We start from the raw sequence: 57,671 nt of genomic DNA, 5'->3' as shown, positions 1-57,671 counted from the left end.
CTCCAGCACGGCTCCGGCGGTGTCCGCCGCCACCACGGGATAGGGCGCGGCGCCCCACGCGGTACCGATTCCGGCACCGCGATGGCCGGCAGCCCCCTTGAAAGTCTCCACGAGTCTCCACGAGCGGACACGAGCCCACGAGCGGGGCGCGCGGCTGCGGCCCCCCACCTCCCGGCTTCCGACTGGACACCGTCCTGAGGACCTTCCCGCACCCGTCTCGCCGCGGCAACCGGTCCTCCGGATAACACCGATGCCGCATCGAAGCTGATTGAAGACACGCTTAGGAGTGGCGCCTTTCTGTCCTCCTCTGCCCGCGTCGGATTCCGTTTCTGACCGGCCTCAGGTGACGGGAGGTCAGGTAGGGCCCCGCTCACCGTCCTCTTCTGAGACCCGACCGTCATCACCGGATGCCTCGCCGTCGTCGCCGGAGCCCCTGTCGGAGCCACTGGACGCCCGCCCCGCACCGATGGAGGCCAGTGCCACCGCCGCCACGCCGGCCCACTGCGGGAGAGCCAGGTGCTGGGCGAGGAAGACAAGCCCGATGAGGGCTCCGACAGCCGGTTCGAGGCTGGTGAGGACGCCGAAGACACCGGGCGGGAGGCGGCGCAGCGCCTCCATCTGGAAGGTGTAGGGCAGCACGCTGGAGAGCACCGCGACCGCGGCGGCGACGGCCAGGACCGACGGGTCCAGGAGGCGCGGACCGGCCTGGGCGATGCCGTACGGCAGGCTGAGCAGCGCGCCCCAGCACACGGCGAGCGCCAGCCCGCGGCCGTCCGGTATGTGTGCGGCGAGGCGCTTGCCGACGAGGATGTAGCCGCCCCAGCAGCAGCCGGCGAGGAGGCCGAAGAGAAGCCCGGCGGCGTCCAGCGGCACGCCGGAGCCGCTGAGGAGGACGACGCCCGCGGCGGCCAGCGCGGCCCACAGGAGGTCGGCCGGCCGCCGGGAGGAGACCAGCGCGATGGCGAACGGCCCGATGAACTCCATGGTCGTGGCCGCGCCCAGCGGCACCCGCTCCACCGCCTCGTAGTAGCTGAGGTGGTGCACCGCGATCAGGGTGCCGGCGCCCAGGGCCAGCGACCACGTCGTGCGGTCCCAGCGCCGTCCCGGCCGCCAGACCGCGACCAGCACGACCGCCGCGATCACCAGGCGGAGCGCCACCACGCCCGCCGGCCCCACCACCGGATACAGACCGGTGGTCAGGGCGGCGCCGCCCTGGAGGCCCAGCACCCCGCCCAGCACGAGCATCGGGGCCGGCACTTTTCTCAGTCCGAGACCGATGACTTCGGTGGCCGGGCGGCGCAGTGCGGCGGGCGGGGCGATGGTTCCTCCTCGGTAGGCGGCGCGAGTGCGCACCGCGGGGCGGCCGGCGGATGCCGGACGTGGTCATGAGCCGGTCGTGCGTCGGCCGGCCGGTCAGCTCCGTACGAGCCGGGCGCCGGGGTCGGCGGTGCGGGGCACCGCCGGTGCGGCGGGCGCGGTGCGGAGCCGGGCGCGCAGCTCCAGCAGGCGCCCGGCCAGTGCGGCCGTGTCCCCCGGTCCGTACCGCTCGGGCTCGCCGGGCAGATGCGGCGCCAGGGCTGCCCGGCAGGCGTCGCCGAACCGGGTCTCGCCGTCCGGCGTCACCACGGCCCCGTCGTGCGCGGCCATCCGCAGCTGCCAGTCCACGGCTTCCTTGCGGGTGAGCCCCGCGGGCAGGTCGAGGGTGACCTCGCCGCCCTCGACGCGTACCGGATAGCCGCCGGGCAGGCCGAGCGGCCCCGGCAGGTCGGCGTGGACGGCGTACCCGGCGGCCAGCCGGGCCAGCACGACAGCGGCGCTGTGCCCCGTCACCGCGTTCAGCTCGGTGCGGGAGCAGGCGCGATGGCGTCGCAGGTGGCCGGTGACGCCCGGCACCGGCCGGTCGTCGAGCCAGGCCCGCAGCTCGTCCCCGGGATCGTCCGGGGTGTGCAGGTGCGCATGGTGGGCCAGGACGCGCAGCCGCCGTCCGGGCTCCGGACGCAGGGCCGCCCGCAGTCCCGCCGCGAGGGTCGCCGCGTTCCCGACGCCGCACAGCACCGGCAGCCCCTCCGCGTGCAGCAGGGGGTTCACGGCGTCGGGGTAGCAGGCGTTCACCAGCAGGGCCGGCTCGGCACTGCGCCGTACCGCCTCGGCGACGCGGCGGGCGAGCAGCGCGTGCAGCGGCAGGCCGACCCCGAAGCCGCCCCGGGCGAGCAGGTCGGTCCAGGCCGACGGTGCGTGCAGGTTCTCCCACGGTGACTGAACGGAGGCGCAGTGCGCCACGACGCGCGGCCGGACGCTATTCAGCGCCCGTACCAGTGCGTCCGGGTCGGCCGCGTCGACGGTCATGGCGACGAACCGGGTGGAGCGGCCGGAGACGGCGGCACGTGCGGCGGCGACGGCGGCGATCTCCTGCGCGGCCTCGCCGGAGCGGGCCAGGACGGTCACCCGGTCGGGGGCCGGGTCGGCGGCCACCGCGAGCGAGCAGCAGATCGCCCGGGCCAGCGACCCGCTGCCCACCACGGCGATGCCGCCGGGTGTCCCTGCCGTCATGCCGCCTCCAGGTGGGCGATCTGGATGCGGCGCAGGTGGCGGCCGATGTCGGTGAACGCCGTACGGGCGTGCAGCATGCGCCAGTTGTCGAAGACGAGCATGTCGCGGCGCTCGTACTGAATGGCGGTGTGCTCCCGGGCGAAGAACTCCCTGGCCGAGTCCAGGAGCGGCCCGATGCGCGGATCGTCCTCGCGGACCAGGTTGTTGAACGAGTAGCGCACGATGGTGCCGTCGGGGTGGTCCTCGATCACGGGGTGCCGCGGGTGCAGGTCGAGTCCCAAGTGCCGCATCGCGTCGGTGGTCTCCCAGGACCAGACGCGTTCCCTCAGGAAGGCGCGGTCGTCCTCGTCGAGCGAGGCGATCCAGGCGTGGGCGTCGGCGAGTGTCGTCTCGCCGCCGGCGCCGGTGTTGGGCGTCTGGCACCACAACGCGAGGTACCGCGGGGGCAGGCCCTCGAAGTCGTACCCCTCGGAGTGCGGGTAGAGGGGCTTGGTGTTGCCCGCGTGGTAGAACTCCTCCATGCCGGGCTCCGGCCGGACGTCCCCGACGAGGACGCCGGTGTACTGGGGGACGAAGCCGCCGAGGCCCTTGCAGAACGCCACCGGGTCGAAGGACTCCGGCACGTTGCTCATGAGCACGTACCCGTGGCGCTCCAGCAGGTCGTCGAAGGTCTTGCGGGCCAGGTCGGCCGCGAGGGGCCCGCCGTTGAAGTCGGTGAGGGACAGCAGGCTTTCCGGGTGCCTGGGCATGACTGCTCCTTCTCTTCTGCGTGTCGTCGAGTGGTCCGGCGCTGTCGGCGGCTCAGGCGGGGCGTGCGGCGGCGCGGACCGCCGCGGTGACGTGCCGGGCGAGGTCTTTGGCGTCGTCGGCGGTGACGCGCCGGTGGGCCGGTACGGGGCGGTAGTCGTCGCAGGTGTAGCTGCCCGACCCGTGCACGAGGACGTCGTCGCTGTCGGGCAGCAGTCCGCGGTCGGCGGCGTTGAGGGTGCCGGTGAGGGCCATCACGAGCGACCACTCGCGCAGCCGGCGCGGGTCGGCGGGCAGCGCCGCTCCGGTGTCCGCCAGCATCCGGCGGATCTGCGCGTAGCGGTTCAGGCACTCGTGCAGCGACACCACGACGCCACCACCCCCGTGGGCGGCGATGAGCGGGTCCATGCGGGCGGACGTCACCGGGCGGCGGGTGTAGAAGGTGGCGTCCAGTTGCTCGTCGGGGTCGAAGGTGCTGGCGGGGAAGTGCGGGTCGGTGTCCTGCCGGTACAGCCCGTCGCCGGGGTCGCGGTGGTAGGTGGGCAGGTTGTCGCGGCTGTGACTCCCGTGCCGGAGGCTGAGCACCATGTCCGGGGTGCCCAGGTGCTGTACGAGGAAGTAGCGCGCGGACGGCAGGGGCACGCTGCCCGCGCGGGCCACGGCGGCGTGCCCGAGGTCGTGACCCAGCAGCCCGAACGCGCTGGAGACGGAGTGCACATGGGTGCGGCTCGCCGTCCGGGGCAGCAGGTCGCGTTCGGCGAACGCCCGGAGCAGGTCGGCGGCCCGGTAGTTGTCGAGGCCGAGGGTGTACCAGAGCCGTACTCCGTACCGGCGGCGCAGCTCGTGCGCGTGCGTGGTGACGAAGGCGGTGGCCAGGTCCTTGACCGCGGCCGGCTCCGCGCCGTCGTGCACCACCAGGGGGTTGCGGGCGCGCAGTTCGGGGTCCTCGCTGAGCGCGGAGGACCAGAGTTTGGCCACCGAGGCGGCCGGTACCACGCTGGTGATCTGCAGCTGATCGGCCGTCACGAGGCCGCTCGCGACAGCGCGTTGTACGGCATCCCGCAGCGCGGTCGCCTTGTTGGCGGAGGACGGCGTGACGATCATGATCCGTTCGCCGGTGTCCGTGATGTGGCGTACGGCGCGGGCCACGATGGTGAGCGAGGCGAGCGTCTTCGTCGTCCGCGTGCCGGGGTTGCGCATCAGGTCGAGCAGGCGGAGCCGGTGCCCGCGGTAGTCCGGGAGGTCGGCCACCGCGATGCCGGAGACCGAGAAGAACCGTTCCAGTGCGGCCGAGGGCTCGGGGAGGCGGAACGCGGGCGAGAACTCCGCGTCACCGGCGCCGGTCCGGGCCTTCTCCAGCGTCGCGAACTCCGGTGCGAGTGCGGTGCGGTAGTGGGTGAGCGCGTCGGCCACCAGGGAGGGGACGGAAAGCGTGGTCGTCAAGGCATTCCCGTTCGGTGTGGGTGGAGTGCGGTAGAGGTGCGCGCGTGCGGGCCGGGCCCCTCGACGGGCCGGTACCGGAGCGGTGCCGGCCCGTCGAGGGCGCCGCGGCGGGGTCGGTGTCAGGCGCCGGCGACCTGGTCGCCGCGGACGAGGCCGCTGCCCGGTGGCACCTCGGCGGGGTCACCGCCGAATCCCGTGATCGCGTTCTTGGCGTCCACGAAGACGACCTTGGGCTCGAAGGTGTCGGCTTCCTGCGGGGTGACCGTGGCGTAGGAGACGATCAGCACCAGGTCTCCCACCTGGGCCTGGCGGGCCGACGGCCCGTTGACGCCGATGACACCGGATCCCCGCGGCCCCTCGATGACGTAGGTCGAAAGGCGGGCCCCATTGGTGACGTTGACCAGGTCGACCTTTTCGTGGCGGCGGATGCCGGCCGCTTCCATCAGGTCCTGGTCGATGGTGATCGAGCCGACGTAGTTCAGGTGCGACTGCGTGACGGTGGCGCGGTGGATCTTCGCTTTGAGTGTCTCGAAGTACACGGTGGCCCTTCGCTTGAACGTGCTGTCGGACGGTGTGCTCGGAGTGCCGCGGCGTCGGCGAGACTGGCAGGCGGCGAACCGGAGTCACAAGCCCTGAAGGACCATGGAATCCGTATGTTTGACGGGGAGTTGGGCGTGGAAACCACGGCCGGTCCCGTGTCTTTTACTGCGCTCCCCCACGTCGGAATTCCGCGGTCGGCGCGCTCGGCGAAGATCGCATATTTGCCTTCCTTTTACGGTGGCCGCACGGAGGGGCCGCGATCGGCCACGTACGGAGGCGCCCTCCGCACGACGACGGCCGGGGTACGGGCGTGCCCCGTACCCCGGCCGTGTGGCGGGCGTCCTACTTCTGCGGAGGCGGGCCGTCGAGCGGGCGGCCGAGTACGCCGGGGCGGCGCTGGCGGGGCAGCGGGCCACCGGGCGGGCGGTAGTCGACGCCGAGGGCTTCCAGGCGGGCATAGTGGCCGCTCATCCGCGCCTCGAAGGCGGCGAAGTCCCGTTCCGCCGGGGCCGGGAGCGGCGACCAGGCGACCTCGGCGAGCGCCGCGAGCCGGGGGAAGACCTGGTAGTCGACGCGGGCACGGTTCTGCATGACCTCGCTCCAGGCGTTGGCCTGGGTGCCGAGCACATGGGCGGCCGCCTCGGGAGAGAGCCCCGGCGGCAGGGGGTCGAACCGGTAGACGTCCTCCAGGGTGCGCACGTACGCGATGGGCATCGGCTCGTCGGGGCCGCCGTGCTCCCGGAAGTTGAGGTACACCTGCTGCTCCGGGCACATCACGACGTCGTGCCCGGCCTCGGCCGCGGCGATGCCGCCCGCGTAGCCGCGCCAGGAGGAGACCGCCGCGCCGCCGGGGAGGCCGCCTTCCAGGATCTCGTCCCAGCCGATGAGCCGGCGGCCGCGGGCGGTCAGCCAGTCGTCGAAGTGGCGGATGAACCAGGACTGGAGTTCGTCCTCGTCGGCCAGGCCGAGTTCGGCGATCCGGGCCTGGGCTGCCGGGGACCGCCGCCACTGGTCCTTGGGGCACTCGTCGCCGCCGAGGTGCACGAAGGGCGAGACCTCGACCGGGAAGAGGTCGAGCACCTCCTCCAGGACTCCTTCGTAGAAGCGCAGGGTGGCGTCGGTGGGCGCGAGGACGTTCGGGTTCACGCCCCAGGTGTCCCACACCTCCAGTGCCGAGGTGTCGATGACGTCGGTGTTGCCGAGTTCGGGGTAGGCGGCGATGGCGGCCTGCGAGTGACCGGGCACCTCGATCTCCGGGACGACGCGGATGTGCCGTGCGGCGGCGTACGCCACGATCTCCCGGATGTCGTCCTGGGTGTAGTAACCGCCGTGCGGCGTCTCGTCCCACAGCTCCGAGGCGCGGTGGCCCCACTTGGTCCGCGCGCGCCAGGATCCCACCTCGGTGAGCCGCGGGTAGCGCTTGATCTCGATGCGCCAGCCCTGGTCGTCGGTGAGGTGGAAGTGAAAGACGTTCAGCTTGTGGGCGGCGAGCAGGTCGAGGTAGCGCAGGACGTCGTCCTTGGGCAGGAAGTGCCGGGCCACGTCGAGCATCAGGCCGCGCCAGCCGAACCGGGGTCCGTCCTCGATCCGTAGGGCAGGCAGGCTCCGGGCGCCCTCGGGGCGGATGGGCGCGCGGCGGAAGGCGTCGGCGCCGAGGAGCTGGCGGAGGGTCTGGGCGCCCCAGAAGACGCCGGCCGGGTCGCCACCGGTGATCCGTACGGAGCCTTCGGTGGTGTCGAGCCGGTAGTGCTCCGCGGGGAGTTCGGGGTCGACGGCGAGGGTGATCGTGCCGGGCGCGCCGGGAGTCCCGGGCGGCAGCGGCAGTCCGAGCGCTTCGCCCAGGGTGGCGCGCAGCCACCGCTCGGTGTCCGCGGTGCCGGGGCCGGCCGCGAGGGCGGTGTCCGCGTCCAGCGTGCAGCCGTCGCCGGGGACGGCGGCGCTGCGCACGGGGGCGGGAATGAGTGCGGGGTCCGTGGTGCCGGTCGTCGAACGGTTCATGGTGATCAGTCCTTGACCGCGCCGCCGAGCCCGGAGACCAGGCGGCGCTGTACGAGTACGAAGAAGACCAGTACCGGGACGGTCATGACCGTGGAGGCGGCCATGATCCCTCCCCAGTCGTTCTCATCGGGCTTGAAGAACACCAGCAGGGCCATGGGCAGTGTGGACTGCGAGACGTCGCTGATGAGGAACGATTTCGCGAACAGGAAGTCGTTCCAGGTGGAGATGAAGGAGAAGACGCTGGTCGCGGCCAGGCCGGGAAAGACCAGCGGGAAGAGGATCCGCCACAGGAAGCGGGCGCGGCTCGCGCCGTCGATGGCGGCCTGTTCCTCCAGTGCCTCGGGCACCGCCTTGACGAAGCCGCGGAGCATCCAGATGGCGAACGGCAGCGAGAAGGCGAGGTGCGGCAGGATCAGCGAGCCGAGGGTGTTGAGCTGGCCGAAGTCCCGCATGAGGAAGAACAGCGGGATGGTGAGCGCCTCGACCGGCACCATCTGCGCCACCAGGAACATGATCAGCAGGGTGGTGCGGAACCGGAAGCGGAAACGGGTGACCGCGACGGCGGCCAGGAACGCGATGAGCGCGGAGGCGACGACGACCGTGCCCGCCACGATCAGGCTGTTGAGGAAGTACCGGCCGAAGTCCTGCTGCGCGAAGACACGGCGGAAGGCGTCGAGGGAGGGGGCGAGGGTCCAGGGGCGCGGCTCGGTGGACTGGACCTCGCTCGCCGGCTTGAAGGCCGAGAGCACCATCCAGTACAGCGGGAACGCGACGAGGGCGGCAATGAGGACGGCGGCGGCCTCGGCGGCGAGCCGGCCGGGCCGTCGGATGCGGAGACGGTTGCGCGGGCGGGTACGGGGACTACGCATGCTGAACGTTCCGGACGGGCTCACAGTTCCTCCCCCTGGCGCCGGACGATGCGCAGGTACACGAGCGTGACGGCCAACAGGATCAGCAGCATCACGACGCCGATCGCCGAGCCGAGGCTGTACTGCGAGGAGGCGAACGCCTTCTGGTACGCGTAGACGTTGAGCACGAGGTTCTGCCGGGCGATGCCGCCGCCGCCCGTCATCACGTAGATCTGGGTGAAGATCTTGAAGTCCCAGATCACCGACTGGATGGTGACGACGAGGAGGATCGGCCGGAGCATCGGCGCCATGACGGAGCGCCAGACGCGCCACTGCGAGGCGCCGTCGAGCGAGGCGGCCTCCAGTACTTCGGCGGGGATGGCGCGGATGCCGGCGTAGACGGTCACCATCACGAACGGGAACGAGCACCAGACGACTTCGAAGAGGACCAGGGCGAAGGCGCTGTAGCGTCCGTACGTCCAGGAGAAGTCGCCCAGCCCGAGCACGCGGTTGACGGGGCCGAAGTCGGGGTCGAAGAGGAAGACCCAGACGGTGGAGCCGGTGATGGCCGGGGTGGCCCAGGCGCCGAGCGCGGCCAGCATCAGGAGGAGCCGGGGCACCGCCCGGATGCGGGTCAGCAGGACGGCGAGGGCGCAGCCGACGAACAGGGTGGAGAGTACGCAGGCGGCGGCGAACAGTACGGTGGCGAGGAGCACCCGCCAGAACTCGCCGTCGCCGAACAGCGTCGCGTAGTTGCCCAGCCCCTGGAACGAGGTCGGCTGCCCGCCGCTGACCTGGGCCTGGGTGTACTCCAGGAAGGAGATCAGGCCGAGCTGGTAGATCGGGTAGACGAGCAGCGCGAGGAGTACGGCGAGCGCGGGCAGCAGGTAGAGCCAGGGTGTCCAGCGCGGGTGGCGCAGGCGCGGGGCGGTCAAGGGCGCGGTCCTCACTGCGCGGCGGTGAACGCGGCGTCCATCTTGCCGGCCGCGTCGTCGGCGGCCCGGTCCACGCTCTTACGGCCGCTGACGATCTCCTGGTACATGGTGGGGAGGATCAGCGAAGCGTCGATCTGGCCCCAGGCGGGCGATGCGGGCACGAACTTGGCCCCGGCGTGCAGGGTCTTCACGAACGGCTCGACGAACGGCTGCTTCTCCGCGGCCTCGTCGAGGACGTCGCGGTAGGTCGGCAGGAAGCCCATGGCGTCGAACAGCCGGCGCTGGGAGTCCTTGCCGGTCAGCGACTTCATCAGATCCACGGCCAGAGTGCGGTGCGAGGTGCTCTTCAGGACGCCGATGTTGTTGCCGCCGGCGAAGGCCGGGGCGATGGAGTTCTTTTTCACGCCGGGCAGCGGGACGACGGCGTACTTCCCCTTGACCTTGCTCGCCTCGACGGCGGCGTGGCTGAAGTCGCCGCCGATCGCCATGGCGGCCTTGCCGGAGGTGAAGGCGGTGACGGTGGCGTTGCCGCCCAGCGAAGCGCACTTGTCGGCCGGGCAGTTGGCGTCGCCGAAGAGCGAGGCGTACGCGCTGATGCCCTTGCGGGCCTGCGGTGTGTTGACGGCCGCCTTGTAGGTGCCGTCCTTCTTCACGGCGAGTTCGCCGCCGTTGGCCCAGAGGAAGGGCAGGGCGCCGTAGGTGTACGCGCCGCCGACGGCGAGGCCGTAGAGGCCGGGCCGGGCCTTGTGGACCTTCTTCGCGGCGGAGATCAGGTCGGCCTGCGAGCGGGGCGGCTCGATACCCAGGTCGTCGAGGACGTCGGTGCGGTAGTACAGCGCGCGGACGCCGACGAAGAACGGGGCACCGTAGACCTTGCCGTCGACGGTCACGGACTGCTCGGCGGTGGGGTCGGCGTCCTTGGCGTCGGCCCACGTCTTGAACTCGGTGGTGACGTCGGCGAGTCCGCCGTCCCGGACATAGCCGGCGGTGTCGGTGTTGCCGTACTCGATGAGGTCCGGCGCGCTCTCGGGGTCGTTGAAGGCGGCCTTGATGCGCTGGGCGCGGGTGTCGACCGGGATGTACTCGACCTCCACGTCGGTGCCCTTGTGCCGCTTCTCGAAGTCGGCGACGGCCGCGTCGACCACCTTCTCCTTGGGCTTGTTGCCGACCTCGCGGAACAGCCACACGCGCAGCGTCCCGCTCTTCTCGTCCTCCGGTGCGCCGCTGCCCGAGGTCTGGGGCGCGCAGGCGGTGACGGTGCTGCCTGCGAGAGCAAGTGCGGCCAGTGGAGCGGCTATTCGGGCGAACGGCTTCATCGATTCCCCTACGGATCGAGCGTTGCAACATATGCAATGAACGTTTCGCTCTGCACAACTGGCGTGGAGCATATGGCGGCCGAGGGGCGGGGACAAGGTCTACACCAATTCGTGATCCACCCCGGGGGATGCAGAATCGGCCAATCGACTTAAGGCGATTGTCTTAGTAAGACACGCGTCTTACGGTGGCCGAGAAGCCGACGCCCGGAGGAGCCCCCCATGACCGACGAGGCCACACCGATTCCTGACTACCCGTTCGACCAGCCCCACGTACTGGAGCCGCCGCGCGAATGGGCCGAGAGCCGGTCCAAGTGCCCGGTAGCCCACGTACGGATGCCCAGCGGCGACGTCGTGGGCCTGCTGACCGGGTACGACGAGGTCCGCACCCTGCTCGCCGACCCGCGCTTCAGCCGCGACCTGTCCCGCAAGGGCGCGGCCCGCCTGTCGAACACCGAGGACGGCGGACTGTTCAGCCGGACCACCGCCGGCACCGCCGACATCCAGGAGGGCCCCGGGCACCAGCGGTGGCGGCGGCTGCTCAGCCGGGCGTTCACCGTGAAGAAGATGGAGGCCTGGCGGCCCCGCGTCCAGGAGATGGCGGACGAACTGGTCGACGCCATGCTCGCCAAGGGCGCGCCCGTCGACCTCCGCAGGGAGCTGGCACTGCCGCTGCCCGTCCGGGTCATCTGCGCGCTGCTGGGCGCGCCGAGCGAGGACCAGGACAAGTTCGCACACTGGTCCGAGGTCGCGCTGACGCTGACCAAGTACTCGCAGCAGGAGGTCGACGAGGCGTCGCAGGCGTTCCTGGACTACGCCTCGGACCTCGTGGAGCAGAAGCGCGCCCACCCCGGTGACGACCTGCTCAGCGAGCTGACCCAGATCTCCGACAGCGAGGACGGCCGGCTCAGCCACGACGAGCTGGTGTCCACGGCGCGCGGCCTGCTGCTCGCGGGGCACGAGACCACCTCGAACATGATCCTCAAGATGACGGCGCTGCTGCTGTCCGAGCGGGAGCGGTACGAGGCCGTGGTCGCCGACCCGGAGCTGGTCACCGGCACCGTGGAGGAGTCCCTGCGGATGGACCCGATCGCCGGCGTGGGCATCCCCCGCTTCATCACCGAGGACATCGAGGTCGGCGGGGAGCCGGTCGGTACGGGCAGCAGCCTGCTGGTCAACCTGGCCGCCGCCAACCGGGACGAACGCAAGTTCCCCGAGCCCGACCACTTCGACCCGCGGCGCGAGAACAACAGCCAGCACGTCACCTTCGGCGCCGGGCCGCACTTCTGCGTCGGCCAGACGCTGGCCCGGGTGGAGCTGAAGGTCGTACTGGACACCTTCGTCCGGCGGCTGCCCGGTCTGCGGCTGCGGGACACCCCGGAACAGCTGCGCCAGCGCGACGGGGTGGCCGCCGGTGGCCTGCAGGAACTGTGGGTCACGTGGTGACGCGGCGCACCACCGGACGGCGCGGAACGAGGAGGTAGCATGAAGATCACCGTGGACCAGGACGCATGCTGCGGCAGCGGGTTGTGCGTGATCAGGGCCGACCAGGTGTTCGACCAGCGGGAGGAGGACGGTGTCGTGATGCTGCTGGACGAGGCACCGTCGCCGGAGAACTTCGAAGACGTGCGCGCCGCGGCCGCGGGGTGCCCGACCGGAGCCATCCGACTCGCGGAATGAAGACGACCGCGCCGGCCGCCTCGCCGTCCCCCCGCTCGGTGCTCGCACGCAACAAGCTGATGCGCACCGCGGAGCGGCTCTATGCCGAAAGGGGCTTCGCGAACGTCTCCGTACGGCAGATCAGCGAGGCGGCCGGCCAGCGCAACAACTCCGCCGTGCAGTACCACTTCAACGGCCGTGACGAGCTCATCAAAGCAATCCTGTCGAGCTACACGGACGTCATCGAGGAGCGCCGCATCGCGATGGTCGAGGCGCTCGGCAGCGACCGGACGGTGTCCCTGGAGGAGCACTTCGGGTGCCTCATCATGCCGGGCGTCGAGTACCACATCGAAGCGCCGGGGCCGACCTGGGGCGCCCGGTTCTTCGCCCAGGCGCTCGTCGAGCCGGCGTTGCGCGCGTATGTCATACAGGAGCACCTGAACACCCCCTCGCACCGCATCCTGGACACGTACGGGGCGGTGCGGCGGAAGGACGTCGACCCCGGCCTGCTTCAGCGGCACAACGCGATGGTGCGCCAGCTCAGCGTGCACGCCTTCGCCGAGCTGGAGCACGACCTGGCGAACGGCCGGATCGACCGCTCCGAGACGGAAGACCGCTGGCGCCAGCTCGGCCAGGACCTCATCACCGCGCTCTGCGGCCTCTCGGCGGCGCTGCTCGGGCGGGGATGATCATCCGGCCCGCCGGTCACGGGCCATCCGGTCCGCCGGTCACGGGCCAAACCGCCCGGCGGCGTACAGCCGTTACGGTCTTTCGGCAACGCACAGCCGCCACGGCCTCCCGGCAACGCACAGCCGCTACGGTCTTTCGGCAGCCCCCGTCACCCGGGCTGCCCGTACGAGCGCGGCGTTGTCCGGTGCTTCGGTGCCGTCGGGCAGGACCAGGACGTCCTCCAGTCCGACCCTGGTGTCCAGCCCCAGCCGGACGGCCGCCCGCAGTACGGGCCACGCACCGCCGTCCTCGCCATGAAGCAGCACCGGGGACGGCCGGACCGGAGCAAGCTCCGCCAGCAGGGCGAGGGCCACGCGCTCGGCCGTCGCCGCGTCGGGGTCCGTGACCTCCGCGAGCACGCGCAGCGTGCGTCCCACGAAGGGTGAGGCGCAGAAGCGGTGAGCCGCGTCCGTGCCCGAGAAGATGCCCGCTTCCACCCCCACTCCGCGGTCCAGGAGCGCCTCGGCGACCTGCTCGGCGCCGTCCTCGTGCCAGTTCACGGACGCGTGATCGGGCAGCACCGTCCAGGCGCGCACCAGCGCCGCGCGCTCCCTCGGGTCCGGCGCGGCCCACGCGCCGGTCGTCACCCCGATCCGTACGCCGCGCGGCACGGCACGGCGTACGGCGGTGACCGCCTCCGCGACGAGGCGCGGCTCCAGCGCATCGCGTCCCTCCGCGTCCTTGGGGTGCAGATGGATGTCCGCCGCCCCCGCGGCCACCGCCCGGACGGCTTCCGCGGCCAGCTCGCTCGGTGACACGGGCAGGGACGGATGCTCCGCGCGCGTCCGTGGCCCGTTCAGGCATACCTGCAACATGGGCGCGACTATGCCATCACCCGCCGCGGGTCAGCCCGTCACGGGTCAGCGCGTCGTGGGCCAGGGCGGCGTTGTGGGCGAGGTGGGCGGGGGCGAGCAGGGTGTCGTGGGTCCCGGAGCCTTCGACACGTACCGACCGGGTGCGGGAACTCTCCTCCCAGCCGGCCCGTTTTCCGAGTACGTACGGCAGTCCGCTCTCCTCGGCGGAGATCACCGTGATCGGGGCGGTGATCGTGCCGAGATTGGGGGTGCGGCAGCAGAAGCCGAGGAAGTCCAGGGCCTGGGCGACGGTTTCCTCGGTGCCGGGGCCGGGTGCGGTGCCGTCCCGGCGGGAGAGTTGGGCGCGGAGGCCCTTCTCGAAGCGGGACAGAGCCGCTTGGTCGAGCGGTTCGGCGTGGGTGAAGCGGTAGGAGTCCAGCAGCACCAGCTGGGGGACCTCCCGCCCGCGGCGTTCGAGCTCCTTGGCCACTTCGAAGGCGAGGTTGCCGCCGAGGGAGTAGCCGAGGAGAGGACAGGGGCCGGCAGGCTGGAGCGATTCGATCAGATCGGCGCAGCGGGTGATTCCGAGTGCATCGGGGAGACGGGGGACATAGTCGAGCGCGATGAGGCTGAACTGGGGCAGGTGGTCCGCCAGTTCGCGGTAGAGCAGGCCGTGGCCACCGGCCGGCGGGAAGCAGAAGAGGGTGCGTCCGGGGTCCGCCTCGGGGCCGAAGCGGACGTACGGCGTGGTGTCGGCGGTGTCTGCAGCGCCGTCGCCGCCGTCAATGCCCTCGGTGTCGTCGGTGACCGCACACTGCACCGTGCGGGCCATGCCGCGCAGTGTGGTGTCCGTGAACAACCTGCCGACGGGGATCTCGATGGCGTAGTCGGTGCGGAGGTGGTGGATCAGCTCAATGAGGGCGAGCGAGCTGCCGCCGCTCTCGAAGAAGTCGTCCGACGGGCCGACTTGTTGACCGCCGAGCACGGTCCGCCAGTGCTCCGCCATCCGTGACTCGTACGGGGTGGCGGGCGGCTCGGGGGCCCGGTCGGCCGGTGGGTGGGCGGGGGCCGGGAGTGCGTCGGTGTCGAGCTTGCCGTTCGGCGTGAGAGGCAGGGCCGGGAGCTCCACGAAGTGGGAGGGGATCATGTAGGTGGGGAGTCGGCCCGCGAGGTGGCGGCGCAGCTCCGTCCGGTCGGGGCGCGCGCCCTCGGCCGGTACGTAGTAGGCGCAGAGGGCGTGGTCGCCGCCGTCGGCGGGGCGGGTCGTCACATGGACCTGGCGCAGTGCGGCACAGTCCGCGAGCTGGGCCTCGACCTCACCGGTCGCCACTCGGTGGCCGCGCACCTTGACCTGCCGGTCCGCACGGCCCAACAGGTGCAGGGTGCCGTCGGCGGACCAGCGGGCGAGGTCGCCGGTGCGGCAGAGGGGACGCGCCGGGATGCCATCCGGGGTGCCGCCGCCCGGGGCGCGGTGCGGGAAGCGCCGCGCGGTCTCCTCGGAGCCGTCGGTGCAGCCGCTCGTGACGCCCGGGCCGCCGAGCCAGAGGTCGCCTGTCACGCCGGGTGGGACCGGTTCGCCGTGGCGGTCGAGGATGTACGCCTCGGTGTTGGGCAGGGGGCGGCCGATGGGGACGGTGAGGCCTGCGTCGAGGCCGTCCACGGGCCCTTCGAAGTACGTGCTGTCGATGGTGGCCTCGGTGAGGCCGTAGGAGTTGATCAGGCGGGTCGCCGGCCCGCACAGGGCGTGCAGCCGCCGGTGTTCGCCGACCCGCCAGGTGTCGGAACCGACGATGAGGAGGCGCAGGAAGTCGAGCCGCTGTCCGGTCCGTTCGCAGTGGCTCAGCAGGGCACGGGCCACCGCCGGGACGAACTCGGCGCAGTCCACCCGCTCCGTGACCATGGTCCGGTACAGCCGCGCGGTGTCGAGGATCAGGTCGCGGTCGGCGAGGAGCAGGGTGCCGCCGGAGCAGAGGGCGCGCACCACGTCACCGGTGAAGACGTCGAAGCACGGGCCGGCCATCTGCAGGTGGACGCGGGCCTCGTCGGCGAGGCGGTACTCCGCTTGCCAGGCGGCTTGCACCGAGGCGAGGTTGCGGTGGGTCACGCATACGGCCTTGGGGCGGCCGGTGGAACCGGAGGTGTGGAGGAGGTAGGCAGGCGCGTCCAGGGGGACCCGGGGCTCGGGAGTGTCGTCGGCCTGCACCCTGACCGCCGGTCCGTCGGAGACCGCCGGTTCGCCGGGGACCGCCATTGCGTCGACCGGCCGCCCGTCGGAGACCGCCAGTTCGCCAGGGAGTCCCAGTGCGTCGGAGACCGGCAGTCCGTCGGAGACCGCCAGTTCGCCGGGGGCCGCCGGCTCTTCGGGAGTCGTGACCGTGGGGCCGGGGCTCGCCGGGCGGGGGACGGTGGCCCGGTCGGTCACGGTGGCCCGGTCAGTCACGGTGGCCCGGTCAGTCACGGTGGCTCGGTCGGTCACGGTCAGGATGGCGCCCGCGTCCGTCACCAGTCGGTCCAGCCGCTCGGCGGGATGACCGGGGTCCAGGGGCAGGTAGCAGCCGCCCGCCCGCAGGACCGCGAGGAGCGTGACGATGAGCTCCGGTGACTTGGCCATCCGCAGTGCCACCACGGCGCCGTCCCGGACGCCCCGTGCGCACAGCTGCCGGGCCATGGCGCGGGACCGGTCGTCCAGCTCGGCGTAGGTCAGCCGGCGGGCCGCACCGGAAGCGGTGGGGGCCACGACGGCGACGGCCTCCGGGTGCGCGGCGGCCTGTCGCACGATGATCTCGTGCACGGGCAGGTCGTGGCGGGCCGTGCGGCCGCTGCCGCTCCACCGGGTCAGAATGCGGTCCCGCTCCTCGGGCCCGAGGAGCGGCAGCTCGCAGGCGGGCGCCTCGGCGGGGGCACGGGTGAGGGCGTCCAGCAGGTTCAGGTAGTGCCCGGCCAGCCGGCGCACCGTCGCCGCGTCGAAGAGGTCGGTGTTGTATTTGAGGGTGCACTCGAACCGGCCGTCCGACTGGTATTCGTAAGCGGCCAGGGTCAGGTCGAACTGGCCTTCCTGGTCCGGTAGTTGCATGTTCTCGATGCGGTGGCCCGCCAGTTCGTCGCCGAGCTGGTCGGTGAGCAGGGCGAACATCGTCTGGAACACCGCCGAGCGGCTGGCGTCGTGCGGCAGCCCGAGCTTCTCGACGAGGAGGACGAACGGGTATTCCTGGTTGTCCAGCCCGCCCAGCACCGTGTCGCGGGTGCGGCCCAGCAGGTCGGTGACCGAGGGGTTGCCGGCCATGCCGACGTGCAGCGGCAGCGGGTTGACGAAGTAGCCGTAGACCGGCGCGAACTCCTCGCGGGTACGCCCGCTGACCGGGCTGCCGACGACGATGTCGTCCTGGCCCGAGTAGCGGTGCAGCAGCAGGTAGTACGCGCTGAGCAGCACCATGAACGGCGTGACGTCGTGGCGGCGCGACAGCGCGTGCACCCGTGCGCCGAGCCCGGCGTCGATCGCGAAGGACTCCGACGCGCCGTTGTGGGTGGCCACCGCCGGACGCGGCCGGTCCGTGGGCAGTTCCAGGTCGGGAATCCGCTCCGGCAGGTGGCCGCGCCAGTAGTCCAGCATCCGCTCCGCTTCGGGCCCGGCGAGCAGCCGCTCCTGCCGGCTCAGGAAGTCCGGGTACCGCGCGGGCAGCGGCGCGAGCGCGGCCGGTCTGCCGGTGCGCAGCGCGTCGTAGACCTCGAAGAGCTCCTCGACGAAGGTGAAGATGGAGTGGGCGTCGGAGACGATGTGGTGGACGGCCTTCAGGAGGATCCAGCGGCCCGGTCCGGCGTGGTAGAGCCGCAGCCGGATCAGCGGGTCGCTCGTGAGGTCGTACGGCCGCCGGTACTCCTCGACCATCCGCCGCCGGACGGCTTCCTCGTCCTCGCCGCGGACGTCGAACAGGGCCGTGTCGGCGCGCACTTCCGGGGAGATCCGCTGCACGGGCCGGCCCTCCTTCCGCACGAACGTGGTCCGCAGGGCGGGGTGGCGTGCCAGGAGGGTGCGGAAGGCGGTGAACACCAGCTCCGGGTCCAGCTCGCCGTGGACCGTCAGCGCGCCGCCGATGTTGTAGGCGTGCGCGTCCGGGTCCAGTTCCTTCAGGAACCACAGCGCCTTCTGATTGTGGGTGAGGGGGTACTCCTCCATGGTCCGCTCCTCCTCGGTCCGCTCCTCCTCGGTCCGCTCCTCCTCGGTCCGCTCCTCCTCGGTCCGCTCCTCCTCGGTCCGCTCGTCCTCGGTCGGCGCAGACTCGGCCGCGGGAACGGACTCGGCCGCGGGAAGGGGATCGACCGCATCGGCCGCCGCCAGACCCTCGTACAGCCGGGCCGCCAGCTGCGTGACCGGCTCGCCGCTGAGCAGGGCCACCACCGGGAGGGAGACGCCCAGTTCGGTGTCCGTCCTGGCCCGCAGCTCCATCGCCAGCAGGGAGTCCAGGCCCAGCGCGAGCAGTCCGGCGGCCGGGTCGATCCGGTCCTGCGGCACGCCCAGTACGGTCGCGATCAGCTCGCCGAAGCGCTCGGCGACCAAGTGCCGGCGTGCCTCTTCGTCCGGTGCTGCGCGGAAGGCGTCCAGGAAGGTGCCGCGCGCCGTGCCGGTCGGCGCGTCGGCGGCGCCCGCCACCAGGTCCGCGATCAGCGGGGGCGGTGCGGGGTACCAGGCGGCCGCGGTCCGCCAGTCGGTGACCGTGGTGACGGCCAGGTGTGCCCGCTCCTGGCCGATGGTGCGTTCCAGTACGGCCATGCCGGCGGCGGGGGCGAGCGGGCTCATGCCGCGTGCGGTGCGGTAATGCTCGGCGAGGCCGCGCTCCTCGATCATCCCGGCGTCCCAGGGGCCCCAGGCCAGGCTGAGCGCGGGCAGCCCCTGGGCGCGACGGTGGTGGGCCAGTGCGTCCAGGAAGGCGTTGCCGGCGGCGTAGTTGGTCTGGCCCGCGGTGGTCAGCAGCGCGGCGACGGAGCCGAAGAGGACGAAGTGGTCGAGGGGTTCGTCGCGGAGGCAGTGGTGGAGGTGGCGGGCGCCGGCCACCTTGGGGGCGTACGCGGCGTCGAACGCCTCCCGGTCCATCTGCGGTACGATCGCGTCCCTGACCTCGCCGGCCAGGTGAAAGACGCCGCGGACGGGCGGCAGCTGCCGGCCGCGGTGGTCGGCGAGCCAGTCCGCGAGCGCGGTCTCGTCGGTGATGTCGAGCGCGACCGGGAGCGGCTGGGCGCCGAGTGCCTCCAGTTCGCGTACGAAGGCGACGCGCTGACCTTTGGTGCTGCCGGGGTCGATGGTGTGCCACCGGGTGCGGTCGGGCAGTGGCGTACGGCCCACGAGGATCAGCCGCCGCGCGCCGCGTTCCACGAGGGTGCGGCAGAGCACCTGGCCGAGGGCGCCGAACGCGCCGGTCACCAGGTAGCAGCCGTCGGGGCGCAGCCGCAGGGGCAGCGGGCGGGTGAGGCCGGTGGCCGGCCGGAGCCGAGCGGTGAAGCGGCGGTCGCCGCGCAGCGCGATCTCCTCGTCCCCCGCGGTGGTGAGTTCGCGCCAGAGCGCCGCGGCGTCCCCCGTGGTGGCGTGGGCCGGGAGGTCGATCAGTTTGCCGCGCCGGTCGGTGAGTTCCTGCTGCCACAGGACCCGGCCGACGCCCCAGGCCGCGGCGCCCAGCGGTTCGACCGGGTCGCCGTCGGCCGCTGCCTGCGTGCCGCGGGTGACGAGGTGCAGCCGGGCGCCGGGCTGTGCGGCGGGCAGCAGCTGGGCGAGGCGGACCAGCGAGCGGGCGCCGAGGTCGCGGCATCGTGCCAGGTCGTCCCCGGTGCTGTCGGCGAGCGGTGGCTGGTCCAGGTTCCACAGGTGGACGACGGCGTCGAAGCGGGCGTCGAGGTCGGCGAAGAGGCGCGGCAGGTCGTCGTCGGCGTCCGACCGTACGGTGGATTCGTCCGGGCCGTGCGCGTACCGGGTGCCCGGCCGTACGAGGTGGCAGCGGGCCCCGTTCTCCCGGGCCAGTGCGGCCAGTTCCTCGGCGACGGTGCCGGAGTCGGCGAGGAGGAGCAGCGCTTCGGGCGGTGCGGTGGTGTCCGCCGGTGCTGGGGTGTCGGTCCAGACGATCTCGGTGAGCCAGTTGTCGAGGGTGGCGGGTCCCGCGGCGGCCGCGGCGCGGTCGACGTCCACCGCGCGGAGGCCGGTGACGCAGCCGAGCGGTGTGCCGTCGTCGGCGTACAGCGCGAGGTCGCCGGTGATCTGTGCGTCGTCCCGCTGGGTGAGGGTGGCGTGTACCCAGAGCGGTCCGTCGCCGACGGGGTCGAGGCGTACTTCAGCGATCGAGAGCGGCAGCCGGATCCCGCCCGGCGTCCGGTCGTCCGTTGTCAGGACGGTGGTCAGGAGGGTCTGGAACGCGGCGTCGAGCAGGGCGGGGTGGCAGTGGTCCGGGGCCGGCCCGTGGGTGGGCCCGTCCGGCGGCCGGATGCGGGCGAGCGCCTCGTCGGGGCCGGTCCAGACGTCTTCGATGCGCTGGAAGGCGGGGCCGTACTGGTATCCCTGACCGGCGAGCGCGGCGTAGCACTCGGCACCGGAGAGGTGGTGGCGGGTGCGGGCGCGGACCGCTTTGGTGTCGAGTGCGGGGCCGGGAGCGCGTCGCTGGCCGGTGCGGACCACGCCGGTGGCGTGGACGGTGCGGCCGGTCTCCCTCTGTGCCGTGGCGGCGGTGAAGGCCGCGCTGTCGGGGTCGAAGGAGAACTGGACGGCGGCCGGGCGTGCGTCGTCGAGGAAGAGGGCCTTGGCGAACCGGATGTCGGCCAGTGCGGACGGGGCGCCGCCGGTCATCGTCCGTACCGCCTGCGCCGCCATCTCCAGGTAGCCGGCGGCGGGGAAGACGGTGTTGCCCTGGATCCGGTGGTCGGCCAGGTAGGGCAGCTGCTCGGTGTCGAGCCGGGTCTCCCAGGTGGACCGGGTATGTGCGGTGCGGCGGCCCAGCAGCGGGTGGTCGCGGTGGCCGAGGCGGAGCCGCGCGATGCCTTCGGGCTCGGCCCAGTACCGGTCCCGGCGCCAGGGGTAGCGCGGCAGCGGGACCGGGCGGCCGGCCGGCTGGAGAATGTGCCAGTCCGGCTCGGTGCCGAGGGTGTGCAGCTCGGCGAGGGTCCGCAGGAACCGTTCCGGCTCGTCCTCCCGGCGGTGCAGCGAGGCGAGTGTGCGGCCTTCGATGCCCTTGGACGCGAGACATTCGGAGATCGAGTGGCCGAGCACCGGGTGCGGCCCGACCTCCAGGAAGACGCGGTGGCCGTCGTCGGCCAGCCGGTCGACGGCGGCCAGGAAGCGGACGGGCGCGCGGACGTTATCCCACCAGTAGGCGGCGTCCAGTTCCTCACCGGACGCGACGCCGGTCCGGGCGGTCAGGTACAGCGGCAGTTCGGCCGTACGCGGCTTGAGGTCCGCCAGGCCGTCCAGCAGTTCGTCCCTGATCGGGTCCATCCGCACGCTGTGGTACGGGACGTCGACCGACAGGAAACGGGCGAAGACCTGCTCCTGTTCGAGGCCTGCCGCCAGGTCGCGAAGCGCGTCCGTATCGCCGGAGAGCGTGACGCCCGAGGGGCTGTTGACCGCCGCCACCGACACCAGGTCGCGCAGCGGGCGGATCCTGCGTGCCGCCTCCGCCTCGGTCAGTCCCACGGCGAGCATGGTGCCGGTGCCGGTCAGCCGCTGCTGGAGACGGCTGCGGTGCAGGATGATCCCGACGGCCTCGGGGAGGCTGTACACGCCGGCTTCGTAGCAGGCGGCGACCTCGCCGGTGCTGTGTCCGACCACGGCGTCGGGGCGCACGCCGTAGCTGCGCCAGAGTGCGGCGAGGCCGGTCTGGAGCGCGAAGTTGGCGGGCTGGGCGAGCCAGGTCCCGCCCATTCTCGACGCGGTCTCGTCCGCGGCCAGTTCGTCGAGCAGGGACCAGCCGGCCTGCTCCCGGATTTCCCGGTCGCAGGCCTCGACGGCGGCCCGGTACACCGGTTCGGTGGCGAGGAGGCGGCGACCCATGCCCCACCACTGCGGACCCATGCCGGTGAACACCCAGGCGGTAAGGCGCTGTTGGCGCTCCCGTCGGCGGCCGGTCAGCACCCGCGGGTGCGGCTCCCCCCGCTCGTACGCGGCGAGCGCCTCGTCCAGCGTGCCGGGGGCGTCCGGGGAGTACACCACCGCGAGCCGGTGCTCGTGGTGTTCGCGGCGGTGAGCGAGGGTGTGGCCGATGTCGGCGAGCGGGGGCGGTGTGCCGGGCGTGCCGGAGAGTTCGGCGCGGAGGCCGGCCGCGAGGTCGCGCAGCCCGTCGGGGTGGCGTGCGCTCAGCGGCAGGAGGGTGGGGTGGTTCCGCGGCGTCCGGGGAGCCGGGGCCTCCTGGTGCGGTGGTTCCTCCAGGAGGACGTGGGCGTTGGTGCCGCCGAAGCCGAAGGAGTTGACGCCGGCCCGGGCGGGACCGTCGTGCGCGGGCCAGTCGACCAGCCGGTCCGGGATGCCGAAGGGCAGCGCGGCCGCGTCGATGGCGGGATTGAGGCGCTCCAGGTTGAGGTGCGGCGGGATCTGGCGGTGTTTCAGGGCCAGTACCGTCTTGATCAGTCCGGCGACGCCGGCCGCGGACTCGCTGTGCCCGATGTTGGTCTTGACGGAGCCGACGTAGCACGGTGCGCCGGGCGGGCGTCCGGTGGCCAGGACGCGGGCGAGCGCGCGGGCCTCGACGGGGTCGCCGACGGGGGTGGACGTGCCGTGCGCCTCGACGTACTGGAGGCTGCCGGGTTCGACGCCGGCCTCGGCGCACACCCGCCGCGCCAGGGTGACCTGCGCGTCCTCGCGCGGCACGGTGATGCCGTTGGTCCGGCCGTCCTGGTTCACGCCGCTGCCGAGCACCACCGCGTGTACGGGGTCGCCGTCGCGCACCGCGTCGGCCAGCCGCTTCAGTGCCACCACGCCGACGCCCTCGGCACGGACGTAGCCGTCCGCCGACGCGTCGAAGGCGCGCGAGCGGCCGTCGACGGAGAGGAAGCCGCCCTTGGTCTCGGCGACGGTGTACTGCGGGGCGCAGTGCAGCAGTGTGCCGCCGGCCAGCGCGAGGTCGGTCTCGCCGCGCAACAGGCTCTGCCGGGCGAGGTGGAGGGCCACCAGGGAGGAGCTGCAGGCGGTGTCGAGGGTGACGCTGGGGCCGCGGAAGTCGAAGGCGTGCGAGATACGGTTCGACACCATCGTCATCATGGTGCCGGTGGCGGTGTGCGTGCCCACGAAGTCCAGGTCGGAGAAGTGCAGCACGTTGTAGTCCGCCGTGAACGCGCCGATGAACACGCCGACGTCGCGGCCCGCGAGGCCCGCCGGCGGCTGTCCGCCGTCCTCCAGTGCCTCCCAGGTGACCTCCAGGAGCTTGCGCTGCTGCGGGTCCAGGTGCGCGGCCTCGCGGGGGCTGATGCCGAAGAACTCCGGGTCGAACTCGTCGAAGCCGTCGATGTATCCGCCGCGGCCGCCGACCAGCCGGCCGGGCTTGGCCCGGTCCCGGCTGCGCAGCGTGGTGATGTCGTACCGGTCGGCCGGGGTCGGGACGATGCAGTCCCGGCCCGCCGCGAGGTTCCGCCAGAACGCCCGGTGGTCGTTGGCGTGTCCGGGCAGTCGGCAGCCGATGCCGATGATGGCGATCCGGTCACGGAGGTCGCAATCGGGCGCTTGAGTCATGAGCGCACGATAAGGGGGCAACCCCGGATCAGCCGGGCACCGATGCTGACGACACGTCACTTCAGCTTGTCGGACAGTCGCCCCGCCGGAAGGGGCGCCGCGCTACCCGGCCCCGCCGGGCAGGACGTAGCCGGAACCGTCTTCCGCTCCCCAGCCCGCCTCGGCCGGACGCCTGTTGAGCGGGTCGGCGTCGGCGAACACACACAGGGCCCGCAACCGCTGCCGGAGGCGGCGAGGGTCGACGGGCGGACCGCCGGGTGAGATGTCGGCGGCCAGTTTGTACGACCCGCGGCTGCCGGCGCGCAGCAGGTACGTCAGATGCCAGACGTCGGTACCGGGCAGCCGGTCCAGCAGCGAGGAGGTGAGGTCGTCGTGGTCGGTGATGCCGTCGGCGAGCAGGAGCACCTGACCGGTGGCCCGGTGGCCGCGCCAGAGGAACGTCACCGCGCGGTCGTCGGCCTCCCCGGCGGCCTCTTCGACCACGGGCGTGCCGCGCCGCTCGGCGTCCGCCCAGAATTCGGCGAGCAGGGCTCCGCGTTCGGCTTCGGTGGCGGTGGCGAGCCGGGCGGCGAGGCGTTCGACGCAGGGTCCGGCCGTGCGGAACGGCCGCGAGTCCTGAGCGTCGGGACCGACGAGGACGTACATCTTTCCCGCTTTCCTGAGCGGCGGGCGGCCCCTGTGACCACCCCGCCGCGACCATGTTTACTTAGGTTAGCCTAAGCTAACTTTATTGGTCACACGGATTTGCCCCGCCCCGGGAGGCCGCCCATGCGTCTGCTCGTCACCGGCCGCGCCGGATTCACCGGCTCGCCCTTTCTCAGGGCACTACTGTCCACCACCCCCGTCAGCACCCCGCGCGCCGTCACCGTGCTCGACCCGTCCGCCGGATCCGGCCCCGCCGGGCCACCCCCCTTCGCCGGCCGCAGCTGCATCGACCACGTACCCGGCGACCTCCACGACCGGCCGCTGATCCAGGAGTTGATGCGCCACCACGAGCTGGTCGTCCACCTCGCCGAGGAACCCGACGCGGCCCGCGCCGCCGCCGTCGACCTGCCGGGCACCCGCACCCTCCTCCAGTCGGCCGTGCACGCCGGGGTGACAAGGTTCGTCTACGTCTACGACCACTACCGGGCGCTGCGGCTGACGCTCGGCGGCGGCGCGGCCGGCCAGGTGCACGACCTCGGCGACGGGGCCGAGCTGACCGCCGCCGAGCTGACCGGACGTCTGCTCGCCGAGTGCGGCCCCTCGGGAGGCGTGCGATGAGCTGCTGGCTGGTGACCGGGGCCGACGGCGAGGTCGGACGCAGGCTGTGTGCGCTGCTGCGCGCGAACGGCCAGCGGTTCCTGCCGCTGGGCCGGGACGATCTCGACCTCGGCGACGCGGCGGCCGTGCAGACCACCCTGCTGCGCACACGGCCCGCCGTCGTCGCACACTGCGACACCCGGCCCGGCACGGGCGGGATGCCCTCCGGGCCGCGTGCCGTCCGCGGCGACCTCGACGCCCTGCGGGTGCTCGCCCGCGCCTGCGGCCGGCTCGACGCCTGCCTGCTGCACCTGGCCGCGGGCCGGACGCTGTGCACGACGTCGCTGTACGCGGCGCACGGCCGCACCGTGGTGCACGAGGAGCTGCCGGACAGCGCGCCGGGCACCCCGCGGCGGCACCCCGACGGCGGCTGCCGGGCACCGGACTGGGTGTGCGACGTGGCCGAACGGCTCTACGCGCTGGGCAGTAAGCCGGGCGGTCGGGCAGCCGGCGGGCCCCGCCCGGCACCCGCCGTCAGCGGTGCGCGCGGACACCGCTGAGAAGCCGGCCGTCGCGGGCGGCGCGGTCCGGCACACCGAGCGGGGTGTGCGGGCCGCACTCCGCCAGCACATCGAACAGGCCCGCCACATGCGTACGCAGGCGCGCCGCCGTGTAGAGCCCGGGGTGGGCGGCGCAGTCGATGCGCAGCCCCGAAGCGCCGCCGTCGGCGCCGACGGTGACGGCGAGGTCGTGGACGGGCCCGTCGGTGAGGGGGTGCACGAGGGCGGGCGCGCCCGCGAAGGTGAGGCCGTCACCGGGCTCCCGTTCCGCGATCAGCGGGCCCACCAGGGCCGGTCCCGTGGCGCCGCGTCCGAGGTCGCGGCGGAGGTCCGTCAGCGGGTAGCGCTGGTGACGCCGGGCGGCCCGCAGACCGAGGACGGTCTGCCGGATCAGCGTCGCGAAGGTGTCGTGCGGACGCACCGTCAGACACAGCGGGAGGACGTTGCGCAGCACGCCGGGGACGCTCAGCGTCGTCGGTCCGGTGCGGCCCGGCATCGGCACCCCGAGTACGACGTCGGCCGCACCGGTGGTCCGCGCGACGTACAGCCCCAGTGCCGCGGTGAGCACCTCGGCCCGGGTGGCATCCAGCCCGGCGGTCAACTGCCCGATTCTCCGGACGAGATGCCCCGGTACGGCCACGCCGTCGCGGAGGGCGGTGCGGGCGGGCGGTGCGGTGCGGCCCGCGAGCACGGGCGGCGCGGGGCGGTCGCCCAGGGTGGCGGACCAGTGGACCCGGTCGGCCGTGTACTCGTCGGACGCGCGGTACGCCGCCTCGTCCGCGATCAGCGCCGAGAGCCGGCCGAAGGGGCTGTCCGGCGGGCGCAGGCCGGCGGCGAGCGCGTCGTACACCTCGGCGGTCCGCCGGACGAGGAGGCAGAGCCCGAAGTCGTCCATGACGAGGTGATGGACGCGCCGGTACCACAGCCAGCGGTCCTCCCCGACCCGGAACAGCGCGTACCGGAAGAGCGGTCCGCCCTGCGGGAAGGGGCGTTGCAGGTCCGCCGCCATCCAGGCGTGCGCCTCGGCGTCCGGGTCCGGCCGGTTGCGCAGATCGGCGCGGTGCAGGGGGAAGCCCTTGCCCGGCGCCTCGATGACGAGCGCGCACTGGCGGGGGCCGTCGGCGGTGGCGAAGAGCCGCATGCGCAGCGCGCTCGCCTCGCCGACCGTGCGCTGGAGCGCCTGCGCGAACAGGCGCGGTTCCAGCGGGCCGAGGATCTCCCGGTACTCGGCGCTCTGGTACGCCGGACCGTCGGGGCCGTACCGCGCGTCCCACACCTCGCGCTGGGCCGCCGTGAGCGGCAGGGCGCGGGGGCACGCGGACGACGGGACGCATGACGCGCCGGCGAGCGGTTCCGGTATCGGCATGACCCACCCCGATCTCAGTAAGGTAAGCCTAACCTAACATGATCCTTCGGAGTGGGAAGAGGGCGCCGACGGGCCCGGCGGCGAGACGGGCGCCCTGACGAGGGACCTGTCAGCGTGTGGCGCGGGAGCGCGTCAGCAGGACGTAGACGAGCGGGGCGACGGCGAATCCGACGGGCAGCGAGAGGTCCATGCCGCCCGTCGCGCGGGCTACCGGGCCGGTGAAGAGCGGGGTGTGCACGCACAGGGCGGCGGCCGCGGTGGCGAGGACCAGCGCGGCGGCGCCCGCCCGGTTGACCCCGGCGGTGTACCAGTACCGCGAGCCCGGCGACTCGTCGCACAGGTCCCGGCCGTCGTAGCGGTTGCGGCGCAGCACGATGTCGGTGGCGTAGACCGCCATGCCGGGGCCGAGCAGTGCCACGGTGAGCTGGAGGACGTTGCTGACGGTGTCCAGCAGACCCGAGAAGAACAGGGCGTACAGGGTCAGCGCGACGCTGAGGAGGCCGTCGACGAACACGCTCAGGGACCGCCGGATGCGCACCCCGACGGCCTGGAGCGCGAGCCCGGAACTGTAGGCGGTCATCGCGTTGATGGCGACCGTGCCGAGCACGACCGCGAACAGGAACACCGGCCGGAACCACGCCGGCACGATGCCCTCCAGCGCCGCCTGCGGATCGGTCATGTCCAGCGCGGTGCCGGCCAGGGCACCCAGCCCGGTGAGCAGGACACTGGGCACGTAGGCGCCGAGCGCGGTCCAGCCGGCGACCGCCCGGGGCGAGGTGGCGGGCGGCAGGTAGCGCGAGAAGTCGGCGCTGTTGCTGTACGATAGCGGCCCCGAGGCGACGAGGGTGAGGCCGGCGGTGACAGCGGCCCACAGCTCCAGGCCGTGCAGCGGACGGTCCGGCCGGTACCCCCAGTCGGCGTGCGCCACTATGTACCCCGCGAGCACCGCGAAGACCACGGTGAGCAGGGCGGTCAGCGGCAGGTACAGCTTCACGATGGTGGCGTGTCCGTACACGCTGATGGCCAGCGTGACGGCGGCGACGGCCACCACGACCGCGGCCTCCACACCGGTCCCCGGCTTGACGCCGAGCCGCTCGACGAGGCCGACGGCGGCGCCCGAAGCCGCCGCGAGATTCAGTGCGACGTAGCAGACGCACACGGCCCAGCCGGTGACGGCGATGGCCACCCGGTTGCCCCGGATCCCGTACATGGCGCGCATGACCACCTCGCTCGGCGTGCCCGAGGCCGGGCCGCTGACGGCCAGCAGCCCGACGAGGAGCCAGCAGAGGTTGCCCACCAGGATCACCGCGAGGGACTGCCACAGACTGAGGCCCATGACGGTCAGCGCGCCACCGACCACCAGACTCAGATAGCTGACGTTGGGCGCCGCCCACACCGCCCACAACTCTCTTGCTCTGCCGTGCCGTTCGCGCTCGGGGATGAAGTCGATGCCGCGGGCCTCGACCTTGCCCGCCCGGTCGAGTGCCGGCGGCGGCTCGACGTCCGCCTGCCGTCCGTCGGTCTTCCGTCCGTCTCCGGTGGGGTCGGGAAGCGTCGCTGCCATGAATCCTCCGAGGGTTCGGCCAACGGTCGGCCGCACATGCCGACTTGAGCGAGCCGGGATCCGCACCGGCTTGCTTATTGGTCGCACACCCAATAACGTTCGAGGCATGTCGTCAAGTGCCCGGCCGCAACGAATCCGGAAATCCCCCGAGGCCCGGCGGGCCGAGATCGTCGGGACGGCCGCGGCGATCGCCCTCGCCGAAGGGCTGGAGTGCATCACGCTGCGCCGGATCGCCGACGAGCTCGGTGTCCGGCCCGGCCTCATCGGCCACTACTTCCCGGCCGTCGAGGACCTGGTCGCCGAGGCGTTCGGCACCGCCGCCACCGCCGAGCTGGACACGCTGCTGCCCGCCGAGCCGACGGACGGCACACCGCTGGACCACCTGACGCGGTTCTTCGCCCGCACGATCGGCGACGCGTACGACGACCTGAGCCGGCTCTGGCTCAACGCCCGGCACCTGAGCCGCTACCGGCCCGTCCTGCGCGAGCGGGTCGGCCGCCAGGAGGGCATGTGGCGGGACCGGCTGGCCGGCGTGATCCGCGAGGGGACGGCCGCCGGGATCTTCCGCACCGACGACCCGCTGATCGCGGCGGCGCACATCCTCGTCGTCATCGACGGACTGGGCGCGCACGCCAACACCGGCGACAACGGCCGGCCCGCCGCGGTGCTCAACCTGGCCGTCACCACCGCGGAGCAGGCCCTCGGCCTCACCCCCGGCGCCCTCGCGGGGCCCGGCACCGGCCGGCCCACCGCCTCCGGCCAGTAGGCAGTGCCGAGGGGATCCCCCAGCCCTACCAGGACCAGCGACGAAGGAGTCGTTCCTTGCAGCCCGATCTCGCCGTGCTCTCCGCCCGGCTGCTCGACCCGGTCACCGGCACGTTCCTGCCGCACACCGCCCTCGCCGCGGCCGGCGGCCGGATCACCCGCCTCGGCGACGACCGGGAGATCCGCGCGCTCGCGGGTCCGGGCACGACCGTCCTCGACCTGAAGGGCGCCGTCGTCACCCCCGGCCTCGTCGACGGCCACATGCACCCGGTGACCGGCGCCCACCGCACCCTCGGCGTCGACCTGTCCGGCTGCGCGGACCTCGCCGCCGTCCGCGAGGCGCTCGCCGGGGAGCGCCGCACCCTGCGGCCCGGTGAGTGGCTGCGCGGCTGGGGGCTGGACCCCAATGTGTTCGGCGCCGGACCGGTCACCGCCGCGGCCCTCGGCCCCGTGCTCGACGGCGTCCCCGCCGCCCTGGACCTCTTCGACGCGCACTCCATGCTGGCCTCGCCCCGCGCCCTGGAGCTGGCCGGGATCGACGGACCCCGCCGCTTCGACCAGGCCGCCCGGATCGTCTGCGACGACGCGGGACGCCCCACCGGACTGCTGCTGGAGGACGCCGCCTGCGAGGTGGTGGAGGCCGTGGCGCCCGTACCCACCGACGCCGAACTCCGCGAGCGGGTCGGCACCGTGCTGCGCGGCATGGCGGCGGCGGGGCTGACCGGCGGGCACGCGATGGACGCGGGCGGGGACAGCCTCGCCACGTACGCGGCGCTGGAGGAGCAGGACGCGCTCGGTCTGCGGGTGCGCGTGGCGCCCTGGTGCCGGCCCGGCGCCGACGCCGACGCGCTGGACGCGCTGATCCGGACGCAGGGCACCGGCGGCCGGCTCTGGCAGGTCGCCGGCGTCAAGCTCTTCATGGACGGCACCATCGACAACGGCACCGCCTGGCTGGAACGCCCGGACTGCCACGGCGAGTCCACGCACGCGTTCTGGCCGGACCCGGACGCCTACACCCGCGCCGTCACGGCACTGCACCGGGCGGGCGTACCCACCGCCACGCACGCCATCGGCGACGCCGCCGTACGCCACGTCCTGGACACCGTCGAGAAGGCCACGGCGGAGAGCGGCCGTTCGCTGCGGCACCGCGTCGAGCACATCGAGACCGTCCCCGACGACACCCTCAGCCGCTTCGCCGCACTCGGGGTCGCCGCGTCGATGCAGCCCACCCACTGCTGCGAGTTCACCCGGGCCGACCACACGGACAACTGGTCGCGCCGGCTCGGCGAGGAGCGGGCGGGGCGCGCCTGGCGCTGCCGCGACCTGTGGGACTCCGGCGCCACCGTCGTCCTCGGCTCCGACTGGCCGATCGCCCCGTACGCGCCGCTCGCCGTCATGGCCGGCGCCCGCCATCGTCGCCCCAGCCGGGACCTGACCCTGCCCCCGCACGGCCCCGACCAGGCGCTCTCCCCCCTGGAGGCCCTGCAGGGCCTCACCGTCAACCCGGCCCGGGTGGCCGGGGAGGAGGGCGAGGCGGGCCGCCTGGCCGTCGGGTACCGCGCCGACCTGACGGCGTTCGCCGACGACCCGCTCGCCGTCGCCGACACCGACCTCGCCGCGCTGCCCGTCGTGCTCACCGTCGTCGACGGCCGGCCCACGCACCGGGACGCCGCGCTGTGACCCGGAGTTGACACCCCGGCCGGGCCGTACCGGTACCCGCCCTCAGGCACCGTCCCGCGGCCCGGCCGCCACCGGCGGCATGTTGAACGGCGTCACGATCTGGATCGTGGCGGGCGGGAAGGCGCCTTCGGGCGGCAGGGCGCCGTGCGCGCGCATCACGGTCTGGCAGGCGCGGCGCACGTCCTGCCGCAGGTCGTGGTGGAGGACGGCGGAGATGCGGCGCTCGCGCAGCAGCCGGGTGTTGTCCTGGTCGAGGTCGTGGGCGATGAAGACGGCGCACTCCCGGCCGAGGTCGTCGAAGGCGTCCACGGTCGCGGCGTTGCCGCCGCCCATCGAATAGACCGCCGTGATGGCCGGGTCGCGCCGGAGTGCCGCGAGGACCAGGTCCCGCTGGGTGGCGTCCAGGCCGTCGCTGTCGGTGACCTCCACCAGCGTGCGGTGCGGCTGGGTGCTGCGCATGGCGCTGCGGAAGCCCATCTCGCGCTCCTCCTCGCCCCGGAAGAAGCCGCGGCTGATGGTGGTGAGGACGTTGCCGGGCCGGTCGCCGAGCCACTGGCCGACGAGGTAGGCGGCCGTGGTGCCGGCGGCCCGGTTGTCGATCCCCACGTACGCGCGGCGCGCGCTGCCGGGCAGGTCCGTGACGAGCGTGACGACGGGGATGCCGGCAGCGGCCAGCCGGCCGACGGCCGCTGCCACCTCCGGGACGTCCGGCGCCTTGAGGACGACGCCCTGGCTGCCGCGCTTGGCGATCCTGTCCAGCGTGGCGACCAGTTCGCTCACGGGCCCGGTCTCGCGGAAGTGGAAGCGCGAGCGCACCACGGCGGGGCGCAGCGCGGGCAGTTCGGCCTCCAGGGCGGTGCGCACCGCCGACGAGAACCGCGCCGGCGACTGCATCACGATATCGATCATGAACGTGCGGCCGCCGATCCGTACCTGGGTCCGCTGCCGGTCCAGGTCCTCGATGGCCTGCCGCACCTCGCGCGCGGTGTTCTCCCGTACGCCGCCCCTGTTGTGCAGCACACGGTCGACGGTGGCTTCGCTCAGCCCGGCCTGACGGGCGATCTCACGGATCGGATACGGGTGTGCCATGGCGGATCCTTGCGAAACGGCGAGGGGTTTTTGAGGGATGACTGAGGGTTGCTTGAGGGATACGGGGCTCACAAGAATGACAGAACCCGCTGCTCACCGGAAGGAACCGGCATGTACGCGCACCCCGCTGCGTCCCACCCCTGGCTGACCGGAGCAGACTGCTCGCTCGACGCCTTCCGCGCCCTGGTCGAACGGGCCACCTACCCGGCCGCCTTCCCGGCCGCCGACACCGTCGAGCAGAACGTGCCCCGCTACTCCGGCGACCGGCTGCGCACGCTCACCGCCACCCCGGACGGCCGCCGCGCCGTGCAGGCCGAGCTGATCCGCGCGCTGTCGGACGGACCCGGCATCGTCGTCCTCACCGGCGCCTTCGACGCCGCCGTCACCGTCCGCGCCACCGACGCCTTCCGCGCCCTCATCGAGGAGGAGCGGGCGGCCGGCACCGCGCGCGGCGACCACTTCGCCAGGCCCGGCGCCAACGACCGCGTGTGGAACGCCCTGGAGAAGACGGCCGTCCGCGCGCCGGAGACGTTCGCCGACTACTACGCCAACGACCTCGTCGCCCTGGTGGCCGAGGCCTGGCTCGGGCCGGGCTACCAGGTCACCTCGCAGATCAACGTGGTCAACCCCGGCGGCTCGGCGCAGAGCGTGCACCGCGACTACCACCTCGGCTTCCTCTCCCAGGAGCAGGCAGCTTCCTACCCGGCGCACGTCCACCGCCTCTCCCCCGCCCTGACCCTGCAGGGCGCCGTCGCCCACTGCGACATGCCGGTGGAGTCCGGGCCGACGCTCTACCTGCCGTACTCACAGGCGTACGAACCGGGCTATCTCGCCTGGCGGCGCCCGGAGTTCCTCGCGTACTTCGAGGAACACCACGTGCAGCTGCCGCTGGCCAAGGGGGACGCGGTGTTCTTCAACCCCGCGCTGTTCCACGCCGCCGGACACAACCGCTCCGCGGACATCCGGCGGATGGCCAACCTGCTGCAGATCTCCTCCGCCTTCGGCCGCGCCATGGAGACCGTCGACCGCGAGGCGGTGGTCAACGCCCTCTACCCGGTCCTGCTCCGCCGCAAGGCCGCGGGCGCCGGCGAGGAGTGGCTGCGGAACGTCGTCGCCGCCTCCGCCGAGGGCTACCCCTTCCCCACCGACCTGGACCGGGACGCGCCGGTCGGCGGCCTCGCCCCGCCGTCCCAGGCGGACACCGTGCGGCAGGCGCTCGCCGAGGAGTGGACACCGGAAGCGCTGCGCAAGGAACTGCGGGCCGGCGCCGAACGACGGCGCGGCTGAGAGAGCGGAGAGAAGCGGACATGGCACTGCGGGAACTGCTGACCGACAAGATCGTGCTCATCAATGGCGGAAGCCAGGGGGTCGGCGCCGGGGTCGCCCGCGCGGCCGCCCGGGAAGGCGCCACCGTCGTCGTCACCGGCCGCCGCGCGGAGGTCGGCGAGGCGCTGGTGGCCGAACTGACCGCGACGGGAGCCAAGGCCGCCTTCCGCCGCGCCGACCTGGCCGACCCGGCGCAGGCACGCGGCGGCGTCGAGGACGTGGTGGCCGCGTACGGACGCATCGACTGCCTGGTCAACGCCGCGGGGCTGACCTCGCGCGGCTCGCTCCTGGACACGACGCCCGAGCTGTTCGACGCGCACATCGCCGTCAATCTGCGGGCGCCGTTCTTCGCCATGCAGGCGGCCGTCGCCGACATGGTGGCGCGCAAGGCGCCGGGCACCATCGTCAACATCGGCTCCGACTGCGCGCACGGCGGCCCGCCGTACCTCGCGCCGTACTCCGCCGCGAAGGCCGGGCTCGCCGGCCTGACCAAGAACGCCGCGCACGCCCACCGCTGGGACCGGATCCGGATCAACGGTCTCAACATCGGCTGGACGGAGACCGAGGGCGAGGACACCGTCCAGCGCGCCTTCCACGGCGCGGGCGACGACTGGCTGGAACAGGCGGCCCGTACGCAGCCGATGGGCAAGCTGGGCCAGGTCGACGAGATAGCCGACTTCGTCGTCCTCCTCCTGTCCGACCGCAGCGGGGTCGTCACCGGCTCGGTCGTCGACTGGAGCCAGCACGTCATCGGCGGCTCGGACTGACCTCGCGTACGCACGGAAGGAGCGCGCGCATGCGCCTCGGCATCATGGGTCTCGGCAGGATCGGGACCTTCCACGCACAGACCCTCGCCGCGCTGGACGCGGTGGACTCCCTCGTGGTCACCGACCCGGTCGCGGCCGCCGTCTCCGCCGCGGCCGACCGGCTGGGCGCCGAACCGGCCGACTCGCCGGAGTCGGTACTCGCCTCCGGGGTGGACGGCGTGGTGATCGCGGCGGCGACCGACGCGCATCCCGCGCTCCTCCACGCGGCGGTCGAGGCCGGACTGCCCGTCTTCTGCGAGAAGCCGGTGGCCCGCACCCCGGAGGAGAGCCTGACCGTCCTGAAGGCGGTGGAGGCGAGCGGGGTGGCGGTGCAGATCGGCTACAACCGGCGCTTCGACCCCGGCTTCGCGGCCGCGCGGCGCGCCGTCGTCAGCGGCGAGCTGGGACCGCTGCACACCGTACGGTCCACGACCCTGGACCCGGAGCCGCCGCCCGCCGCGTACGTGGCGGTCTCCGGCGGCATCTTCCGCGACTGCGCCGTGCACGACTTCGACACGGTCCGCTGGGTCACCGGGCGCGAGGTCACCGAGGTGTACGCGACCGGCAGCAACCGCGGCGCCGCGTACATCGCGGCGGCGGGCGACGTCGACACCGCCTCCGCGATCCTCACCCTCGACGACGGCACCCTGGCGGTCGTGTCCAACACCCGGCACAACCCCCGCGGCTACGACGCCCGGCTGGAGCTGCACGGCATGAAGGACAGCGTCGCCGCCGGACTGGAGGACCGGCTGCCGCTGCGTTCGGTGGAACCGGGCGTCACCTTTCCCGGCGGCACCCCGCACCACTTCTTCATGGACCGCTTCGCCGCCGCCTACCGTGCCGAGCTCACCGCCTTCACCGAAGTCGTCGCGGGCACCCGCCCCTCCCCGTGCACCGTCGCCGACGCGCTGGAGGCGGGGTGGATCGCCGAGGCGTGCACACTCTCCCTCCACGAGCGGCGGCCGGTGCGCATCGAGGAGGTACGCACGGTCTGACCACCGGTTCCGCGGGATCTCCGGCGGACCGTCGTGGGTGCCGGCAGCCGCGTCATGGGATGCTGGAGCCTCCATGGATCATGGCGAGCAACGGGAGAGTACGGCAGCGTGATGGCAGCGATACGGCGGGCCCGCACCGGCACCTGGGACCGCTTCGCGGCGTCCGACCCCGGACTGCTGCGGCTGATGGCGGGGTTGCGGACGGTCGGCGCGATCACGCTGACCCTCGCGGTCCTCGCCCTGCTCGGCACGGACGTCACGCACATGGTGGCGGGCGCGATGGCGGCGATGGTCGGCACCTTCGCCATCAAGGAGAAGGAGGTGCGCGGGCAGGCCGTCACGCTCGCCTGCGCACTGCCCGTCGCCCTCGCCTCGATGTCGCTGGGCGCGCTGCTGCACTCGCAGATCATCGCCGGTGACATCTTCTTCGTTCTGCTGATCTTCGCCGCGGTGTACGGCCGCAGGTTCGGCGACCGCGGCACGGCCCTCGGCCTGATCGGCTTCCAGGTCTACTTCGTCTCGCTGTTCGTCCGCGCCACCACCGACACCCTGCCGGAGCTGTACCTGACGCTGACCGTCGCGTTCGCGTGCAGCGCGGTCGTACGTTTCGCCGTGGTGCCGGAGACACCCCAGCGCACGCTGGGGCGGCTCCGCGAGGCGTTCCGGGCCCGGCTCGCCCAACTGGTGGCGGCCCAGCTCGAACTGCTCGACGCCACCCCGGAAGAGCTGGACAAGGTCCTGGACACCCTGCGGCAGCGCACCGCCCGGCTGCACGAAGCTGCCCTGATGATCCAGGGCCGGCTGGACGAGGGCACCCGGGACGCGGCCACCGCCGCCCGGCTGCAGCGCCGCGTCGCCGACGCCGAGATCGCCGCCGAGCGGCTCGGCGTCACCCTGCTCAACGCGCGCAGCGCCGAGCGTGCCGACACCATCACCCTGCACCTGCCGCACGCGCCGGTGCAGGTCGCCGCGCACCGCATGCCGACCGAGGACGCCACGACCATCACGCTCCGGCGGGACCTGAACGCGCTGCACCTGCTGATCGCGCGCCCCGCCGGGGACGGGCGCGGCATGGCCGTCGCCCACGTACGGAACCGGCTGCTCGGCTACCGCGACGAGGACAAGCTGCCGCCCGCCTCGCCCGCCGTCCAGGACGTCTTCCGTGGCATCGGTGAGGCCGCGCGCGCCGTGCTGGGTCTGCGGCTGGCGCTGGACGGGCCGCAGGACGCGTCCGACGACAGCCCCGCGACGGCCCGCTCCCGCGAGGAGTTCGACGCCGAGGACGTGGCGATGGCCGGCCTGGACGAGGAGGCGGAGGAAAAGGCCGAAGACGAGCGCACCGGGCTGCGGCGGCCCACCACCCGGGCCGCCTTCCAGGTGGCGGTGGGTTCGACGCTGGCCATCATCGGCGGCGAGTTCCTCTCCAGCCAGCGCTGGTACTGGGCGGTGCTGACCTGCTGGGTGGTCTTCCTCAACACCGCCTCGACGGGCGAGATCATGGTCAAGGGGTACCGCCGGCTGGTGGGCACGGTCCTCGGCGTGGTCGCCGGTGTGGCGCTCGCCGGCCTGGTCGGCAACAACACCTGGCTCGCGTTCGGCCTGGTCCTGCTCTTCATCTTCGGGATGTTCTTCACGGCCCCGCTGTCGTACGCGCTGATGTCCTTCTGCGTCACCGCGATGCTCGGCCTGCTCTACACACTGCTGAACACCTACAGCCTGGACGTGCTGATCCTGCGCATCGAGGAGACGGCGCTCGGCGCGGCCTGCGGCATCATCGCGGCCGTGCTGGTGCTGCCGGTGCACACCGACAGCCGCACGGACGAGCTGCTGGGCACGGTGCTGGAACGGCTGCGGGACGTGGTGTCGGCGGCGGTGGAGCAGCTCAGTGGCGGCCCCGCGGTCGACCTGCTGGACAAGGCGCGGGACCTGGACACCGCGCTGGACGATCTGCGCGCCTCCACCCAGCCGCTGACGCACCCGATCACACCGCTGCGGGTCCGCCGGCAGACCGCGCGTTATCTGGTGGCGCTGCTGGAGACCTGCGCGTACCACGCCCGTTCGCTGGCGGCGACCGCCGAGCTGGTGCCGTACAGCAAGACCGTCGCGGCCGACCCGCGGCTGGAGCGGGCGGGCCTGCGCATCGCCCGGAACATCGACGTCATAGTGGCGCGGGTGGTGGACGAGAGCGCCCGCGGCGAGGTCACCGCCGGCGCGAGCATCGCCTCGATACTGGACGTGGACGACACCGGCGCCCCGCGCTCCGGCACCGTCACCTACCGCGTGCTGCGCCACCTCCAGCGCCTCGACGAGGGCGTGGTGGGCCTCGCCCGGCCGCTGGACGTGCCGGTGGCCGGGCGCAGCGTCGGCTCGACCGGCTGAGGCCCGCCCCCTCCACGGGCCCCGCCGGCGTCACGCCCGGCTCAGCAACTCCCCCACCAGCGCCCCGACCTGCTCCGTCTCGATGAGGAAGCCGTCGTGCCCGTACGGCGACTCGATGGTGCGGACGCGGTCGGCGCCGGGCAGGGCGGCCGCCAGCTCCGCCTGCTGTGCGAGCGGGTAGAGCCGGTCGGAGTCGTGGTACCGCCCGCCCCGCCGTCCAGGGCCCGTGCCCCGCTCTTTCCTGGACCGGTGCCACGGACCGTAGGACGCGCCGCGGGGCTTACGGAAGCCCGTGCGCCGTCTGGCCACGAAGCCGCAACACCGGCCATGGAGCGGCAACACTGCGGATACGTAAAGGGGTTGGCTAGGTGCGGCCCGCAGGAGCGGTGCTCACGCCACGCGCGAGTCGGCCGGCGCGGAATCCGTGTCGTCCTCGATCAGGTGGACGTCGTTCACATCGATGTTGACCTCGACGACCTCCAGGCCCGTGATGCGTTCCACCGCGGCGACGACGTTCTCCCGTACGTCCCGTGCCACGTCCGTGATCGGTACGCCGTACTCCACGACCAAGTCCAGGTCGATGGCCGTCTGCCGCTCGCCGACCTCGACCCTCACGCCGCGGCCGACGTTCGGACGGCCGCCGGGCACCCGGTCGCGGACGGCGCCGAAGGTGCGGGACAGGCCGCCGCCCATGTCGTACACGCCGGGGATCTCCCGCGCCGCCATGCCCGCGATCTTGACGACCACGACGTCCGCGATGGCGGTCCTGCCGCGCGTCGCCGCGGGCTGGTCGGCGCCGGCCGCGCCACCGCTCAGGGTGGTGTTGCCCGCGGGGGCGCCCTTCGGGGAAGCGGTGCCCTTGGCGGCGTTCGGCCGCTGCGTCGGCTGCTGGGGCGTCTGCTGCGTCGTCATGAAAGGCTCCTCGGTCGGGCGGGTGTGCGTCGGTGGCGGTCACCCGCTCTTGCCCGCTTGGACCCGCCGGAGCCGCGACCGTCACGCGGTCCGCCACCACTTTTCCGCGAGCCGCCCGCGCCGCCGCGACGACGAGACGCGGGCCGTCCTCAGCCGCCGGTCGTGCGGCTTCCCGATCCCGCGGTCGCGGCCGGTGCCGGGGTCTCCTCGGCCGGCCGGGCGGGCGCCGGGCGGCGCACCAGCGGCATACGGAAGGCCCAGTCCATCCGGGGCTCCATCACCGGGCGGAAGAAGCGGCGCACCGGGGGCGAGGTGAGGGCCAGCGCGAGGGCGACGCCGAAGACGGTGACGGCCAGTTCACCGGCCGGGGTGTGCCAGAACGCCGCGTCGAACCAGCCCTTCCAGGCGGCGGTGCGCACGAAGAAGCCGTGCAGCAGGTAGGCGCAGAGGGTGCCGGCGCCGAGCGCGGTGAACCACGTGCGGCGGCGCGGAACCAGCGCCAGGAACGCCACCGAGAGCACGAGCGAGCAGAGCGTCGTGCCCAGCACCATCGCCACACCGACCGGCCAGGAGACGTGCAGCTCGCCCCAGCTGTGGTTGTGCATGGCCCACTGCGCCGTCATCCGGCCCTTGGCCCAGTACGCGAAGGCCGCGCCCGCCACCAGCACCGGTACGGATGCGATCCGCACCCACCGCGCGCGCAGCAGCTGCCAGTGCTCGGGGCGCAGCACCAGGCCGATCACGAAGAAGGGCAGGAACTGGAGCACGCGGTCGAGGTTGAGGACGCCGCTCACCGAGGTGGCCGCGCCGACCAGCGAGACGGCGAAGGCGAGCCCGACCGCGACCCACCAGCGCATCGCCCGCCACAGGGGCGCCGTGAGCCGCCACACGAAGAGCGCCGCGAGGAACCAGGTGAGGTACCACGGGGAGAGCAGGCTGAGGTCGTTGTGGCGGCCGTCGACGACGTTGCCGTACAGCGTGTAGGCGGTTTCGAAGAGGAGATACGGCACCGCGACGCCGGTGATGAGCCGCTTGCCCTGCTCGGGCTTGAGGACGAAACTCCGCGAGAAGTAGCCGGAGATCACGATGAACAGCGGCATGTGGAACATGTAAAGGAACAGGTACGCGGACCACACGGCGTGGCTGTCCTTGAGCGGCTGCCAGGCGTGTCCCGCCACGACCAGCACCATGGCCAGCAGTTTCGCGTTGTCGAAGAATGGATCGCGTCCTGCCCCCGGCACGTCCGGCGAGCGCTGTCCCACGTGGCCTCCTCAGCGATGACCGCGGTGTGCCACCCGCTGTCCCCACCGGTCACCGTGAGCGGGACGGCCCACCCTCCTCCTACACGTTGTAGGGCACGACCCTAGGGCCCCATGGGGCGTGGCGTCGAATGTCCCACCACTGTGTCGGATGTCCCACCACGGTGTCGGACGGCGGCCGTGTGGCTCACCGGGGTTCGTAGGTGCGCTCCGCCCCCTCTACAGGTGAACCGTCGGTCAGGCCCGCGCCGCCGGTCGTCGCCGCCTCGGCCTGCGCCGCGCGGCCGCCGGTCTCGAAGACGATGCGCTCGTCCACGACCCGCATCGGGGCGGCGGACGGCGCGTCGGCGGGCACCTTGAGCACCTTCAGGTTCTCCCGCTGCCGCCGCGGGTCGGCGTGCCGGAGGATTTCCTCCGGGGAGCTGTCCATGTCCACCGGCTCGGCGTGAATGTGGACGACAGCGCCGGTGTCCCCGTCGTACACGACATAGCTGACCGTTTTCATCGTGCACCCTTTCCCGTCGGCCCCTCGGGCTTCAGGTGATGTCGTAAACGATTCCCTCGGCGCGGTGGCCGCCGCCGTCACTGCGGAGTTTTACGGTCACCCGCGTCGCGTTGTTGAGGAATTCATTGATGTTGAGCCGGCGGATGTTGTCCGCCGGGGTGTCGGCCGGATCGTCCCGGACCCCGCAGAGCACCTGGTCACTGCCGCTCCGGACGCACACCGTGGAGATGAAGACCTGCCCGTAGGCGTCCCCGTACTTTCCGGTGAGCCCGCCGGTGATGAGATACCGGCGGTCCGGATTCAGCGCAAGGGTCACGGAAGCCGTCAGGCTTCCCGTCACCCACAGGAAATACCGGCTGACCACGAACACGGCTGCCTCCCCCGGTCAATTCCGATGGCGGCAGCATAAAAACGGCCGACGCGCCCGGCAATCCCGGAATTCGCCGCGCCGAAGACACTACGGACGTGCCGGGCGGTACGGGCGGTGGCGGGGTGGAGCCTGCGGCTACCGACCCCCGGCACCCGGCGCCCAGCCCCGCGCCCGGCACTCCCGGCTACGAACAGACGAACACGGGAGCGGTTGTTCCCCAGAACGCGTGATCGCCCACTAAAGGGCTTTCTTTAGTTGCCTGAGGCAGGTGAAGCTTACGGGGCGCAAGCGACGGGCTGCAGACCGTTACCGCGCCGCCCTCGGCCGAAGTCCCTTTCCGGAGCGGGGGCGTGTCCCAGAAACGCACCATGTACAAGGAGAACGACCCGATGGACTTCCTCACCAACGTGCTGGCCGGCGTCATCCACTTCGTGGGCTGGCTCGTCTGACGGAACCGCATCACCGGGCGCCGCTCCCCCTCGTCCCAAGGGGGAGCGGCGCCCGCCGTCTTTACCGGGCCTGACAGGGGCTCACCTCTCCAGCGGCCGGTGGGCGGTTTCGGGAAGTCGGAGGTAGACGGCGGAGGAGACCAGGCACAGTACGGCCACGTACACGGGGAAGAGGCCGGCCTGGCCCAGGTCCTTGAAGAGCGTGCCGATGTAGGGGGCCGTGCCGCCGAAGAGGGCGACGGTGAGGGAGTAGGGGAAGCCGATGCCCGCCGCGCGGACCCGGGCCGGGAAGACCTCCGCGTTCACGGCCGCCGAGATGGCCGTGAAGCCGCTCAGCAGGATCATGCCCGCGCACTGCACGAGCAGCAGCGTGACGAAGGAATCGTCGAGCGCGCGCAGCAGCGGCACGACCAACAGGGCGAAGCCGATCCCGAACATCAGCAGCAGCGGCTTGCGCCCGAAGCGGTCGGACACCATTCCCGCGACCGGCTGGAGCACGGCGAAGAACATCAGCGAGACGGTGCCCGCCAGCAGCGCGTCCGCCTTGTCCACCCCGGCGTTGAGCTCGGCGTACGTCGGCAGGTACGACGTCCACGTGTAGTACGCGAGCGTGCCGCCGGCCGTGATGCCGCAGATCAGCAGCGACTCGCGCGGATGGCGGCGCAGCGCCTCGAAGAGGCCGGGCCGGGGCGCCTTCGCCTGCTCCTCGCTGCGGGTCTCCTCCGCGCCGCGCCGGACCCAGAAGCCGACCAGGCTCAGGAGCGCACCCAGTACGAACGGGACCCGCCAGCCCCAGCCGTCCATGGTGGCGGGCGCGAGGTTCGCGACGAGCAGCGCCGCGACGCCGGACGCGACGAGCTGCCCGATGGTCGTCGAGACGTACTGGAAGCTGGAGAAGAGTCCGCGGCGGCCGGGGCCGGCGGACTCCACGAGGAACGTGGTCGAAGCGGCGAACTCCCCGCCCACCGACAGCCCTTGCAGCAGCCGGGCCAGGACGAGGACGACCGGCGCGAGGACTCCGGCGGCGGCGTACGTCGGCGTCAGCCCCACCAGCAGGCTGCTGCCGCCCATCAGCAGAATGGTCACCGTCAGCGCCGCACGCCGCCCACGCCGGTCGGCGACCGCGCCCATCAGCAGCCCGCCCACGGGCCGCATGAAGAACCCCACCGCGAAGACCGCGAACGTCGACAGCAGCGGCACCAGCGAGTTCGACGCGCTCTTGGGAAAGATCTGCGCGGCGATGTACGTGGCAAGGAAGGTATAGGTGTACCAGTCGTACCATTCGACCGCATTGCCCACGGACGCCGCCGCGAGCTGGCGCACCGCGGACACCGGGCGCCGCTCCCCCGCCGCCTCTTCGGCCGTCTTGTTCTCCGCGCTCGACATGCGCCTCCGCTCCCGGGTCCTTCACGTGCCCCTGCCGCTCGGGCAGGATGAGCCATCAGGTGATCATGCCCCCGCGAGGCCGGTGGCCGCCAGGTCCGAGTGCGGCCGAAAGGAGATGGCAACGTGCGCGTAGCACTGTTCGTCACCTGCATCAACGACACTCTCTATCCACGGACCGGCCGCGCGGTGGTCACGCTCCTGGAACGCCTGGGGGTGGAGGTCGGCTTCCCGGCGGAGCAGAGCTGTTGTGGACAGCCGCAGTTCAACACCGGCTACCGGCACGCCACGGAGCCGCTGGCGCTCCGGTACGCGCGGGTGTTCCGCGACTACGAGTACGTGGTGGTGCCCTCCGGGTCGTGCGCGGCGATGGTCCGGGACAACTACCCGCGCATGGGCGCGAAGGCCGCTGCGGAGGGGCGCGGCGGGGCGTTGACCGAGGCGGCGGCCGAGGCCGTGCCGAAGACGTACGAGCTGACGGAGTTCCTGGTCGATGTGTTGAAGGTGACGGACGTGGGCGCGTACTACCCGCACCCGGTCACCTACCACCCGACCTGTCACGGGCTGCGGATGCTGGGGCTCGGGGACCGGCCGCGCGCCCTGCTGTCGCACGTCAAGGGCCTGGAGCTGCGGGAGCTGGAGGGGGCGCAGGAGTGCTGCGGCTTCGGCGGCACGTTCGCGGTGAAGAACCCGGCGGTGTCCGCGGCGATGGGTGCCGACAAGACCCGGCACATCCAGGAGACCGGCGCGGCGGCGGTCTGCACGGTCGACAACTCCTGTCTGATGCACATCGGCGGCATGCTCTCCCGCCAGGGCTCGACGGTCCGTCCCGTCCATCTCGCGGAGATCCTGGCCAGTACGGAAGGGAACGTCCTGTGAGCGAAGGGAACGTCCTGTGAGCGTCACCGACCTGGGCATGCCGGCCTTCACGGCGGCCGCCGCCCGCTCCACCCGCGACACCCGCCTGCGCGCCAATCTGCGCCACGCCACGCACACCATCCGCGACAAGCGCGCCAGAGCGGTGGGTGAGCTGGACGACTGGGCTCAGCTGCGCACGGCGGGGCAGGCGATCAAGGACCGTACGCTGCGCCATCTGGATCACTATCTGGAGCGCTTGGAAGAGGCGGTGACCGCAGCGGGCGGCCAGGTGCACTGGGCGGCCGATGCCGCGGAGGCCAACCGCATCGTGACGCGTCTCGTCCGGGCCACCGGCGAGCGCGAGGTCGTCAAGGTCAAGTCGATGGCCACGCAGGAGACCGGGCTCAACGAGGCGCTGGCCGAGGCCGGGATCAGCGCGTACGAGACGGACCTCGCTGAGCTGATCGTGCAGCTCGGCAAGGACCGGCCGTCCCACATCCTGGTCCCGGCCATCCACCGCAACCGCTCCGAGATCCGCGACATCTTCCGCTCGGAGATGGGCGACTGGGGACGCCCGGCACCGGACGGACTGAGCGACCGGCCCGCCGAACTGGCCGAGGCGGCGCGGCTGCACCTGCGGGAGAAGTTCCTGCGCGCCAAGGTCGGCATCTCGGGCGCCAACTTCATGGTGGCGGAGACCGGGACGCTGGTGGTCGTGGAGTCCGAGGGCAACGGCCGGATGTGCCTGACGCTGCCGGAGACCCTGATCTCCGTCGTGGGCATCGAGAAGGTGGTGCCCACCTGGCAGGACCTTGAGGTATTCCTGCAGTTGCTGCCGCGCTCGGCCACGGCCGAGCGGATGAACCCGTACACCTCGATGTGGACCGGCACCACGGACGGGGACGGGCCGCGGACGTTCCACCTGGTCCTGCTGGACAACGGGCGGACGGACACGCTCGCCGACACGGTGGGGCGGCAGGCGCTGCGCTGCATCCGGTGCTCCGCGTGCCTGAACGTCTGCCCGGTGTACGAGCGGGCCGGCGGCCACGCGTACGGCTCGGCGTATCCGGGGCCGATCGGCGCGATCCTGACACCGCAGCTGCGCGGCACGGCGAGCGAGCTGGACGCCTCGCTGCCGTACGCGTCGTCGCTGTGCGGGGCGTGCTACGAGGTGTGCCCGGTGGCCATCGACATCCCGGAGGTGCTGGTGCATCTGCGGGAGCGGGTGGTGGAGGGCGGCAAGGTCACCCGGGGCGGAGTGCGGACGGTGCTCCAGCCTGCGAAGGGGCACGCGGCGGAGCGGGCGGCGATGCGGGCCGCCGCCTTCGCGTTCGACCGGCCCGGTGTGCTGCGCACGGGGCAGCGGCTGGCGGCGCGCACCCGGAGGCTGCATCCGCGGCGGCTGCCGGGGCCGGGACGTGCCTGGACCGACACCCGGGACCTGCCGCCGGTGCCGGCGGAGTCGTTCCGGGACTGGTGGCAGCGCACCCGGGGCGGGGAGCGCGGCAGTGGACAGGAGGGCGCGAAGTGAGCAGCCGGGACGTGGTACTGGCGAGGGTGCGCCGGGCACTGGCGGACGTTCCACGCGCCGCCGGCCCCGAGGAGACACCGGTACCGAGGGACTATCTGCGGGCGCACGGCGACCGGCCGGCGGCGGACACCGCCCGGCTGCTGGCGGAGAACCTCGCCGACTACCGTGCGGTGGTCCACGACATCCACGCCGCCGGGCTCCCGGCGCTGCTCGCGCACCTGCTGGGCGAGCGGGGCTCGCGGTCGGTGGTGGTGCCGGCGGGGCTGCCCGCCGAGTGGCTGGCGGAGTGCGACGTGGAGGTGGTGCCGGACGCGCCGGAGGCGACGCCGGACGAACTGGACGCGATCGACAGCGTGGTGACGGGCTGCGCGGTGGCGATCGCCGAGACCGGCACGATCGTCCTGGACGCGGGCCCGGATCAAGGGCGCCGCCGCATCACGCTGGTGCCGGACCACCACATCTGCGTCGTACGGGTACCGGAGCAGGTCGTGGCGTCGGTGCCGCAGGCGCTGGAGCGGCTTTCCCCGCGGCGCCCGCTGACCTGGATCTCCGGGCCGTCCGCGACGAGCGACATCGAACTGGACCGGGTGGAGGGCGTGCACGGGCCGCGCACGCTGGAGGTGGTGCTGATGACGCCATAAGTGGGGTCTGCGTGTCCTGCTGAGCCAAATGGCGTGCGTGAGGCTTGTGTTGCCGAAGGATTGCGTTCGATCCTGACGCTTCCTGTTGCCTTACGTTCGGAGCTGTCGCATGACGTCGCGTCGTTTCAGCCGCCGCTCGTTCCTCGCCACCGGCACCGCACTGGCCGGCTGGGCCGCCTTCAGCGCACAGAAAGAAGCCTTCGCCGCGGTGGCCGGACGGGCCGGCGCGAGAGCGGGCGAGGAGTGGAACGCCGCGCCCGGCACGTTCCAGGTCAACCGCGAGCCCGCCCGTCCGCGCCTGATCCCGTACCGCGACACCGCGGCCGCGCTGGCCGGGGAGACCGACCGCTCCCCGTACTACCGCTCCCTCAACGGCACCTGGCGCTTCCACTGGTCGAAGAACCCCGACGAGCGCCCGGCCGGCTTCCACGCGCCCGGCTTCGACGACCGTTCCTGGGACCGCATCCCCGTGCCGTCCAACTGGGAGATCGAGGGCTATCCGCACCCGGTCTACCTCAACATCAAGTACCCGTGGACCGGTTACGAGGACCCGCAGCCGCCGCAGGTACCGCACGAGTTCAACCCGGTCGGCTCCTACCGCCGCACGTTCACCGTCCCGGAGGACTGGGACGGCCGCCGGACCCTGCTCTCCTTCCAGGGCGTGAAGTCCGCGTTCTTCGTGTGGGTCAACGGCGAGCAGGTGGGCTACAGCGAGGACAGCTACACGCCCGCCGAGTTCGACATCACCGGTGCACTGAAGAAGGGCGAGAACAGCCTGGCCGTCGAGGTCTACCGCTGGTCCGACGGCAGCTGGCTGGAGGACCAGGACATGATCGACCTGTCCGGGATCTTCCGCGAGGTGTACCTGTACTCCGTCCCCCGCGTCCATGTGCACGACCTCTTCGTGCACACCGGACTGGACGCGGCGTACCGCGACGCGACGCTGAAGCTCTCGGCGACCGTACGGAACAGCGGCGGCGGCACGCCCGGCAGCCACCGGCTCTCCGCAACGCTGTACGACGCGCAGGGCCGGCCGGCGCTGCCCCGGCCGCTCACCGCCGACGTGCGGTTCGGCGAGGACGAGCAGGTCACGGTCGAGGCCGCCGCCGATGTGCGGGCGCCCGCCCTCTGGTCGGCCGAGGACCCGAACCTCTACACGCTCGTGACCACCCTGACCGGCCCGGACGGCAAGGCCGTCGACATCCAGCGCACCCGTGTCGGCTTCCGTTCGATCGTCTGCGAGCCGGGGCAGTTCACCGTCAACGGCGTACCCCTCGTCTTCCGCGGGGTCAACCGCCACGAGTCCGACCCGGACCACGGCCAGGCGGTGCCCGAGAAGCGGATGCTCCAGGACATCCGCATCATGAAGCAGCACAACATCAACGCGGTGCGCACCTCGCACTATCCGAACGCGCAGCGCTGGCTGGAGCTGTGCGACGAGTACGGGCTCTACGTCATCGGCGAGGCGAACCTGGAGACGCACGGCGTGCGTGACCACCTCCCCGCGAGCCTTCCGGAGTGGACCGACGCCTGCGTGGACCGCATGCGCTCGATGGTCGAGCGCGACAAGAACCATCCCTCGATCGTGGTCTGGTCGCTGGGCAACGAGGCGGGCCAGGGCGACAACTTCAAGGCGATGGCGGAGTGGGCCCGCGCGCGTGACTCCTCGCGGCCCCTTCACTACGAGGGCATGAACTCCGTGGCCGACATGGAGAGCCAGATGTACACCAAGCCGGCCGACGTCGAGAAGTACGGGAAGTCCGGCAACGCGAAGCCGTTCATCCTGTGCGAGTACGCGCACTCCATGGGCAACAGCACCGGCAACTTCCGCGAGTACTGGGACATCATCGAGCGCTACCCGAACCTGCACGGCGGCTTCATCTGGGACTACTGCGACCAGGCCATCCGGCTCCCGGTCCCCGGCGACCGCAGGCGCACCTACTTCTCCTACGGCGGCGACTGGAAGCCCGGCTACCCCACCGACGGCAACTTCTCCGGCAACGGCATCGTCTCCTGCGACCGCACCCCGCACCCCGCGATCCACGAGGTGAAGAAGGTCTACCAGGCGGTCCGGATGGCGGCCGGCGACCTGACGTCCGGGACCGTGCGGGTCACCAACAAGCAGCTCTTCCTCGGCCTGGACGCGTACGAGCTGCGGTGGGAGGTCACGCGTGACGGGGCGCGCATCCAGCACGGCACGCTCCCAGCGCCGCAGATCGAGCCGGGCCAGGACGGCACCGTACGCATTCCGTACCGGCGCCCCGCTCACCCCGAGCCCGGCGCCGAGTACTGGCTGAACCTCTCCTTCGTGCTGCGCCGCGGCACCCGTTGGGCCGACGCGGGCCACAGCGTCGCCGCCGAGCAGCTGGCCCTGCCCTGGAAGGCCGCGGCCCCGGCCGATCCCCCGGCGTCCTCGCTGCCCGCGCTCACGGTCTCCGAGACGGACAAGGCGGTCACGGTCAGCGGCAGGGACATGGAGCTGGTCCTGGACAAGTCCACCGGTACCCTGGCCGGCTACCGGCACCGCGGCCGGACGCTGCTGACCGACGGCCCGGTGCCCAACTTCTGGCGGGCGCCCACCGACAACGACATCGGCCGTGGGGCCGAGAAGTCGCTGCGTACCTGGCGGGAAGCGGGCGCGAAGCGGACCGTCGGCAGGATCACGGCCGAGCAGCCGTCCGGTTCCGAGGTGACCATCGAGGTCACCGCCACCCTGCCCACCGCACCCGCCGTCTCCACCTGGCACACCGTCTTCACCGTGCGCGGCGACGGCGAGGTCCGCGTGCGGCACACACTGAAGCCGGGGGCGGGACTGCCCGACATCCCACTGGTCGGCGCGCTGCTCACGGTCCCGGCCGGCTTCGGCACCCTCCAGTGGTACGGCCGCGGACCGCAGGAGAACTACTGGGACCGGCACACCGCCGCGTTCGTCGGCCGCCACCGCGCAGCGGTCGCCGACCGGCTCGGCCCCTACCTCCGGCCGCAGGAGAGCGGCAACGCGGTCGACGTCCGGCACGCCTCCCTGACCGACCGGGACGGCGCGGGCCTGGCCGTTCGTGCCGAACCGGGCGACAACGCGCCCCTGCTGGAGATCAACGCGCTCCACCACACCCCGGCCGACCTGGAAGGCCCCCGCCATCCCTACGAACTGAAGCCCCGCCCGGAGACCGTGCTCGGCGTCAACCACCGCCAGACGGGCGTCGGCGGCAACGACTCCTGGGGCGCGCCCCCGCTGGAGCAGTACCTCCTGCACGCGGACCGGGAGTACACCTACGGGTACCGGCTGACTCCCGCATAACGAGAGCGGCCGACGGCAGGGGGACTGGGCACGCCTGCTGATCGAGCGCCGACGGCAGGCGGTACGTGGTGCGTTCGCCGTCGGGTCAGTGGCGTTCGACGACGCGGAACCGCTCGGCGACGACCAGGGTGTCGTCGTCGACGGTGAACTCCGGGTCGCCGAGCGCCGCGCGCAGCTCCGGGCCGTGCCAGAACTCCTCGTGCGCGGCCCGCCACTCGGCGACCGTGGTGTGTCCCTCGCCCTCGTCCACGGCGTGTGCCGGGTCGACGTCCCCGAGGCGCAGCACGCGTACCTCGGTCACCTCGATGACGGCCACCGTCCGCCCCGCCGAGTCCGGGACGGCCCGCCGCTCCCCCGCCTCGGGCAGCGGCTCCCCTTCGAGGGCGTACTCCTCGGCGAGGCCCGTGGTCGCCGTCTTGGCGCCGGAGAGCACCGCCGCCACCAGCCTGTCCCGCAGCTCCCCGGGAAAGCCGAGTTCAAAGGCGGGCAGGGCGTCGTTCGAGGTCATGCCCCGGAGCCTAGGGCGCCGGCTGGGGCAGGGCCAGCGGATTACCGGGGCCCTGCGACGCCGGGTCCGGTCCGGTCCCCGCGCTGTCGTGCGGTGCCTCCGGCGACGCGGTGTCCGCGTCGCGGCGTACCAGTGCGGCGTACCGTCCGTCGGCCGCCAGCAGCTCGTCGTGCGTGCCGCGTTCGGCGATCCGGCCGGCGTCCAGGACGACGATCTGGTCGGCGTCGCGGACGGTGGAGAGCCGGTGCGCGATGGTGATCGTCGTACGGCCCGCCGAGAGCCTGTCGATGGCCCGCTGGACGGCGTGCTCGGTACGGGTGTCCAGGGCGCTGGTGGCCTCGTCGAGCACCAGTACCGGCGGGTCGCGCAGGATCGTGCGGGCGATGGCCAGGCGCTGCTTCTCGCCACCGGAGAAGCGGTAGCCCCGCTCGCCCACCACGGTGTCGTAGCCCTCGGGCAGGGCCGCGATGTGGTCGTGGATCTGGGCGGCCCGCGCGGCGCGCTCGATCTCCTCGTCGGTCGCTTCGGGCTTGGCGAAGCGCAGGTTCTCGGCGACCGAGGCGTGGAAGAGGTAGGTCTCCTGGGAGACCACGCCGACCGAGCGGGCGAGGGTGTCGAAGTCCAGCGCGCGGACGTCCACCCCGTCCAGGGTCACCCGTCCGCCGGTCACGTCGTACAGCCGCGGCACCAGATAGCTGAGCGTGGACTTGCCGCTGCCGGTCGGACCGACCACGGCGAGGCTGCCGCCCGCGGGAACGGTCAGGTCGATGCCGCTGAGCGTGGGGGCGGCGGCGGGGTCGTACGCGAAGGACACGTCCTCGAAGCGGACCTCGCCGCGCGGTGTCGCCAGCCGTACCGGCTTCTCGGGCTCGGTGATGGCCACGGGCAGGTCGAGGTACTCGAAGATGCGCTGGAACAGCGCGAGCGAGGTCTGCATCTGCACGCCGGTGGTCAGCAGCGAGGTGGCCGGGCGCAGCAGGCCCTGCTGGAGGGAGACGAAGGCGACGAGCGTGCCGAGGGAGAAGACCGGCCCGCCGACCTGGAGGACGATGCCCGCCGCCCAGTAGATCAGCGCGGGCATGGCGGCCATCACGATGCCGATGGTGGCCATCCGCCAGCGGCCCGCCATGTTGGCGCGCACCTCCAGGTCGACCAGGCGCTCGGACTCGGCGGTGAAGTTCCGGGTGAGCGAGTCGGCGCGGCCCATCGTGCGGCCGAGCAGGATGCCCGAGACGGAGAGCGATTCGGTGACGATCGCGGACATCGTGGCCATCTGCTTCTGCCGCTTGGTGGTGATGCGCTTGCGCTCGTTGCCGACGCGGCGGCTGACCCAGACGAAGAGCGGCAGCAGCAGGAGCGAGACGACGGTGAGCCGCCAGTCCAGGGCGATCATGGCCACGACGGTGGCGACCACGCTGGTGAGGTTGGAGACCAGGGAAGTCGCGGTGGAGGTGACGGTGGCCTGCATGCCGCCGATGTCGTTGGCGATGCGGGACTGCACCTCGCCGGTGCGCGTACGGGTGAAGAACGCCAGCGGCATCCGCTGGAGCTTGGCGTAGACGCCGGTCCGCAGGTCGTGCATGACGCGCTGGCCGACGGTGGTGGAGATCAGCGTCTGGAGCACGCCGAAGACGCTGTTCATCACCGCGGTGACGATCATGCCGAGCGCGAGCAGGCTGAGGAGTCCGGTGCGCCGCTCCGGGATCGCCACGTCCAGGATCTCGCGCAGCAGGAACGGCGAGGCGACGGAGACCAGGGAGGCGGCGGCCACGAGCAGGCCGACCACGGCCAGCCGGCCGCGGTAGGGGCGGAAGAGGCGCAGGATCCGGCGCAGCTGGACGGGCTGCTGCTCGTCCTTGGGCGGTGGGGTCCAGTCGACGTTGTCGGGGCGCAATGAGCTCCTTCGAGCGGTGGATGAGGGGCCGGGAACCCGGCAGGACCGGGCGTCCGTCGAGCGTAGCCGATTGTTACCTATACTCACAATGAACTTGGTCCTGGTACCCTCCGGGCATGCCCTCCCCCCAGACCGAGCCCGGCACCGGAACGCGCGCACGGAAGGACGCCGGCCCGCGCGCCGACGCGCCCGCCGCACCCGATACCGACCTCGCCGAACAGCTGGTACGGCTCACCCGGCGCATGCACCGCGCCCAGAAGCGGCACCTGGAGCCGCTCGCCCTCACCCCCGCCCAGTCCCGACTGCTGCGCATCGTGGCGCACTGCGACACCCCGCCCCGGATGGCGGACCTGGCAGCGCGGCTGGACGTCGTCCCGCGCGCCGTGACCACCCTGGTGGACGCCCTGGAGGCGGCGGACGCGGTACGCCGGGTGCCGGACCCGGCCAACCGCCGGGTGGTGCGGATCGAGCTGACCGAGACCGGCCGGACGACACTCGGGGCGCTGCGGAGCGCGCGCCGGGCCGCCGCGGAGGACATCCTTGCTCCATTGACCGCCGACCAGCGCGAGGTGCTCGGCGGTCTGCTGGCCACCCTGGTCGACGACGGGCCGGGGCGGCACCGCTGACCCGATGGGCCGCTGACGAGGAGAAGCCATGCCGTTGCTGGAGCCGGAACCGACCGCACTGCGGCCCGCCACGACCGAGGGCCCGGCGGTCGACCGGGTGGCGGACGCGCAGGCGTCCGGCACCCCCGAACCGCTGCGCGGCGACCTGACCGCGCTGCTCGGCCCGGAGAAGGTCCTGCACGGCCTCTCCGACCTGGTGAAGTACGCCTCCGACGCCAGCCCGTACCGGTTCGTCCCCCAGGTGGTCGTGGTCGCCGAGGACATCGACGACGTCTCGGCGGTCTTCTCCTACGCGCACGGCCGCGGCCGCAAGGTCGTCCTGCGCGCCGCCGGCACCTCGCTCAACGGGCAGGCGCAGGGCGAGGACATCCTCGTCGACGTACGCCGGCACTGGGACGGCATCGAGGTGCTGGGCGACGGCGAGCGCGCCCGCATCGGCCCCGGCACGACCGTCGCACGGGCCAACATCACCCTCGCCCGCCACGGCCGCCTCCTCGGCCCCGACCCGGCCAGCGCCCTCGCCTGCACCGTCGGCGGCGTGGTCGCCAACAACGCCTCCGGCATGACGGCCGGCACCACCCGGAACTCCTACCGCACCCTGGCCTCCGCCACCGTCGTCCTCCCCTCGGGCACCGTCGTGGACACCGCCGACCCGGCCGCCGACGAGGAGCTGGCCCACGCCGAACCCGCGCTGTACGAAGGGCTGCTGGCCCTGAAGACGGAGATCGAGGCCGACCCGGAACTGGTCGCCCGCATCCGCGCCAAGTACACCCTCAAGAACACCAACGGCTACCGGCTCGACGCCTTCCTCGACGGCGCCACCCCCGTCGAGATCCTGCGCGGCCTGATCGTCGGCTCGCAGGGCACCCTCGGCTTCATCGCCGAGACGGTATTCGACACCCTCCCGCTGGGCCGCCGCACCTCCACCGCATTGCTCTTCTTCCCCGATCTGCGGGCCGCTGCCGCCGCCGTCCCGCGCTTCAACGAAGCGGGCGCGCTCGCCGTGGAGCTGATGGACGGCAACACGCTGCGCGCCTCGGTCCGCGTCGCCGGAGTGCCCGCCGACTGGGCGGCACTCCCCACGGAAACGACCGCGCTGCTCGTGGAGTTCCGCGCCCCCGACGAGGAGCGGCAGGCGGCGTACGAAGCCGCCGCCGAGCAGCTGCTGAACGACCTGGAACTGGTCGCGCCGGTCGAGTCCGTCACCAACGAGTTCACCCGCGACCCGGGCACCATCGCCGGCTACTGGAAGGCCCGCAAGGCGTTCGTCACCGCGGTCGGCGGCTCCCGGCCCTCCGGTACGACGCTGATCACCGAGGACTTCGCCGTACCGCCCGAGCAGCTCGCCGACGCCTGTACGGCCCTGCTGGAGATGCAGGCCCGGCACGGCTTCGACGCCGCGGTCGCCGGCCACGCCGCCCACGGCAACCTGCACTTCCTCCTCGCGTTCGACGCCTCGAAGCCCGAGGACGTGGCACGCTACGCGGCCTTCATGGACGAGTTCTGCCGGATGACCGTGGAGCGCTTCGACGGCTCACTCAAGGCCGAGCACGCCACCGGCCGCAACATCGCGCCCTTCCTGGAGCTGGAGTGGGGGCCGCGCGCCACGGATCTCATGTGGCGGATCAAGGACCTGTTCGACCCGCACGGCATTCTCGCGCCCCGCGTCGTCCTGGACCGCGACCCGAAGGCCCACCTCCGCGGCCTGAAGACCATCCCCGAGGTCGAGGCGGTCGCCGACCCCTGCATCGAGTGCGGCTTCTGCGAACCGGTCTGCCCCAGCCGCGACCTCACCACCACGCCCCGCCAGCGCATCGTGCTGCGCCGCGAGATGATGCGCCAGCACCCGGACTCGCCGGTGACCGACGCGCTCCTGGACGCGTACGGCTACGACGCGGTGGACACCTGCGCCGGCGACTCCACCTGCAAGCTGGCCTGCCCGGTGGGCATCGACACCGGCGCGATGATGAAGGACTTCCGGCACCGGCGGCACTCCCCGCGCGAGGAGAAGACCGCCGCGCTCACCGCTAAGCGCTTCAAGGCCGTCGAGGCGTCGGCACGGCTCGCGGTCGCGGCGGCGGACCGGATCGGGCAGCGGCTCGGCGACCGGCTGCTGGAGACCGTCACGGACGCCGCCCGCAAGGCCGTACGCCCCGACCTCGTACCGCGCTGGCTGCCCGAGGTACCGGGCGCCGCGGCCCGCCGGCTGCCGCCCACCCGCAAGCAGGACGCGGTCGCCGTGTACTACCCGGCCTGTGTGAACCGCATCTTCGGCGAACCGGACGGGTACCGGGGCCCCTCGCTCCCCGAGGCCGTCGTCGCGGTCTCCCGGCGGGCCGGGAAGCCGGTATGGATCCCGGACGACGTCGCGGGCACCTGCTGCGCCACGATCTGGCACTCCAAGGGCTACGACGAGGGCAACGCCGTGATGGCGAACCGGATCGTCGAGGCGGCCTGGGGCTGGACCGCGGGCGGCCGCCTCCCGCTGGTCGTGGACGCGTCCTCGTGCACGCTGGGCATCGCCCACGAGGTGGTCCCGTATCTCACCGAGGACAACAAGCAACTGCACGCCGAGCTGACCGTCGTCGACTCCGTCGTCTGGGCGGCCGAGGAACTGCTGCCGCACCTGGAAGTGGTGCGGACCGTGGACTCCGCGGTACTGCACCCCACCTGTTCGATGCGCCACCTGGGCGACGAGGCGCAGCTGCGTACGGTCGCTGAGGCCTGCGCCCAGGAGGTGGTGGTGCCGGACGACGCGGGCTGCTGCGCCTTCGCCGGCGACCGCGGGATGCTGCACAAGGAACTGACCGAGGCGGCGACGGCCCGCGAGGCGGCCGAGGTGACGTCCCGTCACTTCGACGCGCATCTGTCGGCGAACCGCATGTGCGAGGTGGGCATGGACCACGCGACACAGGGCCGCGGGTACTACTCCGTCCTCATGGAGCTGGAGCGCGCGACGCGGCCCGCCTGAGGGGCGGGCCGCGCCTCACGTGCGCGTACGTGCGGCTCCCGCGCCGCACGCGCGCGTTCAGCTCTTGGCGTCCACGTGCAGGGCCACCGCGCCCTTCGCGGGCACGGTCAGCTGCGCCTTGCCGTCGTCGCCGACGGTGACGGTGTTGCCGTCGCAGTCGTCCGGCGCGGCCTTGGCGACGTTGCAGTACGTACCGGCCGGCAGCGAGGTCGCGAAGGACTGGGACAGCTCACCGTCCCCGGCGTTGAGGGCCACGAAGCCCTTGTCGCCGCGCCCGAAGGCGATCGCGCTCGACCCGTTGTCCCACCAGTCGGTCAGCTCGGCGCCGCCGACCGCGTTGCGGAAGCCCACCATCCCGGTGATCTCCTGCTTGGCGTGCATGTTCGTCCAGCCGTCGGCTGCGCTGGGCGGGCCCGCGTCCTTGTCGGACCACTCGTAGCCGGAGAAGACGTTCGGCGAGCCGTAGGGCGAGGCCAGCATGAAGGCATTGGCGAGGGTGTACGCCGCGCCGTCCTTGTAGGTGAGCGTCGAGCCGTTACGCTCGGTGTCCCAGTTGTCGACAAAGGTACGTGCCGACTCGCTGCTGAGCTTCCCGTCGGCGATGTTCTTGAGCTGGGCGATGCTGCCGCCCTGGAAGGCGCTCTTGAGGTGGCCCCCGTAACGGAACTCGTCGACGTCGCCGATGCCCTTGTACTCGTCGGGCTGCACCGCCTCTCCGCCCCCGTAGATGACTTCGGAGACCCAGAAACCCGGGTCGCTCATCTTGCCCTTGATCGCGGCCATGTCGTCGGCCGCCATGTGCTTGGCCGCGTCGATGCGGAAGCCGTCGACACCGAGGGAGCGCAGGTCGTCGAGGTACTCGGCGATGGTGGTCCGGACGGCGTCGCTGCCGGTGTCCAGGTCGGACAGCCCGACCAGTTCGCAGGTCTGGACGTTCTCGCGGTTGCCGTAGTCGGAGATGTCCTTGCGGCAGGCGTGGAAGTCCTGGTCCTGGAAGTACCCGGGGTAGCCGTACTTCGTGTACTGCGTGCCGCCGGTTCCGGTGCCGGACCCGGACGACATGTGGTTGATGACGGCGTCGGCGACGACCTTGACGCCCGCTTCGTGGCAGGCGGAGACCATCGACGCGAAGGCGTCCCGGTCGCCGAGCCGCCCCGCGATCTTGTAGCTGACCGGCTGGTACGACGTCCACCACTGGTCGCCCTTGATGTGCTCCGAAGCGGGCGAGACCTCGACATAGCCGTAACCGGCCGGGCCGAGCTGATCGGTGCAGATCTTGGCGACGTCCGCGTACGGCCGCTCGAACAGCGTGGCGGTGACGGTCTTCTCTCCGGGCGGGGTGGCCTGCGAGCTCCAAGGGGCGAGCGCGGCGAGGCCGCCGGCGACGAGCACACCGGCCAGCGTGCCGCCGAGTATCCGGGATCGGTGATGCAGCATGCGGCTCCTTCAACGAACGGACGCGGCAGGGAGCCGCGCCCTCGAAGGCAGCCACGCGCCGAGGCCGCCGTGGGGGGAATCCGCGAGGGAGCTTGCCTTTACGAAGTGAACACGTCAAGGCATTCCGCAAGAAATTCCAGTCACTTGCGCAAGACGGGAGTCCAAGTGTTCGCCTCAGGAGTCCAATTCGCCCCCTTGTGGCGCGTCCGTATCAACCGCCAGGGTCCTCACCGAGGTTCGCGCACACACGTCGGCATACCTCGCGGCACACGTCGTGCCGCGCTTCACCGGTACGCGCACGTCCGCACGGCGGCTGTGGCACAGGCAGCCGCCCGTACGGAGTTCCACCCGCACCCAGCCCCACCGAGGTCCACGCACGCAGCCGCCGGGCACCGTCCGCACTCCAGGAGGCCCCATGCATGACGCAAGACCCGAGCAGCACGACGACGAGAACCGCCTCCCCGGCGCCCCGGACGGCACGGAACCGGCCGCGCCCGACGGCGACGGGCCGAGCCGCCGGTCGGTCCTGCGGACCGCGGGCACGGCCGGCGCCGGCCTCGGGCTCGCCGGGCTGGGCGCGTTCGGCGCGAGCGGCACGGCGGCGGCCGCACCGGCGCCCGGCGGGGCGGCCGACACCGCCGCGGCACCGAAGCGGCGCGGCAGGACCATGATCGGCGTGCCGTTCGAGGGACGCAGCACCGTACGCGTCGGCATCGTCGGCCTCGGCAACCGCGGCGGCTCCATGATCGACCTCTTCCTCGCCGTGCCGAACACACGGGTCGTGGCGGTGTGCGACCCGGTCAAGGAGAAGACCGCCAAGGCGGCGAAGAAGGTCACCGACGCGGGGCAGCCGGCGCCCGCCGTCTACGCCAAGGGCGACCGCGACTTCGAGAACCTCTGCAAGCGCGGCGACATCGACTTCGTGTACGTCGCGTCGCCCTGGGACTGGCACTTCGAGATGGCGAAGACCGCCATGCTCAACGGCAAGCACGTGGGCGTCGAGTGCCCGGTCGCGCTCCGGCTGGACCAGCTGTGGGAGCTGGTCGACCTCTCGGAGTACACCCGCAAGCACTGTCTCCAGCTGGAGAACTGCTGCTACGGGCGGAACGAGATGCGGGTGCTGCGGATGGCGCACGCGGGCCTGTTTGGAGACCTGCTGCACGGCGCCGGGGCCTACAACCACGACCTGCGCGGCCTGATGTTCGACCCGGACTACTACGAGGGCCCGTGGCGGCGGCTGTGGCACACCCGGCTGCGCGGCGACCTGTACCCCAACCACGGGTTCGGGCCCGTCGCCAACTACATGGACGTCAACCGCGGCGACCGCGCCGTACGGATCTCCAGCTTCGGCACGCCCGCCCTGGGCCTGGCCGCGTACCGCAAGGAGCACATGCCGGCGGGCGACCCGAGCTGGAAGGAGACGTACATCGAGAGCGACCGGACGGTTTCCCTCGTCCAGACCGCCAAGGGCCGCGTGATCCGCCTGGAGCACGACGTGTCCACGCCGCACCCGTACAGCCGCATCAACAGCCTCGGCGGCACGAAGGGCGTCTTCGAGGACTACCCGGAGCGGATCTACATCGAGCCGGACCACACCAACGACGAGTGGGGCGACTTCGGCGCGTACGCCGAGTGGGACCACTGGCTGTGGAAGGAGCACGCCAACCCGCCCGGCGGCCACGGCGGCATGGACTACATGCTGGTTTTCCGGCTGACCCAGTGCATGCACCTGGGCCTGGTGCCCGACTTCGACGTGTACGACGCGGCGACCTGGACCGCGCCGGTACCGCTGAGCGACCTGTCGATCAAGGCCCACGGCAAGCCGATGGAGATCCCGGACTTCACCCGCGGGGACTGGAAGAAGGCCCGGCCGGGGATGGACTCGGAGAAGCCGAAGGCCTGACGGCGGGAAGTCTCCATGCGGGAGGCGGGGCCGGGGTCAGGTGGGCGCGGTCGGTGGCGGCGCTCACGCCGACCACGAGTACCTGGTGGTCGCGGCCATGACCG

Annotated in this window: 42 protein-coding genes and 1 pseudogene (1 of these 43 running past the window's edge); 18 read left to right on the top strand and 25 right to left on the bottom strand. The window is 72.5% G+C overall.

What is annotated here, in order from left to right:
- From ABZ840_RS29310 to ABZ840_RS29265, 10 genes are all read right to left on the bottom strand, one after another.
- Positions 1-111, bottom strand: partial view of a GAF domain-containing SpoIIE family protein phosphatase gene (locus ABZ840_RS29310; protein WP_361564222.1) — the 5' end (the start) only. 1,557 nt of this gene lie to the left of the window's left edge; only the first 111 of its 1,668 coding nucleotides appear in the window; it begins with the start codon at positions 109-111; its stop codon lies off the left edge, out of view.
- Positions 112-354: 243 nt separating this feature from the next.
- Positions 355-1,353, bottom strand: a complete 999-nt coding sequence (locus tag ABZ840_RS29305) for an EamA family transporter (protein ID WP_361564219.1) — start codon at positions 1,351-1,353, stop codon at positions 355-357.
- Positions 1,354-1,413: 60 nt separating this feature from the next.
- Positions 1,414-2,550, bottom strand: a complete 1,137-nt coding sequence (locus tag ABZ840_RS29300) for a hypothetical protein (RefSeq protein WP_361564216.1) — start codon at positions 2,548-2,550, stop codon at positions 1,414-1,416.
- Complete coding sequence (locus ABZ840_RS29295) at positions 2,547-3,299, bottom strand: TauD/TfdA family dioxygenase (RefSeq protein WP_361564213.1); 753 nt, start codon at positions 3,297-3,299, stop codon at positions 2,547-2,549. The genes ABZ840_RS29300 and ABZ840_RS29295 overlap by 4 nt, the downstream gene beginning before the upstream one ends.
- 52 nt (positions 3,300-3,351) lie before the next feature.
- Positions 3,352-4,740, bottom strand: a complete 1,389-nt coding sequence (locus tag ABZ840_RS29290; RefSeq protein ID WP_361564210.1) for a DUF6002 family protein — start codon at positions 4,738-4,740, stop codon at positions 3,352-3,354.
- 119 nt (positions 4,741-4,859) lie between these two features.
- Positions 4,860-5,279 (bottom strand): aspartate 1-decarboxylase, encoded by a 420-nt coding sequence (gene panD / locus ABZ840_RS29285; RefSeq protein WP_361564207.1) that lies wholly within the window; start codon positions 5,277-5,279, stop codon positions 4,860-4,862.
- A gap of 343 nt (positions 5,280-5,622) precedes the next feature.
- A complete protein-coding gene (locus ABZ840_RS29280) occupies positions 5,623-7,278 on the bottom strand; it encodes a beta-N-acetylhexosaminidase (RefSeq protein ID WP_361564205.1) in 1,656 nt (551 codons plus the stop codon).
- Between the two features lie 5 nt (positions 7,279-7,283).
- Positions 7,284-8,147, bottom strand: coding sequence for a carbohydrate ABC transporter permease (locus tag ABZ840_RS29275; protein WP_361564202.1), 864 nt, complete (start codon positions 8,145-8,147; stop codon positions 7,284-7,286).
- A 20-nt stretch (positions 8,148-8,167) separates the two neighbouring features.
- A complete protein-coding gene (locus ABZ840_RS29270) occupies positions 8,168-9,076 on the bottom strand; it encodes a sugar ABC transporter permease (RefSeq protein WP_361564200.1) in 909 nt (302 codons plus the stop codon).
- Positions 9,073-10,377 (bottom strand): extracellular solute-binding protein, encoded by a 1,305-nt coding sequence (locus tag ABZ840_RS29265; RefSeq protein ID WP_361564197.1) that lies wholly within the window; start codon positions 10,375-10,377, stop codon positions 9,073-9,075. Before ABZ840_RS29265 ends, ABZ840_RS29270 begins: the two co-directional genes overlap by 4 nt.
- Positions 10,378-10,596: 219 nt before the next feature.
- Here ABZ840_RS29265 and ABZ840_RS29260 point away from each other — a divergent pair, with 219 nt between their 5' ends.
- Genes ABZ840_RS29260 through ABZ840_RS29250 form a run of 3 tightly spaced genes read left to right on the top strand, consistent with a single transcriptional unit; the run spans position 10,597 to position 12,722 of the window.
- Complete coding sequence (locus tag ABZ840_RS29260; RefSeq protein ID WP_361564195.1) at positions 10,597-11,820, top strand: cytochrome P450; 1,224 nt, start codon at positions 10,597-10,599, stop codon at positions 11,818-11,820.
- A gap of 39 nt (positions 11,821-11,859) precedes the next feature.
- On the top strand, positions 11,860-12,054 hold the full coding sequence (locus ABZ840_RS29255) for a ferredoxin (RefSeq protein ID WP_361564192.1): 195 nt from the start codon (positions 11,860-11,862) through the stop codon (positions 12,052-12,054).
- Positions 12,051-12,722, top strand: a complete 672-nt coding sequence (locus tag ABZ840_RS29250; protein WP_361564189.1) for a helix-turn-helix domain-containing protein — start codon at positions 12,051-12,053, stop codon at positions 12,720-12,722. The genes ABZ840_RS29255 and ABZ840_RS29250 overlap by 4 nt, the downstream gene beginning before the upstream one ends.
- A 126-nt stretch (positions 12,723-12,848) precedes the next feature.
- Here ABZ840_RS29250 and ABZ840_RS29245 read toward each other — a convergent pair whose 3' ends face one another.
- The 3 genes from ABZ840_RS29245 to ABZ840_RS29235 form a co-directional block, all read right to left on the bottom strand.
- Positions 12,849-13,577, bottom strand: coding sequence for a 3-keto-5-aminohexanoate cleavage protein (locus ABZ840_RS29245; protein ID WP_361564186.1), 729 nt, complete (start codon positions 13,575-13,577; stop codon positions 12,849-12,851).
- 16 nt (positions 13,578-13,593) lie between these two features.
- Positions 13,594-23,250 (bottom strand): condensation domain-containing protein, encoded by a 9,657-nt coding sequence (locus ABZ840_RS29240; protein ID WP_361564184.1) that lies wholly within the window; start codon positions 23,248-23,250, stop codon positions 13,594-13,596.
- 102 nt (positions 23,251-23,352) lie between these two features.
- Positions 23,353-23,895 (bottom strand): enterochelin esterase domain-containing protein, encoded by a 543-nt coding sequence (locus ABZ840_RS29235; protein WP_361564181.1) that lies wholly within the window; start codon positions 23,893-23,895, stop codon positions 23,353-23,355.
- Positions 23,896-24,018: 123 nt separating this feature from the next.
- On the opposite strand from ABZ840_RS29235, the gene ABZ840_RS29230 reads away from it, so the two are divergent.
- The gene (locus ABZ840_RS29230; protein WP_361564178.1) at positions 24,019-24,513 is read left to right on the top strand and encodes an NAD-dependent epimerase/dehydratase family protein; all 495 of its coding nucleotides are present in this window, start codon (positions 24,019-24,021) and stop codon (positions 24,511-24,513) included.
- Positions 24,510-25,052, top strand: a complete 543-nt coding sequence (locus ABZ840_RS29225) for a sugar nucleotide-binding protein (protein ID WP_361564175.1) — start codon at positions 24,510-24,512, stop codon at positions 25,050-25,052. Before ABZ840_RS29230 ends, ABZ840_RS29225 begins: the two co-directional genes overlap by 4 nt.
- On the opposite strand, the gene ABZ840_RS29220 is transcribed toward ABZ840_RS29225, so the two are convergent.
- Positions 25,027-26,418, bottom strand: a complete 1,392-nt coding sequence (locus tag ABZ840_RS29220; protein ID WP_361564172.1) for a condensation domain-containing protein — start codon at positions 26,416-26,418, stop codon at positions 25,027-25,029. The genes ABZ840_RS29225 and ABZ840_RS29220 overlap by 26 nt on opposite strands.
- 109 nt (positions 26,419-26,527) lie before the next feature.
- The gene (locus tag ABZ840_RS29215) at positions 26,528-27,982 is read right to left on the bottom strand and encodes a cytosine permease (RefSeq protein ID WP_361564169.1); all 1,455 of its coding nucleotides are present in this window, start codon (positions 27,980-27,982) and stop codon (positions 26,528-26,530) included.
- A gap of 106 nt (positions 27,983-28,088) precedes the next feature.
- On the opposite strand from ABZ840_RS29215, the gene ABZ840_RS29210 reads away from it, so the two are divergent.
- Positions 28,089-28,748: a TetR family transcriptional regulator C-terminal domain-containing protein gene (locus tag ABZ840_RS29210; RefSeq protein WP_361564166.1), complete on the top strand. Its 660-nt coding sequence runs from the start codon at positions 28,089-28,091 to the stop codon at positions 28,746-28,748.
- A 56-nt stretch (positions 28,749-28,804) separates the two neighbouring features.
- Entirely contained in the window at positions 28,805-30,427 is a 1,623-nt protein-coding gene (locus ABZ840_RS29205) for an amidohydrolase (RefSeq protein WP_361564163.1), read from the top strand.
- 42 nt (positions 30,428-30,469) lie between these two features.
- Here the strand turns inward: ABZ840_RS29205 and ABZ840_RS29200 are convergent, their stop codons facing one another.
- Entirely contained in the window at positions 30,470-31,516 is a 1,047-nt protein-coding gene (locus ABZ840_RS29200) for a LacI family DNA-binding transcriptional regulator (RefSeq protein WP_361564160.1), read from the bottom strand.
- Between the two features lie 111 nt (positions 31,517-31,627).
- Between ABZ840_RS29200 and ABZ840_RS29195 the strand changes: the two genes are divergently transcribed.
- The 4 genes from ABZ840_RS29195 to ABZ840_RS29180 all read left to right on the top strand — a co-directional run bounded on the left by ABZ840_RS29195 (position 31,628) and on the right by ABZ840_RS29180 (position 37,022).
- Positions 31,628-32,803, top strand: a complete 1,176-nt coding sequence (locus ABZ840_RS29195) for a phytanoyl-CoA dioxygenase family protein (RefSeq protein ID WP_361564157.1) — start codon at positions 31,628-31,630, stop codon at positions 32,801-32,803.
- A 20-nt stretch (positions 32,804-32,823) separates the two neighbouring features.
- Positions 32,824-33,609 (top strand): SDR family oxidoreductase, encoded by a 786-nt coding sequence (locus ABZ840_RS29190; RefSeq protein WP_361564154.1) that lies wholly within the window; start codon positions 32,824-32,826, stop codon positions 33,607-33,609.
- Positions 33,610-33,638: 29 nt separating this feature from the next.
- Entirely contained in the window at positions 33,639-34,643 is a 1,005-nt protein-coding gene (locus ABZ840_RS29185; protein WP_361564151.1) for a Gfo/Idh/MocA family oxidoreductase, read from the top strand.
- Between the two features lie 111 nt (positions 34,644-34,754).
- Positions 34,755-37,022: an FUSC family protein gene (locus ABZ840_RS29180; protein ID WP_361564148.1), complete on the top strand. Its 2,268-nt coding sequence runs from the start codon at positions 34,755-34,757 to the stop codon at positions 37,020-37,022.
- Between the two features lie 30 nt (positions 37,023-37,052).
- Here ABZ840_RS29180 and ABZ840_RS29175 read toward each other — a convergent pair.
- The 6 genes and pseudogenes from ABZ840_RS29175 to ABZ840_RS29150 form a co-directional block, all read right to left on the bottom strand.
- Positions 37,053-37,217, bottom strand: a pseudogene (locus ABZ840_RS29175) (homoserine O-acetyltransferase); the annotation flags it as partial.
- A 195-nt stretch (positions 37,218-37,412) separates the two neighbouring features.
- The gene (locus tag ABZ840_RS29170; RefSeq protein ID WP_361564146.1) at positions 37,413-37,934 is read right to left on the bottom strand and encodes an Asp23/Gls24 family envelope stress response protein; all 522 of its coding nucleotides are present in this window, start codon (positions 37,932-37,934) and stop codon (positions 37,413-37,415) included.
- Positions 37,935-38,083: 149 nt separating this feature from the next.
- Entirely contained in the window at positions 38,084-39,196 is a 1,113-nt protein-coding gene (locus ABZ840_RS29165) for an acyltransferase family protein (RefSeq protein WP_361564143.1), read from the bottom strand.
- 184 nt (positions 39,197-39,380) lie between these two features.
- The gene (locus ABZ840_RS29160; RefSeq protein ID WP_361564141.1) at positions 39,381-39,698 is read right to left on the bottom strand and encodes a hypothetical protein; all 318 of its coding nucleotides are present in this window, start codon (positions 39,696-39,698) and stop codon (positions 39,381-39,383) included.
- 31 nt (positions 39,699-39,729) lie between these two features.
- A complete protein-coding gene (locus ABZ840_RS29155) occupies positions 39,730-40,068 on the bottom strand; it encodes a hypothetical protein (RefSeq protein WP_361564138.1) in 339 nt (112 codons plus the stop codon).
- Positions 40,069-40,598: 530 nt separating this feature from the next.
- Complete coding sequence (locus tag ABZ840_RS29150; protein WP_361564135.1) at positions 40,599-41,903, bottom strand: MFS transporter; 1,305 nt, start codon at positions 41,901-41,903, stop codon at positions 40,599-40,601.
- 123 nt (positions 41,904-42,026) lie between these two features.
- Between ABZ840_RS29150 and ABZ840_RS29145 the strand changes: the two genes are divergently transcribed.
- The 4 genes from ABZ840_RS29145 to ABZ840_RS29130 all read left to right on the top strand — a co-directional run bounded on the left by ABZ840_RS29145 (position 42,027) and on the right by ABZ840_RS29130 (position 48,228).
- The gene (locus ABZ840_RS29145; protein ID WP_361564132.1) at positions 42,027-42,779 is read left to right on the top strand and encodes a (Fe-S)-binding protein; all 753 of its coding nucleotides are present in this window, start codon (positions 42,027-42,029) and stop codon (positions 42,777-42,779) included.
- Positions 42,780-42,795: 16 nt separating this feature from the next.
- Positions 42,796-44,289, top strand: coding sequence for a lactate utilization protein B (locus ABZ840_RS29140; RefSeq protein WP_361564129.1), 1,494 nt, complete (start codon positions 42,796-42,798; stop codon positions 44,287-44,289).
- Entirely contained in the window at positions 44,286-44,930 is a 645-nt protein-coding gene (locus tag ABZ840_RS29135; protein ID WP_361564127.1) for an LUD domain-containing protein, read from the top strand. Before ABZ840_RS29140 ends, ABZ840_RS29135 begins: the two co-directional genes overlap by 4 nt.
- Before the next feature lie 109 nt (positions 44,931-45,039).
- Positions 45,040-48,228 (top strand): glycoside hydrolase family 2 TIM barrel-domain containing protein, encoded by a 3,189-nt coding sequence (locus tag ABZ840_RS29130; RefSeq protein ID WP_361564124.1) that lies wholly within the window; start codon positions 45,040-45,042, stop codon positions 48,226-48,228.
- A gap of 85 nt (positions 48,229-48,313) precedes the next feature.
- Here ABZ840_RS29130 and ABZ840_RS29125 read toward each other — a convergent pair whose 3' ends face one another.
- Together ABZ840_RS29125 and ABZ840_RS29120 are read right to left on the bottom strand one after the other, a co-directional pair.
- Complete coding sequence (locus ABZ840_RS29125; protein WP_361564122.1) at positions 48,314-48,736, bottom strand: ASCH domain-containing protein; 423 nt, start codon at positions 48,734-48,736, stop codon at positions 48,314-48,316.
- 10 nt (positions 48,737-48,746) lie between these two features.
- Positions 48,747-50,630 (bottom strand): ABC transporter ATP-binding protein, encoded by a 1,884-nt coding sequence (locus tag ABZ840_RS29120; RefSeq protein ID WP_361564119.1) that lies wholly within the window; start codon positions 50,628-50,630, stop codon positions 48,747-48,749.
- Positions 50,631-50,872: 242 nt separating this feature from the next.
- Here ABZ840_RS29120 and ABZ840_RS29115 point away from each other — a divergent pair, with 242 nt between their 5' ends.
- On the top strand, positions 50,873-51,256 hold the full coding sequence (locus ABZ840_RS29115) for a MarR family transcriptional regulator (protein ID WP_361564491.1): 384 nt from the start codon (positions 50,873-50,875) through the stop codon (positions 51,254-51,256).
- A gap of 28 nt (positions 51,257-51,284) precedes the next feature.
- A complete protein-coding gene (locus ABZ840_RS29110; protein WP_361564116.1) occupies positions 51,285-54,227 on the top strand; it encodes an FAD-binding and (Fe-S)-binding domain-containing protein in 2,943 nt (980 codons plus the stop codon).
- A gap of 57 nt (positions 54,228-54,284) precedes the next feature.
- Here ABZ840_RS29110 and ABZ840_RS29105 read toward each other — a convergent pair whose 3' ends face one another.
- The gene (locus ABZ840_RS29105; protein WP_361564114.1) at positions 54,285-55,664 is read right to left on the bottom strand and encodes an alpha-amylase family protein; all 1,380 of its coding nucleotides are present in this window, start codon (positions 55,662-55,664) and stop codon (positions 54,285-54,287) included.
- A gap of 415 nt (positions 55,665-56,079) precedes the next feature.
- On the opposite strand from ABZ840_RS29105, the gene ABZ840_RS29100 reads away from it, so the two are divergent.
- On the top strand, positions 56,080-57,567 hold the full coding sequence (locus tag ABZ840_RS29100) for a Gfo/Idh/MocA family oxidoreductase (protein WP_361564111.1): 1,488 nt from the start codon (positions 56,080-56,082) through the stop codon (positions 57,565-57,567).
- Positions 57,568-57,671: the final 104 nt, after the last annotated feature.

The organism is Streptomyces sp. NPDC047117, assembly GCF_040643545.1.
In the GTDB taxonomy this organism is placed as follows: Bacteria; Actinomycetota; Actinomycetes; order Streptomycetales; family Streptomycetaceae; genus Streptomyces.
The sequence above is the reverse complement of the archived record's forward strand: the minus strand, read 5'-3'. Positions and strand labels throughout refer to the sequence as shown.

Excerpts from the sequence above, each read along its gene's own strand:
- ABZ840_RS29235 (WP_361564181.1), bottom strand. The coding sequence starts at position 23,895 with ATGTACGTCCTCGTCGGTCCCGACGCTCAGGACTCGCGGCCGTTCCGC.
- ABZ840_RS29180 (WP_361564148.1), top strand. The coding sequence starts at position 34,755 with ATGGCAGCGATACGGCGGGCCCGCACCGGCACCTGGGACCGCTTCGCG.
- ABZ840_RS29185 (WP_361564151.1), top strand. The coding sequence starts at position 33,639 with ATGCGCCTCGGCATCATGGGTCTCGGCAGGATCGGGACCTTCCACGCA.
- ABZ840_RS29190 (WP_361564154.1), top strand. The coding sequence starts at position 32,824 with ATGGCACTGCGGGAACTGCTGACCGACAAGATCGTGCTCATCAATGGC.
- ABZ840_RS29245 (WP_361564186.1), bottom strand. The coding sequence starts at position 13,577 with ATGTTGCAGGTATGCCTGAACGGGCCACGGACGCGCGCGGAGCATCCG.
- ABZ840_RS29105 (WP_361564114.1), bottom strand. The coding sequence starts at position 55,664 with ATGCTGCATCACCGATCCCGGATACTCGGCGGCACGCTGGCCGGTGTG.
- ABZ840_RS29200 (WP_361564160.1), bottom strand. The coding sequence starts at position 31,516 with ATGGCACACCCGTATCCGATCCGTGAGATCGCCCGTCAGGCCGGGCTG.
- ABZ840_RS29275 (WP_361564202.1), bottom strand. The coding sequence starts at position 8,147 with ATGCGTAGTCCCCGTACCCGCCCGCGCAACCGTCTCCGCATCCGACGG.
- ABZ840_RS29265 (WP_361564197.1), bottom strand. The coding sequence starts at position 10,377 with ATGAAGCCGTTCGCCCGAATAGCCGCTCCACTGGCCGCACTTGCTCTC.
- ABZ840_RS29250 (WP_361564189.1), top strand. The coding sequence starts at position 12,051 with ATGAAGACGACCGCGCCGGCCGCCTCGCCGTCCCCCCGCTCGGTGCTC.
- ABZ840_RS29150 (WP_361564135.1), bottom strand. The coding sequence starts at position 41,903 with ATGTCGAGCGCGGAGAACAAGACGGCCGAAGAGGCGGCGGGGGAGCGG.
- ABZ840_RS29230 (WP_361564178.1), top strand. The coding sequence starts at position 24,019 with ATGCGTCTGCTCGTCACCGGCCGCGCCGGATTCACCGGCTCGCCCTTT.
- ABZ840_RS29225 (WP_361564175.1), top strand. The coding sequence starts at position 24,510 with ATGAGCTGCTGGCTGGTGACCGGGGCCGACGGCGAGGTCGGACGCAGG.
- ABZ840_RS29210 (WP_361564166.1), top strand. The coding sequence starts at position 28,089 with ATGTCGTCAAGTGCCCGGCCGCAACGAATCCGGAAATCCCCCGAGGCC.
- ABZ840_RS29215 (WP_361564169.1), bottom strand. The coding sequence starts at position 27,982 with ATGGCAGCGACGCTTCCCGACCCCACCGGAGACGGACGGAAGACCGAC.
- ABZ840_RS29115 (WP_361564491.1), top strand. The coding sequence starts at position 50,873 with ATGCACCGCGCCCAGAAGCGGCACCTGGAGCCGCTCGCCCTCACCCCC.
- ABZ840_RS29280 (WP_361564205.1), bottom strand. The coding sequence starts at position 7,278 with ATGAACCGTTCGACGACCGGCACCACGGACCCCGCACTCATTCCCGCC.
- ABZ840_RS29300 (WP_361564216.1), bottom strand. The coding sequence starts at position 2,550 with ATGACGGCAGGGACACCCGGCGGCATCGCCGTGGTGGGCAGCGGGTCG.
- ABZ840_RS29170 (WP_361564146.1), bottom strand. The coding sequence starts at position 37,934 with ATGACGACGCAGCAGACGCCCCAGCAGCCGACGCAGCGGCCGAACGCC.
- ABZ840_RS29195 (WP_361564157.1), top strand. The coding sequence starts at position 31,628 with ATGTACGCGCACCCCGCTGCGTCCCACCCCTGGCTGACCGGAGCAGAC.
- ABZ840_RS29110 (WP_361564116.1), top strand. The coding sequence starts at position 51,285 with ATGCCGTTGCTGGAGCCGGAACCGACCGCACTGCGGCCCGCCACGACC.
- ABZ840_RS29160 (WP_361564141.1), bottom strand. The coding sequence starts at position 39,698 with ATGAAAACGGTCAGCTATGTCGTGTACGACGGGGACACCGGCGCTGTC.
- ABZ840_RS29255 (WP_361564192.1), top strand. The coding sequence starts at position 11,860 with ATGAAGATCACCGTGGACCAGGACGCATGCTGCGGCAGCGGGTTGTGC.
- ABZ840_RS29240 (WP_361564184.1), bottom strand. The coding sequence starts at position 23,250 with ATGACTCAAGCGCCCGATTGCGACCTCCGTGACCGGATCGCCATCATC.
- ABZ840_RS29100 (WP_361564111.1), top strand. The coding sequence starts at position 56,080 with ATGCATGACGCAAGACCCGAGCAGCACGACGACGAGAACCGCCTCCCC.
- ABZ840_RS29295 (WP_361564213.1), bottom strand. The coding sequence starts at position 3,299 with ATGCCCAGGCACCCGGAAAGCCTGCTGTCCCTCACCGACTTCAACGGC.
- ABZ840_RS29125 (WP_361564122.1), bottom strand. The coding sequence starts at position 48,736 with ATGACCTCGAACGACGCCCTGCCCGCCTTTGAACTCGGCTTTCCCGGG.
- ABZ840_RS29220 (WP_361564172.1), bottom strand. The coding sequence starts at position 26,418 with ATGCCGATACCGGAACCGCTCGCCGGCGCGTCATGCGTCCCGTCGTCC.
- ABZ840_RS29260 (WP_361564195.1), top strand. The coding sequence starts at position 10,597 with ATGACCGACGAGGCCACACCGATTCCTGACTACCCGTTCGACCAGCCC.
- ABZ840_RS29130 (WP_361564124.1), top strand. The coding sequence starts at position 45,040 with ATGACGTCGCGTCGTTTCAGCCGCCGCTCGTTCCTCGCCACCGGCACC.